A 57671-nucleotide genomic window follows, 5' to 3' on the forward strand; every position below is an offset into this window, starting at 1 on the left:
CTCATTAGAAACATGGTTTTGTACCAAATTAAGAATGAAAGATTAGAATTTTGCATAATCGTTCCACTTTTCAAGGAAATTCTTTTACGACACTTTTTGCATTCGTAGCTCCAGATGCTTTTAATCCAGAAATGCTCCTTGTGACCGCACTTGCAAACCACTCCGATTTTATCTCTCTGCTCCTTAAAATGAATTCTGCAATCTTCCTCTCTCCCAAAATGCGTTGTAAAACTAAATATATTCATCTAACTAATTAAATTATAAGTAAATATACGAAATTATGTGTAATTACGGATATTCATAATCCTAATAATATATTAATCTCAAACATACGACCTTATTTAAAAAAAATATATTTTTCAAATACTAGTGGAATTTGTTCATCCGATGTTTTGAACTTTACTACGAATCCAGAATTTTCGCCAAGATTTATTTATTACAATTTACATCAAGATGCTTTTTTTGAGCATATGATGAAAGGAGCAAAAGGCACTAAAATGCCTAGAGGAGATAAAAATCAGATTTTAGATTTTGAAATTCCTAATTTCCCAATTGATTATCAACAAAAAATTGCCAATATCTTGACAGATATTGACAATAAAATTGCATTGAACAATAAGCTAAATGATAATTTATTTTACAAAATCACTCCACTTTTACCTGTCCGTTCATCAGCATAGGCAAAAGCCAGTCACGTAAATCGCTAAGTTGTTGGTTTTGTTTTCTGTTCGTTAAAATGTTTTCTAAATAAGGATCTATTATTTTCTCTAACTCTGTAATTATTTTTAGAGGAGGAACGGAAATTCTACTTTCGATTAAATGATCTTTGGTTATATGCCCCATTGTTGTTTTCCTCAATTCAGCCATCATTTTAAAATGTTGCAAATAATTTGATATTTCAAAAAAGTAAAAGTATTTGGGATATTTTGAAGATGTAACTTTAAATATGTGCTGATTTAATGCTCCTTTGCCTAAACTCCAGATTTTTACATCTAATGTAGCTGACCAAGAAAATAGAACATCACCATCATAAATTTTATGCTTTTCAGGAATGTCAACTGTTACTTTTTCAGTGTTTTGAGATAGTCCATCATTCATTTCTTTAATTTTTATAACGGCTAAATAATCCTCGTTCTCATTTAATGGTCTATATTTTTGACAAGCTAGCCCATTTATAAATTCTGCAATATCATATAAACTTTTCACTTCCCAACCTTCTGGAATCTCCCTCTTCACAACTTCATTAAAAACCATTTTGCCACCGCTTGATTTATAAGGCTTTCCGTTTTCATTTGGGAAATCAAACTGTACAAACCAATAGTCGTATAGCGTTTTTGCCATCTGCTCTAAATTATCATTTATCCGATTGTTGAGCTCAATTTTATCATCTATTGTGGATAAAACAGATGCGATTTTTTGTTGTTCTAATTTATTATTTGGAACTAAAATTTCTTGACGTTTTAAAGCTCCTTCATTTACCCTTTTCCTTCCCGAAGTCCCTTCCATACAGCTTATAGCTTTTTCTCTAAACAATGGACTTCGCGCTAAATAATAAATGAAATTGGAATCTGAATTTTCATTTTCTCTTAGAACAATAAATTCTGAAGAACCGAATGCAACTTCCTCATCATCTAAAATATCTACGTATGCAGTTTTACCATTTTCTAAACAAGGAGTTATTTTAGCAACCAAGGTGTCTCCATTTCTGAATTTTGGTCCAGATTTATATTCTGAAAACTCATATCCTTTAATCTTCCGTTCAAATACTCCTAGCCTATCCATTGGAATCTTTTTTACTTTTCCGTTTTTTGGTAAACTTTCTGAAGGATTAAAATCTATAAATTCGCCGATAGATGTTTGCTTCCAATTACTCATACCTCAACTTTTTCAAATTTTCCTGTATCTTCTTCTCCAACTCTGCACTTTCTGCAAACATTGCTGTCAAATTATTTTCAAAAGAAGTCATCTTGTTTTGAAATTCTTCTGCTGTGATTTCAACATATTCTATTTTTACTTCAAAGTATTGACCTGCACTAAAACTGTAATTCTTTTCTTTAATTTGTTCTGCTGAGATCACTACTGAGAAATCTTCTTCAGGCAGCTTTTGATTCATCGCGTTGATGATGCGTTCTTCCTCTTCTCTGGTTAAAACTGTTCTTTGGTTTTTTCCTTCTTTTATGGTTTTTCCCAATTTAGAAGAATCTACCAAAACAATATGTTCATTATCTGCTTCTTTGTCAATAAAAATCACAGAAACGTTGGTTCCCGTACTTGCAAAAATATTACTTGGCATACTTACCACACCTCGCAACCAACCTCGATTGATTAACGCTTCCCGTATATTCTTTTCGATTCCGCTTTGCGCCGTAATAAATCCGGTAGGAACAACAATCGCGGCTTTCCCAGTCGTACTTAAGCTGTGCATAATATGCTGAATGAAAAGCAAATAAATCGACATCGAGTCTTTTTTTGCTTTCGGAACATTGGGAATTCCCGCAAAAAATCTTTCTTTGAAACTATCTTTATCCAAATCGTTTCTAAAATCTGAAAAATCTAATTTGAAGGGCGGATTGGAAACAATGTAATCAAACTTTTCTTTTAAATAAGAAGGTTCAGAAATCGTATTTCCTTTAATGATATTTGGGATAGAGTGCGAAAGATTGTTAAGAATTAAATTCAACCTCAACATATTACTCGATTTTTGAGAAATATCTTCAGAGTAAATCGAACAGTTTTTTTCTCCAATTGCGTGAGCAATGTTCATCAAAAGTGTTCCAGAACCTGCGCTTGGGTCATACACTTTCACATTTGTTACAGCATCCTTTACCAAAATAGCTGCCATAATTCTGGCAACTGCGTGAGGTGTATAATATTCGGCATATTTTCCACCACTGTCACTGTTATAATCTTTGATCAAATATTCGAAAATGGTCGCAAAGAAATCATATTTTTCTTGGAACATTTTCTCAAAACTGAAATTCACTAATTTATTAACCAACGCTCGTGCAAAAGCATCTCTTTGGGAAGAATCAGTAATGAATTGGCTGAGATCATCAAACATTTTATCTTTTACACCACTTGCCGTTTTTATGGAATAAAGATTAGAATTATCAAGGCTGATATTCCGCAATGTTCCGTCAAAATAAGTTTCTGCAAAATTTGCTTTGGTAGAATTGTTGAAAAGATAAGAAATCAAATGTTCTGGTTGCAGTTTTGGTGCCTTGTTTCCGATTCGGGCGATTAGAAATTTTCTTTCCTCGTCCGACAGTGATTCGTATGACTTCTGAAAATCGTTTGCTTCAGCTAAGGTTTCATTAATTTTCTTTGCTTCATAGCTGAACTTATCGTTCATATATTTGTAAAGAAAGGTCTGTGATATAATTTTAAATTCGTTTCCGTCGTTTCCTAAACCGTAGTTAGCACAAACACTTTTTAGGTCATCAATGAGCTTTTTTGTGTTCGATATAAATTCTAAATCTGTCATTAGTTGATATAAGATTGTTGTCTGTATTCGTTTACAACCAACTGGTTAATATTTTGGGTCGTTTCGAAGTCAAGTTTCATTTTTTTGTTGTCTATAAATTTTTGTATAATGATGCTCAATACTTCATCACTAAAATAATCATTCCCATCTTTCAGGATATTGGTATTGCTTAGAACGAGAAGATCAACCATTATTTTTGTATCCATCAATGCTTCGTGGATTTGTGTTTCCTGGGCAGAAATACTTCCTTTTTCCATTATTCTTTTGTGGATTCTGGTAAATTTGTCGTCGTTGTTATATTTTGAATTGATATTGGAGTTTTTATTATTAAGCTCATTTACTCGAGCATAAACAGATTTTAGCAACGTAATATTACTCCTCATATCTTCTTGTGAAACTTCGTCTAAATTTTTATTTTTAAAAATCCTTTCTAGTTCTTCTCTTAACGTTATAAATTCAGGGTCTTTCTGGTCGATATTTCTTTGTAATTCTTCTCTTGTTTTACGAAGATCACTATGAAGCTGAACAGCAATAATCATTTCTTCTTCAGAAACTTTCACAAACTGAAAATAGATATCTTCCAGAGCTACATTCAGCAGATTATTGTTCTCGTCTTCATTATCAAGGTTTTCTACAAAATTAATACTTGCCAACCTGTCTTGTACAACTTTCAGAAGTTGATTTAATTTAAAGAAATCTATTCCGTTTAATAAATCATCATCGCCTTGTAAACGAATAATGTTCCTTAATTCTTTTGCAGAACTGAGAATATTAATAATATCCTGTAATCTTTTCTTATCTGAAATCTGAATGATTTGGTCAGAAAAATTCTCAGCATTCCTGGTATCGTATTGAAAAAGAAATTCTTTTATTCTTGATTTGTCTTCCTGTATTTCTTCACGTGTTTTAAAGAGATTGCTGTAATTCTGCATTTCGTCTCCCAACTCACTTTGTAATTCCTGAAAATAATTATCGTTGGTAATTTTGAATTCTTTAGAAATATCAGCAAAATCGACTACATATCCGAATTTATAGTTTTTATAAGGTCGATTGACACGAGTCAGAGTTTGCAGTAAATTTTGATGCTTTACCACTCTCGCCAAATATAATTTCTTTAATCTTTTCGCATCAAAACCAGTTAACAGCATATTGTAAACAAAAAGAATATCAATATCTCCTGCCTTAAAAGACTTTACATCTTTTTTCCTATACTCTTTATCATTGATGTCGTGCAGAATCAACGAGGCTTTCAAAGAATCATTGTTGCCATATTTCGCTTTTTCTTCTGCTACACTCAGATAATCTTGAGTTTGTGTTCCGTATATTTTTTCAAATTCTGCAAAGAGTGCTTTTGCCTGATCAGAACTATCGCAAACCACCATTGCTCCTAGCGAATCATCTTGGTGGGTTTTTCTGAATGCTTTTAAATCTGTCAGAATATATTCTAACATTGGTTCTGCAAATTTTGGATGTGCAAAAATATCACTTTTGCTAATCGTTCCTTTTTTCAAAATCTCATCCATAATATCCTGCATCTGTAACTTATACTGCGTATTGATACCTTCTCGTATCAATCGCAAAGTGTAACCATCTGCAATAGATTTGTTGTAATAATATTTATGAATGTAATCGCCGAAAATTGCTTTAGAATCGTAATCTTTGGCGACCTCTTTCAAAAGTGGAGTTCCTGTTAAAGCAATTTTTATAGCATTCTCATCAGATTTTAAAAGATTGATAAGATAATTCCCCTTCGGATTATAACTTCGGTGTGCTTCATCAATGAAATAGATTCATTGGATATTCAGGTCATAATCTAAAACTTTTTCAACCGTACTTTCTTCAGTGAATTTCTGGATATTAATTACAGAAATTTCTGGTTCGCCTGTACTGTTTTGTAAAGCACTAATTGTTTTAATGTCTGTCAGGAACTCACTTCGGGAATTAACTCGTTTTACAATCAATCCCCTCATTCCAAATTCTGACGTCGCCTGATAAGCTAAATCTAATCGGTCGACCACAAAATAAAACTTCGGAATAATATTTTTCTTCTGATAATAATCAGTCAGAAATTTCACATTGTAGTATGCCAAAGCCGTTTTACCACTTCCTTGCGTATGCCAAATAATTCCTTTTTTAATAGATTTATCTAAACTTGCTTTAATTGCCTTAGTCGCAAATATCTGGGGATAACGCATAATGTGTTTCTGAATCACATTCACACCATCAATTTCTTCTTCCACATAAGCCAAACCAAATTGTAAAATAAAAGCCAATCTATCTTTAGAAAGAAGTGAGGTTAAAATTCTATTGGTCGGTTTGTTGTAATCTTTATTCGTTAGAAATTCATCTGTATTTTTAATTGCAACAATATTATTATCTCTTAAAATTGAGTTTTCTAAATCCTCATTCTCAGGTTTTAATAAATGGGTAAGATTAAGATTTTCTTCTTCTCTAAAATAATTGAAATGTAAATTCCCATTGGCAGAAGTAGCATAAAAAGCGCCATAAACAGGATCAATTACGCCATCCTCATATTCCATATTATTGGAGAAAATCATCAATTGCGTAATGTTGGTAAACGTTTTAAAAGCTGCATTGGTAAAACGTCTGTTGATACGATTTCTTTCATCAATTACGCCTTGTTTATTATTTGGTTTTTTAACTTCAATAAAAACCAATGGCATTCCATTAATTAAAACAGTAATATCCGGACGAAATTCTTCTTCTCCATTTTTATAAGTCAATTCTGTAGTAATATGAAAAGAATTATTCTCGAAATCATCAAAATCAATAAGTTTTATTCCTGAAGTATTAGTCAATTGCTTAAAAAAGTCTCTGCCTAAATCGTCATTTTTTAATTTAAAACTGACATCTTCTAAAAGTTTAGTTACCTCTCCCGAAGAAAGTTCCGGATTTATATTTGAAATGCTTTCTTTAAAAATATCAGAAAATATATTGTTTTCTTCCAACCGAAATTGCTTTGACCTTGAGATATAAGTATAGCCTAGTCTTGCCAAATGCAATAAAGCTGGTATTTTAACTCGTGAGTCTTCGTTGAATTTCATCGTAAATCTTAGGTTTCTGTAAATATAACAAAATCAAATAAAGGAAACTAAAGGAAAACCGTAAAAGAACTAAAATCGAAAAGCTCCTCTCATCAATTTCTGCTCTCCTCTGGAAATCCCGATTTCAGTTGCAGTATTTTAACAATCTCGAATTTCAAGAATGATTGTTAATTAATACTATAAATCTGCAATTTTGTGAATTTGCATATTTTCTTTACCTCATTAGAAAAATCATCATAGGTGAAAACATATCTTTTTGGGAATCGGTCTAAAGTATATGCTATGTAATCAGTACTTTTCATTGAATAATTAAAAAGCAAATACATAAAAAATGTCCAGTTTATTAATTAAAAAACTAGACATTTATAAATCATTTTAAAAAAAAATTATTCCTTCCTCGCATCAAATCCATCTTTAAATCTCAAAAAATCTTCCCCTTTTTTAGGATTATTCTTAATCCAAAGTTGCATAATTTCGGTATTTTCACTCAATATTTTTATCTCCTTTTCATCATAGATTTTTTTTCCTTCACCAGCAATTTCATTTAAAATATCTTGGCGCAGTTCACTTTTTGCTTTGATGCTTTCTTTGTACCATTTGGTTGCGAAATTGATGGAAATTATCATCAATAAAACCGAAAAAACACTAACTCCAATTCCACTCCAGATAAATTTTTCAAGTCTTTTAACTTTGTTTTCAAAATTTCCATAAAAATCAATGGTTTCTTGAGATAGAACTGTTTCTATTTTGGTAGGAATATTGGCAAGAAATTCAGATCTTTTCACTTGCTCCAATTCATACAATTTATCGACATCATCATACTTTGCATTTACATCACGCAAACCAGTCTGGATATGTTTTGACGAATTGATAAAGTCTTCCACAACAAATTCAACTTTTACAAATTGTTCGATATTTGCTTCGTTTGAAGCAATATTTTTCTCGTTAGATTTTATCACGTTTTCCAGCAATTCCATTCCGTTACTTTTCGTGTCTTCGTTTTGATTTTGATTTTCCATTTTATTAAATTTATTTTTTATTGTTATCTTGATTTTCTCTTCTTTTTCTTTAATAATTCATCATCTGAATTGGAGGTATAGGTTGGTTTTAAAAACTCCTCAATTGCTTTTCCAACTTCGCTGATTACGGAGTCGTTTTTTTGTACATTTCCACTATTTTCTTGGTTTGAATTTTCAGAAAAAACAGTTTCATTATCCAATTTTTTCGCTCTATTTTCATTGAGAATCGCTTTGATGTCCGCAATTTTTAACTTGCTGGTAATTTCAGAAAGTTTATAGCCTGCTTTATAAATTCTGTCTGTATTGGGATTTTTGTCTTTCTCCATCACGATTCGCATTCCCGAAACGCCGTCTTTCACATTCTTGGATAATTGAATTTCAAAACCTCTTTCTTTCATTTTAAAAATAAGTTCATCAAAATTTTTTGCTGATTTTAGGGTTTCTTTCAAATTTTTCAGCATCTCTGCTTTTTTCTGAATTCCAATTTCCACATCGGTCAACAAACCTTTTTCTTTACAAACTTCCCGAACTGCTTCTCCGAATCTTCTTCCTACATCATGTGATTTTACAGTACATTTCCCCGAAATATCAATCCTGTTCACGATAAAATGAATGTGTTTTTGTTTCGTACTGTTATGAATATCCAATCGAAATTGATTCTTATCGCTCACTCCAATTTTTTCTAAAGCTTTAGTAGCGATTTCTGTAAATTCTTCATCCGTCAACTTTCTGCCAATCTCGTCGGGTTGAGAAATATAGCCAGTTAAAGCCCATTTTTTCACATTCGTGTTTCGGTCTGCAACGGTTTTCATTTCCAAAAACTGACCTTCAGCCATTGAACTCAAAAGACAATTTGAAGCCACCATTTCCGCTGTTCCTTTGTCGTTTCCGTTGTATTCTAAAGCGATTTTCGTGATGGTTCTAGTGGTTGCAGAATTATTCATTTTTCTGAATTTTTGAGTATAAATATTGATGAATCAAATCAACTACATTCTCAATTTTTACTAAAATTTCTTTCTTATTTTCAAAAACAGTCCATTCTCGATTTCGCAAAAGATTGGTTATTTTTTTGAAGTGAGTTCCAAATTGAAGCAAGGTCTCATCAGTTTTAAATTCATTGATTTTTAATTCTTTTTCGAACAAAACATTTCGGATATACGTTGATAATTTGAGCGGATATTTCTCTTGTTTTCGAATCAATAATTCATATTCAGAATTGGTCATTCTTATCGAAATCACTTTATCCAGTTTTTTGTTTTCTTTAGTTTTTAAACCACCTTTTCTGCCCAATTCTTGGAAATGTTTTTTTCTCTTTTCCTGAGCAATTTTTGTTTCATTTTCTTTGGTGGCTTGGTTTATAAATTCTTGTAAAAAGTCGTTTTCCATTTCATTAATTTTTGTGTATTTAAAAACATTTCTGACGATAGGAAGAAATCAAAAATCTCAATTTTACAATCAGCGACCACGCTTATTGTAAACTTTGGGTACTTTTTGCACTAGCATCCCACCATATTTTACCTGTGTTTATTTCACTCACCTTCTCCTGTGTTTTAGTTGCCTTTCATTTAATGGATTTTTGTTAATTAACCAATCATTTAAGTCTTTAAAATCTGAATACAAAATCCGACAATCTTCTACATTTTTGTTTTCATTTTCAATCATTTCAACTGCTCTATTTCCGGCTTCATCGTTGTCAAAATAAAGTTCAATGTTTTCATAGTCTTTGAGTGAATTTTTAATATTATGAATCATCGAAACTGAATTCAAAATGATATAATTGGAAGGCTCTTTTTCTAAAAAATTTTCTACATTTTTAAAGGAAAGAAAATCGAAAAAACCTTCGAAAATCCTAACTGAATTTAAATTGCTTTTAATTGTTGAAACATCTTTTTTACCCAAACAAATTTTGGAGTATTTATTGCGAATTTCATAACCGCCAGAATCGTTTTTGAAACCAATTCCGAAATAATTTTTATCATTCATTCGATAATGAATTTCTTGTAAAAATTGAGTTTGATTTTCAACATTTCTTTCCTTTAAATATTCTAAAAGTGCAGGATGCTGAACATTTTTTATTTCAATAATTTCATGGTTTTTAGAAAGATTTTCCAATTTACTATTGGAAGTTTTTTGCTGTTGAAAAGAAGAAAAATTTTGATTTTCTGCCCATTCTAAAACTTCTTTTACAGAAGCATTCAAATATTTTTTCATAAAATTGACATTGTTTCCGCCGATTCCTTCGGAGTGTAAATACCAATAGTTTAGGTTTTTATTAATTTTAAAAGAGGCGTGGTTTTCTTTGGCAAATGGATTGAGAAACCACGCTTCTTTTTCCGTTTGTTTTGTTGGAAGGTGTCCGAGAATTTGGAGGACTTCTTCCAACTTTATGCTGTTAAATTGTTTGCAATTCATTGTGTAGATTTTTCGGGTATTAATTATTGTAATTTGTTGTGTAATTGTTGAGAAAATATATTAAACAATTGATTTTTAGATATTTAATCATTCAACAAAAGCTCAACAATTCAACAAAATCGATTTTATTTGCTCAACAAACATTCAACAAAAAAGTGGGTTTAAAAGTTTGTTGAGGATTTTGTAGAGAACTAATTGATTGATTTTCTTTTCATTATCAATTAATTCAACATTTCAACATATTTTTGAAGAATGAGATCTTTTTTAACAGTGAAAAATCGCCCAACGGAATTGTTTTGATAAAATATTCCTGCAAAATCAATGTCGTATCTGATGTAGGTTAAGCCGTTATTTTGCGGATTCAATTTCCATGTTTCCTTTAATAGATTTCGAATATCGTTTCTCGTCCAGTAAGTTGGTCGAAACATTCGGTTCATCATGTTCAGGATATCTTGTGGAACGAAATTAATTTCATCTTCGTTGTTGCTTTCAAAAAACTCATACAACAACTCAATCATTTTAGATTCCAGCTTATTGTTATTCTTGAAAACCAGTTTTTGGAGTGCTTTTGTCCTGATTTCATCGGCAGAAAACCACATTCTTGTTTTCTTTTCTGTTGAAAAAGGTCTCTCAATTAAAAACCGAAGAAAATGAGGGATTTCTGAAATGAGATTGTCAAGAAAGTCTGTGTTTTCCACTTTTATCGGATTAATTTTTAGAATCCAAAATCGAATTTCGTTTTCATCGATTTGAATAAAATTTTCTTCGTTATTGGAACACAAAATAAATTTGGCGAAAAAATCGATTTCTTCTCGGTCTTTTCCTTTGGCTTCCAACTTGTCTTTGTTGGTGGTCGATAGATATTTTAATCTTTCTGTAATCTCTTTTTTATCAAAAAACACTTCATCAATCGCCACAACCAACATTGCTGCCCAATCAGAATTAAATTGACTTCCGAATGAATCGCCTTTGATGTAAGTCATATTTAACCCGAAAATTTCTTTCAACCATTTTATGAACGTTGATTTTCCGGTAGCTCTTTCTTTGCTTACCAAGCATAAAATAGGCAGAATTTGCGTTGGAAATTGCAATAGGATTTTCAAATAATCTAAACCGAGTTCCAACTGTTCTCCGAAAATATGCTTCACAAAATTCAAAGAAAAAGGAATTTCATTTTTGAAATTTTCGTTTTCAGATGAAGGAGAGAATGGGATTTCGTTATAAATATTATAGAAACCTCGAACGATTTGTTGATAATCTAAATGTTCCGGAATACAACAAAAACCATCATATTTTGGGATTGATGAAAGAAAAGCTTTTCCATGGTCGCTAATGATTGTTTCGCGATTCCAACGAACCAAAACTGAGGTTGTGTCTCCCGAAATTAATGGTTTTTCTATTATTTTATAGTAAGTTGTTCCGACTCGGATGTATGGGATTTTATTTTTCATTATCTCTTCTTTAATCCTGGTTTATTATTGTTCTTCAGAAGTTCCAATGCTTTTTCAACATCAATAATTATTTTTCTCCCATTTTGAATGATGGCTTCGTCGATTGTTCCGCTCTTTTTCAACCTTTTAGCCGAAGACTCACTACAATTCAATAAGCTTTGAATGCCCGAAATACCATAGACGTATTTTTTCTCCGTAAACTTTGAATTTTCAGAGTTTTCAGTATTTGATTTTGTGCTACTTCCTTCAATTAAATCAAGAAATTCTTTGCCTGTTAATTGCCATAATGGTTTTTCTTTTAATGAATTAATATTTTCCATTTTTTGAAATTTAGATTTGATTAAATAAATGCCGTGTTCTTTGGCTTTCGTTTGTTCGAACAGGTCAAATTTCTAATAACTATTTGGTGATTTTTCGTGATTTTCTTGTAAAATAAAAAATGCAAATAATTGACATTCAATTATTTGCATTTTAACAAATTTTGTTTTTCGTGATTTTAAACTGTCTATGGGTTTTATATAGTTCTTTGCAGTTTATTTTTGAGGTTACTGACCATTTTTAGCCGTTTATGAATTGATAATTTCATAAAAATTTTCATAATTTTCCTTTTCGTAAAATCTACTTTTTAATGTGCTTTCTGTTAAATTAAATTCTTTAATTACAAAACTCTGCCATTCTTTCTTTTTAAATCCTTTTTTCTCAACATCATCTGACAACAATTTGAATAGATAAGCGAAGTGTGTTACTTTTAAAGCATCAGCACAATTTTTTTTTGGCATTTTTAAATTTAAAATGAGATGGAAATCTTCATGTGTAAGTTGGGATTTTGGATATATGTATTTTTTTTCAACCATCGTATCGAAAATTTTTCGTGTTATTTCCGAATCAAAAATTTCTTTGGCTGGTTTTAGTACAGAAACTTTAAAATAGTTTTCGATTTTTTGGAGAATTTCATCTGCTTTTGTCAGAATTTTAAAATAGTAATTCGTTTTAATCCAAGAATATTTACTGTAAATCATTTCTTGCTCTTTCTTCAAGTGATTTAATTCTATTTCAAAGTCACTTATTACTTTTTGTTTTTCTAATTGCGGCATTCCAGATTGAGATTCTTCTATTTCCAAAATATCATTTTCTTTAATTTTAATCCATTGCTGAATTTTTATTAATTCTGGGATCTTATCAAAGTAGGAATTTAAAAACGTATTATTGGTAATAATTTTTTTTTCAAAAACAAGGTCATCATATTTACTAATCTTTGTAAGTAAATCGTTGAAAACAATTTCTTTAAATCCTTCATTAGCTAATTGCATAAAAATTATATCAATTTTTTTTTCATCTAATTCTTCGCTGATTTTTTTACTTGCATATAGTTTTTTCATTTGAGCTTCGTCGTGATGAAATTTATCACTATGCAATAGTAAAAAAGCACTTTCAAAAATTGTAATGAGATAAGATATTTCTTGCAGTAATTGATTCTCACTTTTCATAATTCATCAAATTTTTTCATAGCATTAGCTTTAATATTATCAGCTATATCAATATACGGCTTCATAGATTTATAGTCTGCATGACCGGTCCATTTCATCACTATGTTAACCGGAATTCCAAGAGAAAGTGCTGTACAAATAAAAGTTCTACGTCCTGCATGCGTTCCCAATAAGTCATATTTTGGAACTACTTCGTCAACTCGGATATTACCTTTGTAATGAGTTAACCGGATTGGTTCGTCAATCTCCGCCAGTTTCGCTAATTCCTTAATATAGTCATTCATTTTTTGATTAGAAATAATTGGAAGAGCCCGATCATGTTCAAATGGAATATCTTTATACTTGTTAAGAATCTTTTTACTGTTCTTATTGAGTTCAATCTTCAAACTATCTCCTGTCTTTACAGTTGTAATTTCAAAATAATCCTTTTTAATATCTGAGCGTTTTAAATTTAAAGCATCGGAGTATCGAATTCCGGAATAGCATAAAAAAATAAAAACATCCCGAACTCTTTCAAGATATTGCTTACCTTCGGGAATTTCGTAAAGTTCAAGAGTTTTTAATTCCGTCTGCGTTAAGAAAATAATTTTTTTTTGAGTTGCTTTAAACTTTGGGTAGAATGCCTCATAAGATAGGTTGTCATTATACCCTTTTGCTTTAGCCCATTTTAAAAACCATTTTAAAAAACTAACTTGTTTTTCAATGGTAGAATTTCTCATTTTCAATTTATCTCGCAGAAACTCTACATATAAAGTCAATCCTTTTTCATCTAAAAAAGAAAATGATAGTTTACTATTAAATTCAGACAAATGCTTCCTAACAGACGAAAATTTCTCATATGTTCTGACTGTCCAGTTTTTAACTCTACCGTTTTCAGTTGTAAATTCGTCGAAATAATCAAAAAATCCTTTTGCTTTTGTGATAACCTGTCCTTTTTCAAATGCAGAATTAAAATGAAATTTAACTTCTTCAACGGTTGGTGTTAAATTCTTAAATTCAAATTTTTTAAAAACATTTTGAATTTCAGCTTCGTACTCAGACAGTTTCGTATTAATATCAGAGGCAGATTGTTTTAATTTGTTGAAAGTATTTGGTTTTACCTTAGACTTTTTGCTATCCCATTTATTTCTATCTACCCTCATACCCGTAAAAATCTCAATCCTATTTCCAGAAAAAGTAATACGCATACGGATTGGGACATTTTCTATAATCAATTCGCCATTCAATTTTCTATTTTCAAGAACAAAAATTACATTTCTTTTTATAATCATGAGTAAAATATTACACCCAATTTTACACCCACTATTGGCATATCTTTAAGCACTTTTATGATATTCAAAGATATTAAAAATATTTAAAACATTGATTTATAACTATATAAAACTTTAAAGAACTTGCAAAACCTTATAAGTTCGAATCCCTTCCTCTCTGCAATCTAAGCGTTGATAGTACAAAATCTGTCAGCGCTTTTTTTGCTTAGTTCCCAATCGATATTATTAATGGCGGCAATCTTTTTCTGTCGCAGAATATGTTACAATTTTGGAAGTATTTTTATAAAAAAGATGCTTTGCAGTCATATACTTAATGTTTTTGCCAAAGGCTGATGTGCTGTGTGTCAGGTAAAATATTGTCAACCTGACCGGTTAAGTCGAGATTATTATCCGGCATAATGAAAATATAATTGTATGCTAACAATAAAAAAAGTTTTTTTTCTTATTTTTGCTACATATTTCGAAATTACAATGAAAGAATTTTCTAAAGAAGTCTACCTGAAATGGTATGAAGAAATGACGATGTGGAGAAGGTTTGAAGACAAGTGCCGTTCTCTTTATCTAAAACAAAAAATCAGAGGTTTCTTACATCTTTATAACGGCCAGGAAGCTATTCCTGCAGGTTTTGCCCATGCGATGGATCTTACAAAAGACAGCATGATTACGGCATACAGATGTCACATTCACCCAATGGCTATGGGTGTAGATCCTAAAAAAATACTGGCTGAACTTTGTGGCAAAGCTACCGGGACATCCAAAGGGATGGGTGGTTCTATGCACATCTTCAGCAAAGAACACCGTTTCTATGGTGGGCATGGTATTGTTGGTGGCCAAATTCCTTTGGGAGCAGGTATTGCTTTTGCGGATAAATATTTTGACAGAAAAGCGGTTAACATCTGTTTTATGGGTGACGGCGCTGTACGTCAAGGATCTTTGCATGAGACATTTAACATGGCAATGAACTGGAAACTTCCTGTAGTATTTGTTTGTGAGAACAACGGATACGCCATGGGGACATCGGTTAAAAGAACTGCCAATCACGAGGATATATACAAACTTGGATTAGGTTACGAGATGCCTTGTCTTCCTGTAGATGCAATGGATCCGGAAAAAGTGGCAGAAGCAGCTTACGAAGCGATAGAAAGAGCAAGAAGAGGAGACGGGCCAACTTTTATTGAAGCCAGAACTTACCGTTACAGAGGACACTCTATGTCTGATGCAGAACCATACAGAACCAAAGAAGAGGTTGCAGAACATAAAAAAGATGATCCTATCGAAATCGTGAAACACAGGATTTTGGAAAATGGATGGGCTACCGAAGAGGAACTGGAAGTGATGGATGAGAAATCAAGAGCTTTTGTAGAAGAGTGTGTAGAGTTTATGGAAGAATCACCATATCCAAACACATCTCAGGTTTACGACTTTGTGTATTCTACACCGGATTATCCATTCTTAGACAAACTAGAAAATTAATAAGTAGATCATTTGAGAATTAGACCATTCTATTTTAATTCTCACATCATCACATTAACAAATTATCATATTAAATTATGGCAGAAGTAATTACGATGCCCCGCTTATCGGACACGATGACGGAAGGTAAAGTTTCAAAATGGCACAAGAAGGTAGGAGACGCTGTAAAAGAAGGCGATATCCTGGCAGAGATAGAAACTGATAAAGCTGTTCAGGATTTTGAATCCGAAATCAATGGAACATTACTCTATATTGGTGTTGATGAAGGTGCGCAGGCACCTGTAGATTCTGTTTTAGCCATTATTGGGAAAGAAGGCGAAGATATCTCTTCTCTTACATCCGGTGGCGCGGCAACGGAGGAAAAAAAATCCGAAGAAGAATCTAAAACTGAAAACGAAGAAACTTCTGTTGAGACTGCTCAGGACGCTTCTGCAGCAGACATCCCGGAAGGTGTTGAAGTTATCACGATGCCACGTCTTTCTGATACCATGACAGAAGGTAAGGTGGCTAAGTGGCAGAAAAATGTAGGAGATACGGTAAAAGAGGGTGATATCCTTGCGGAGATCGAGACCGATAAAGCCGTTCAGGATTTTGAATCCGAATTCAACGGGACATTATTATATCAGGGTGTTGGCGAAGGTGATGCCGCCGAAGTGGATAAGATTTTGGCTATCATTGGACCTGCAGGAACTGATGTTTCCGCAATTGTTTCCGGTGGTGGTAAAACTGCTGCTGCTCCTAAAGCCAATGCAGAAAATTCTGCTAAAACGCAGGCTCCTGCCGAAGATAAAAACGAATCAGCACCAGTTGCTGCTTCTACGGGCGACCGAGTGGCTATTTCGCCATTGGCCAGAAAAATTGCTCAGGATAAAGGAATTGATTTCGCATCAATCAAGGGTTCCGGTGAGAATGGCAGAATTGTGAAAAAAGATGTTGAGAATTATCAACCATCTGCACAACCAGTTGCTGCGGCTACTGCAAAAGCAGCACCAGCACAGCCAAGTGTAGCCTTTACACCAGGCGAAGATTCTGAAACTCAGAATTCTCAGATGAGAAATATCATCGCAAAAAGACTGGCAGAAAGCAAGTTTACGGCACCGCATTATTATTTGACCGTTGAGATCAATATGGATAAAGCGATCGAGGCCAGAAAAGAAATGAATGCCGTTTCTGATACCAAAGTTTCCTTTAACGATATGGTTATCAAAGCTGTTGCTGTTGCACTTAGAAAGCATCCACAGGTTAATTCTTCCTGGGCAGGCGATAAAATCGTTCACCATGGCAATATCAACGTGGGTGTGGCTGTTGCAGTACCAGACGGGTTGGTAGTTCCTGTGCTTAAGAATACTGACTATATGAGCTATAGCGCCATCTCTGCTGCTGTTAAAGACATGGCAGGAAGAGCGAAAACCAAAGCACTTAAAGCTAATGAAATGGAAGGTTCTACATTCTCTGTTTCAAACCTTGGGATGTTTGGTATAGAGACGTTTACCTCGATTATCAATCAGCCTAATTCTGCGATCTTGTCAGTTGGTGCTATCATAGAGAAACCAATTGTTAAAAACGGACAAATCGTAGTCGGGAATACAATGAAACTTTCCCTGGCTTGTGACCACAGGGTTATCGACGGCGCAACAGGCGCTCAGTTCCTGCAAACGTTGAGAACTTATCTGGAAAGCCCGCTTACCCTTCTGTTAGGATAGAACAAGAAGTTCGGAATATAAAAAAACCTTTCAATTTTTATTGAAAGGTTTTTTTGTGCCGATGCTGCGTGAGGGATGGAAGTGGTTATCCTTTTTGCCTGTAATACCGCATTGTATTGGACGGAAGCATGATAGGCAAAAAGATATGAACGGACAGCCCGGCCCGCTTGTTTTTGCAGATCCCGAAGCCTCTATACATTGGTAAGGTGGATGCAAAAACAAAGGGACACGCCCAAATTTGTCAGTTAATGATGATTTACCCTATATTTGCTGTGTGAAAAAGCTGAGGTTTTTATTAATTTTTACAACGTCATTATTAGCGGCACAGGACCATCTCTCCGGGTTTAATATGCTGTCTGCAACTTACAAAATCAGTCCCGACTGGATGGCTTACGCCGAAGGCCAGACCCGTGCTAGAAAGGATTTTACTCATATTGATTACTATGAAGTAAAAGGTGGGATAGGTTATAATTATATTAAAAACCATCAGCTGTTTGCCGGACTCGGGAGGTATGGGACCTATGAGTCTAAGAAAATTTCTCAGGAAGAATTTCGCTTGTGGCTACAGTATACATTTACCCAAAGATTTGGCCGGCTAAAGCTGGATCACCGTGCCAGAGCAGAACACCGGTTTTTCTATGCCAGCCAGACAGGTGACCATACAGAAGCTAACCGTTACCGTTACAGATTAAGTGCCACGCTGCCGCTGAACAAAAGCAAAGTGGAAGGGGAGACATTTTTTGTCAACGCGTTTGAGGAGCTGTTCTTTGGTTCGCGTGAGCCCAATTTTAAGCGAAACAGGACTTTTGCGGGATTTGGATATCAGTTTAATAATTCGCTGTCGGCGACTACAGGGTACATGTTTCAGCGAGAATTTGCGGAAAAAGGTAACGAGAATTATCATTTTATGTATTTTTCCCTCAACTTTACCTTTGATTCTTCTGATGATGAGCGTTCTATCCCAATGGTTGATTAGCAGAATGTCTCTGTAATCAGTAGTTCTCAGTCAGATAAAGGTAAGCCTTCAGGTATTTATTAAACCGTTTCAGGTCTTTTTCTTCCAGGAGGCCTGGCAATCTTGTGAGATCCATATTATCGCGAAGATCGTTGAGTTTGACGGCGACCGCCAGGCTGCTTTGTTCTGTTCTTTTGAGAAAAGCATCATAGTCTGTCTCTTCATTTTCGCGCTTGGTAAGGCAGTCTACCGCAAAAATGATGTGCTCGGGAAATCCTTTTTGTCTCAGGTAGGCAAAGTCATAATCGGGAACGTCTTCTACCACGTCATGCAGTGCACCCACAATCTTTTCATCAAGGGTTTTACCGGCGTTCATTACCCGGAAAACATGTCCCAGATAGGGTGCTCCGTATTTATCCGTTTGTTTTTTGTGTGCTTTTGTAGCCAATTTTATGGCCTTGTAGAGTAGTTCGTGGGAGGACATTTATTTAGATAGAGGTTTGATTGGTTTTAGTTTTCTTAATGTATCAGTTTTTAAGGGCTGAAGTTTTTGTATTGGGCTAGCCTTTGCGGACGGGACTTTTTTTGTAAGCATCTTGTACCGTGCGGCTTTGTTAGAATCCAGGTTTTTATAAAATGGACTGTTGGCTGTTTCACTTTTCAGTTCCAGTTTGCTTTTGACAGAATCTTTTTGAGTGAAAATATCTTTGTTGGGCTGTGTTGGCAGTAATTTCTCTGATTTTTTCTGAGAAAATAGAAAAGCAAACCCTAAGAAAGGAAGTAAAAGACCAATTTTTTTCATGACATATAATTTTACATGAAATTATAAAAAAAACCTCAATCAAAATGTTAAGGTTTATTAATTTTCGTATTTAATTTTTCAGATTGTTCTGGATTAAATTCTTCGGGAATTTTCTTCTATCTGATAATTTTATCTTCCTTTCAACTCATCCAAGAATTTTTCCAGAGAGTTGAGGTCAGAGATCTGAACTTCTCTTGCTTTAGCACCATTAAAACCGCCTACAATGCCGGTAGCTTCCAGCTGATCCATAATCCTTCCGGCTCTGTTGTAGCCTAATTTTAGCTGTCTCTGAAGCATCGAGGTAGAACCCTGTTGGGTGGAAACGACTATTCTGGCAGCTTCTTCAAACAAGGCATCTTTCTCATTAGGGTCAAATGATCCTACCGTAGAGCTGCCGTCTTCACCGGAATATTCAGGAAGAAGATAGGCATCAGAATATCCTTTTTGTTCACCAATAAACTCGGCAATCCGTTCCACTTCGGGTGTATCTACAAAAGCACACTGCAAACGCGTAAGGTCATTCCCGTTAAAGTAAAGCATATCACCTTTCCCGACCAACTGCTCCGCTCCCGGCGAATCCAGAATAGTCTTGGAATCGACTCCGGAAATCACCCGGAAAGCAACTCTCGCAGGGAAATTCGCTTTGATCATACCGGTAATCACGTTAACAGACGGCCTTTGTGTGGCTACGATCAAATGGATCCCAATGGCTCTCGCCAGCTGTGCCAATCGGGCGATAGGATGCTCAACTTCTTTTCCGGCAGTCATGATCAAATCAGCAAATTCATCCACCACCAAAACGATGTAAGGCAAATACCGGTGTCCGTTTTCGGGATTCAGTTTACGTTCGGAGAATTTTTTGTTATATTCTTTGATGTTTTTACAGAATGCGTTTTTTAGCAGTTCGTAGCGGTCATCCATCTCAATACAAAGCGAATTAAGTGTATTGATTACTTTTGCATTGTCTGTAATAATCGCATCTTCTGTATCTGGCAGCTTGGCCAGATAATGCCTTTCGATTTTTGAATAGAGCGATAATTCCACTTTTTTGGGATCCACCATTACAAACTTCAGTTCGCTCGGGTGTTTTTTATAAATTAATGAGGTAAGAATGGCATTAATCCCAACCGATTTACCCTGTCCTGTGGCACCAGCCATAAGTAAGTGAGGCATTTTTGCCAGATCCGCTACAAATACCTCGTTGGAAATAGTCCGACCAAAAACCACCGGTAAATCCATATCCGCGTTTTGGAATTTTGGCGAAGCAACCACCGATCTCATAGATACCATAGTTGGGTTTTTACGGGGCACTTCAATCCCGATAGTTCCTTTCCCAGGCATTGGTGCAATAATCCTGATACCAAGCGCCGACAGGTTCAGGGCAATATCATCCTGAAGTTTTTTGATGGCTGCCACACGAATTCCCGCTTCCGGCACGATCTCGTAAAGCGTCACCGTTGGGCCAATTGTTGCTTTGATCTCGGAAATCCCTACGTTGAAGGTTTTTAAAAGGCCGACAATACGGTTTTTGTTTTCCTCAAGTTCATCCTTATTGATGGTGATTTCTTCATTGCCATAATCTTTAAGAAGATTAACAGAAGGCATCTGAAATTTAGCAAGATCAAGTTTGTGGTCGTAGAGGCCGTGTTTGCTGACAAGATCGTCTGATTTTTGTTGCTCCGGTGTTGGGACAAAATCTTCATCTTTCTTAATTTCTACATTAAAGGCAATATTGTCATCTGCTTTTACAACCGGTATTTCCGAAGGTTTTTCCAGGGAAATTGGCGGAGCAGAAGGCGATAAAATAACAGGCTCCGGCGCGGTCTGTTTAGATTCTTCTTCGAAAGAAGTCTGATTAGGTGTTTTGATAGGCTCAACTTCCTGAGTTACGATAATATTACTGAAGTCGTTTTCATTTTTGATTGGATTGGATGCAGCCTTAGTAGGATGAGTTGAGGCAACTTTCTTTTCCTGGACAGCTTCATTTTCCAACTCATCGTCTGCATTGAATTCTTCCTGAGAGTCAGGCATCATATTTTTCAGTTTGCCAATGGTCTGGTCATTAATATCATTTAATTTCTTTTTGATAGAACTTGGACTTAGATTGAATTCAAGAATAAAGTACAGTGCAAAGCTAACTACTAAAACCAGCCAAAGGCCTACAGAACCAATGTAAGATCGCAGGTAATCCATAATCTGATAACCGTATACACCACCCAATACGCCCTGACCTTTGGTAACTGCGCCGAAGAAAATAGGAGTCCAGCAGATAAAAAATAAACTGTGCGAAATGGTCTTCCAGGGTTTGAAGTAGTTTTTCTTAAAAATCAATGTTCCAAAAACAAAACACAGAAAAGCCACTACAAAGGCCGCCACTCCTATACTTTCAAAAATGAACAGATTACCCAACCAGTCACCGATTTTCCCAAAAACATTAGAGGATTTTATGGCTTTATCACCCATAGTCCCGGCTTGGCTCTGATCTGCTTTCCAGTTCATAAGATAAGATACGAAGGACAATGTAAGTACGATGGATAAAAGGATAAAAACAATCCCGGAGATGATTCTTGGCTTGGAAATGATTTTGCTGGCGTTGGAGCTTGTAGTGTGTTCGTTGTTCATTTTTGGTAAGGTCAGAGGATGCAAATTTAAGGTTTTTTCTGTCGGTTAAAAATTAAAAAGGCCTCAGATTACTCAAAATTACCATTGGTAGAAATATAGATTAATGACAATTGAAATTGATTAATAAAAAACAATAGTAGTATAGACAATATTCCTAACCTGTATTATGTTAAGAATATTTATTTTTATTAAAAATTATATATTTTTATATTAAAAGGTGTGATTATTGTATTTTAATTGGTGTTTAAATATTTATTATTTAATATTAATAGGATTTTGTTGTTAATTTAAAATTTAATGATATGGCAGATTTTCAAACGCAAGAGGGTAACCGAGGCAAAAAAGGAGGCATTATTAGAAAAACAATGCGCGTTGACATGACGCCCATGGTGGATTTGGGTTTCCTTTTGATTACATTTTTTATGTTTACCACCAATTTTTCCAAACCCAATGTAATGGATATTGCATTTCCCGCAAAAGGGCCGCATGCACCTACAGAGATCGATTACAGAAATCAGATTACATTCATCCTGGGAAAAGATGGTAAGGTGTTCTATTATCAGGATGAAAAAAGTAAACTTAACAGCAAAAGCCTGATACCAATCTCCTTCGATCATTTTCAGGTTGCGAAAACAATTGAAGCTGCCAGGGCAAAAGCACCTAAACAGGATTTTTTTACTACCGGCGGATGATTCTCAGTACAGGACAATGGTAGATATGCTTGATGAGCTGGCTATTACCAAATCGCAACGCTATGGTATTGCAGAGATGAATGATAAAGAAAAGGAACTTTACCTTGAAAAACTGAATTAAGGATAGAATTAACATACAATAAGCCCTTTCGGATTTTCTATTTCGGAAGGGCTTTTTCCTGAATTTTCCTTATTTTAGTAGAAAAATTATGTCCATGAAAAAAATTGTGCCTCTGCTGATGCTCCTCTTGGTTTGTTCCTGCAAAAAATCGACTGTCTCTGATACTCCAAAAGTAGACAGTGCAAAAATTATCGATTCTATCAACGCAGTAAGAACAAAAATTAATGACAGTATCCTTAGTCATAACCGTTTTAGGGATTGGGCGGGCGAGCACAGCTTAACCCACGATATGATTCCTGGGAAAGGGCATGTTCAATTTTCTAAAATTGGCAGGGACACTTACAAAATTACAGGGAAAATTACCCATGGCAAAGATTATTTGGCTATCGACGGTACAGGTGAGATCCGTTCGGAGAGGCATCTGAGCTTTAACGGGACAATCAAACAAAGTTTGCAGGCTAACAATGCCGGGAAAATAGATGTAAGAAGCGGCCGCAAAACTTTCCTTACCAAAGATGGCGGCAAGTCATTCCGGTTGCAGGAATCGCTTAACGGTTCGGGATCTGCAGATCAGATTTATATCAAATTCTAGTAATCACCAATCGTTGTGTTACTTATAAAACAAAAAAATATGCTCAATTATAAAACAGAAGGAAAAGGCCAAGAAAACCTGGTATTGCTGCACGGTTTTATGGAGAATTTGTCCATTTGGGACGATATGATACCTTATTTATCAGATCAGTTTACAATAATAAAAATCGATTTGCCGGGTTTTGGTGAATCAAAAGCCGTCGCCGAAATTCAAACGATGGAGTTGATGGCAGAAGAAGTAAAAAAAGTGACCGATAAGCTTGGGTTACAGCAATTTCATCTTTTGGGGCATTCGATGGGTGGTTACATTGCTTTGGCTTTTGCGGAAAAATACCCTGACCTGCTGAAATCTTTTACCTTGTTTTTCTCGACTTATATTGCGGATGATGAGGCTAAAAAGGAGATCCGCCGAAAAGGTCTCAGAATTATCAAAGAGAATTTGCGTGGTTTTGTAAATGCCGGGGTTCCCAATCTTTTTAACCCTAATGAACTGGATGTCCTTGAATCCAAAATAACGCTGGCAAAAGAGATCGCCTACACATCTTCCGTAGAAGGTGTTTTGGCATCGCAAAAAGGTATGATCGAGCGCCCGGACAGAACCCAGGTTATAAAAGATTTTGAAGGCCGTATTCTGGTGTTGGCCGGTAAACATGATTCAGCGGTCAATGCCCACCAGACACTTGCCAATCTTCCGGATCAAACCAATATCAAATCCTATCTCCTGGATTGCGGGCATAACGGGCATTGGGAAAAACCGGCTGTTTGTGCAGCGATTATCAATACCGAGCTTCTACATCATTTGCCAAAAAATCTGATACTCTGATGCATTGGTTTTTGGATCAGCCCAAAAAACCGAAGATCGGGATTGCCTTATCGGGCGGAGGTATGCGTGGCGTAGCACATATTGCCGTACTCCGGGCATTAGAGGAATATGGATTAAAACCGGATGTCATCTCGGGAACCAGTGCCGGTGCCATTGTTGGTGCATTTTATGCCGCTGGTAAATCTACCGATGAGCTGGCAGAGCTGGTAAAAAACGAAACCTTTTTTTCCAGATCTTCCATCAGGTTTTCAACGCGGGGTATTTTTAATCCTTTGTTTTTGCGCAATATTTTTAAGAAATATTTTTCGGAGGATGATTTCAGGATTATGAAGATGCCGTTGTATGTTGCCGCATCCGAACTTACACAGGGCAAGATAGAATATTTTTCCGAAGGCGCCCTTTTTGATGCGCTTATGGCTTCGGCTAGTGTACCATTTATTTTCCCTCCGGTTATTTTGGATGGCAAATTCTATGTTGATGGTGGTGTGCTCAATAATTTGCCCATAGAACCAATCAGAGGGCAGTGCGACATTCTCATCGGTTCACACGTCAACGCTATGAAGCCGGAATCAATATCAGATCTAAGCACGACAAAAGAGCTGGACCGTATTTTCCATCTGGCAATTTCCAATTCTGTCTATACCAAAGAACAAAATTGCAATATCTTTCTCAATCCGCCTGAGATGCTCAAGTACAGCCTGCTCCGCAAAGAGTCTCTGGATGTGATGCTGGAGGAGGTTTACAACTATACTTGTCAACAGTTGGATGCGCATCAGTTTAAAAAAATAGCGAGGTGAAAATTTTTCGACCTCGCTTTATTTTTGAAGTATTCTGACTTCATTTATTATTTTTGGAGCAATTCCCGCTGTCCGCTGTATCTTTTGTTTTTCGCTCGGTTGGCTCCGCTTCGCTCCGCCACCTCACTCAAAACAAAAGGATGCCGCTTCCATCGGGGCTAGGGGATTGGTCTTCAATAGAAATTTTTAGGACGATACTACATTATGCCAATGTTACTACTAACTGTTATAAAAAAGATACCGCTCCTCCGGAGCGGCACGTATTAATTCTATTGGTTTTCTATAAGGATATTGCTCCTATGGAGCATTTTAATATATTGCAATTTATATTATTGTCTCTTTAGAAATCTTCCTGTTCTATATGTTCTTTAAAATCGGAAATAGTCTCTTCGATTGTTTTGTAATATTTACCTCCGGAGGCATTGATGTGGCCGCCACCATTGAAGTATTTTCTTGCAAACTGATTAGTATCCACAGATTCTTTGGAACGGAATGATATTTTTACAAAATCTTCATAAAGATCTTCCATAAAAAACGCTGCCATTTTGGTTCCTGCCAGGCTAAGGCCGTAGTTAACGAAACCTTCTGTGTCACCTTTATCAAATCCGTATTCCTTCAGCTCAGAGCGTTTTAGCCATAAGATTGCCACTTTGCCATCCTTCGTTAATTCGATCCGGCCGAGTACCAGGGAAAGAAGATGAAGGCGGGAAAGTGTATTGGTGTCCCAGGTGTTAGAAGTAATAATGGCAGGGTCGGCACCTTTCTCTATGAGATCTGCGACAATCCTGTGGGTAGTGGCACTTGTTGACCGAAAACGGAAGCCTCCTGTATCTGTCATGATTCCTGTGTAGAGACATTCTGCAGCCTCTTTGCTTACCAGTTTCTCATCGTGGTTTTCCTGGATAAAGTGGTAAACCATCTGGCATGTTGCGGGCACTGTTGTGTCAGAATAGATATAGTCAAACTTTTCCGGCATCTGGTGGTGGTCTATCAGTATTTTTTTTGCTCTGGATTTGCTCACCCAATCCCCGAGAATACCAATTCTGGATGGTGCATTAAAGTCGAGGCAAAAAATAACATCGGCATTGTAAATGGCTTCACCTGCAAGTTTTCTTTTATATTCACCGATGACGATTTTTTTAGCTTCCGGCATCCATTTTAGGAATTTTGGAAAATCATTGGGTGTTATCACTGTGGCGTCCAGTCCTTTTGCTTTCAGGTAATGTTTCAGGCCCAGAGAGGATCCAATTGCATCGCCGTCAGGATTGTAGTGTGTAACGATGACAATGTTGTTTTCCGGTTTTAAGAGGTTGTTGATTTCTGAGATTTCTTTGGCTGTAAACATTGGGATTTTTTGAAAATTGAAGATTTCAAAGATATGGAATTAGTTAGAATTTTAAAGAACAAAAAGAACCCTTTCAGCGTTTCAAACTCTGAAAGGGTTTCCAATAGACGTTATTCCAATCGCATTATTTTTTGATAATCTTTTGACTAGACTGATTGTTGATCTTCAGGTAATAGATCCCCGGAGCCAGATTTTTGATATTGATTTGGGTTTTGGGAGTTTGGATGTTTTTAATTTGTTTTACTACCTTTCCGGAACTGTCTATCAATTCCAAATCAGAATGAGGTGTAAGATTTTCTATTGTCAAAATATCAGAAACAGGATTGGGATAGAGTTTGTAATTTGATTTTTCAGCTTCGGAAACTGCCATTACAGAGTCGTAGAAAGTTGCAATGTTGCCTTCATTATTAGTCAGCGTGAGTTTTTTTCCATCATTAGAGATGTCATAAGTAAAGCAGCAGCCAACTGTATCGCTCTGTGAAAAAACCCTCAAAAACTTAAGAAAAAACAACTCTCCATACTGGTTCATTTGTTGATTTTCCCCTGGTCCATTGGCTAACATGGCCCAACCAATATGTTCCAGATGAAATTGGTTCTCAGGATCCATTATAATTTTTGTCTTCCCGGCAAGATAATAATAAGAAGCTTCTGCGTAAACACTGTTATTTTCATTTTTGAAATCAATATAACCGACATTGGGGAATGGATTTTCTTTTAGTGTCCCGTCGAGGTATAAAGAAGACAAATACCAGGTCTTTAACAATACATTATTCTGAGAAAATGCTAAAAATGAGGTGAAGAACAGACTAAGAAGTAAAAGTTTTTTCATAGTTATTATTTTTGTTTCTCAAATTTAATCAAAATATTAATGTAAATAATTGATTGATTTGTAATTAGTGTATTTTTAGATAGTCGCCGGAAAAATCCATAACTTTGCAGACTATTAATTTTTTATCATTGATCCGGATTTATATATCTGAATCAACCATTAACATCTATCATCAATGCACAAAGCAGGATTCGTCAATATCGTCGGAAAACCCAATGCCGGAAAATCAACACTTCTCAATCAGCTGATGGGAGAGAAGCTGGCTATTGTTACCCAAAAAGCACAAACCACACGCCACCGTATTTTCGGTATTTATAATGAAGAGGATTTGCAGATCGTTTTTTCTGACACGCCAGGCGTGCTGGATCCTAAGTATAATCTTCAGGAGAAGATGATGGATTTTGTAAAAGATTCACTTCAGGATGCTGATGTGTTCCTCTTTATTGTAGATGTTACAGACAAAGAGCAACCATCAGAATTTTTGATTGATAAACTTAATAAAATCCCTGTTCCGGTGCTGTTGCTGCTTAATAAAGTAGATCAGACCAATCAGGAAGGCCTGGAGCAGCTGGTGGCAGAATGGCATGAGCGTATCCCGAAAGCCGAGATTCTTCCTATCTCTGCACTTAATGCCTTCAATACAGATATTATCCTTCCAAAACTGAAATTGCTTTTACCGGAAAATCCTGCCTATTATGATAAGGATATGTACACAGACAGACCGGAAAGGTTCTTTGTAAACGAGGCGATCCGCGAAAAAATACTCCTCAATTACGAGAAAGAAATCCCTTATTCTGTAGAAGTGGTGACCGAGATGTTCAAAGAAAAAGAAGGTATTATTTTTATCGATTCTATTATCTATGTAGAGCGTGATACCCAAAAAGGGATCGTTATTGGGCACAAAGGCGAAGCAATCAAAAAAGTAGGTACAGAAGCCCGTCTTGATCTTGAGAAATTCTTCGGCAAAAAGATCCATCTCAACCTTTTTGTAAAAGTAAAAAAAGACTGGCGCAAGAATGACCGTGATCTCAAAAATTTTGGTTACCGTTAAAAATCCTTTATTATAAAGGATTTTTTTGTAGTTTTGATAGAAATTTGATTCCCGGTTATGAGAAATTTTAATTCTTCGAGACCACATCCTGCGTTACAGGATTTTATGATATTGGCCGTCCGTCTTTTTGTAGGTTTTTCTATGCTTACACACGGTATCCCAAAAGTTCAGCAGCTTATAGGTACAGATAAAATTGAATTTGTAAACTTTTTGGGAATAGGTTCACCTTTGTCTCTCATGCTGGCCGTTTTCGCCGAGTGCATCTGCTCTGTTCTTGTCATTTTTGGGCTTGTGACACGGTTGGCTGTTATCCCGCTCATCATTACTATGCTGATCGCATGTTTTGTGGTGCACGCTGCAGACCCTTATGCTCTTAAAGAAGCCAGTTTGCTTTATTTTTTCCTGTATTTTGTAATACTAATATTAGGATCCGGCCGATTTTCTCTCGATCAGCTTTTTTCAAGGAAAGAAGTGGTTTATTAATCAAACCATTGGCCCACGTAATCCCGGATAATGACCCAAAAATTTTTCCCTAAAAAATAGATTAGGGTAGAGGTGATGATACCTTTTACTGTAAAAAAAATAATTCCGCCAATCCCAAAACGTTTTACCCAAAGTTTCCATTTCGGTAGTTTTTTTTCGGTGTCGTTATTTTGCTCCATTTTTATTTTTTTGTAAAACTAAGGAAAATTTAACAATTTAGATTCATTCAAAATTAAGTCTTATTGCTGTTCAGTAATTTTGGGCGTGCCCCTTTGTTTTCCTCTCGCTAAATCCCTCTCCAAAGGAGAGAGACTCACCCACGCAAAAACAATCGGGTCGGTCTGCGGGCAGTCGCTGTGGTTTTGCCCGGCAATCCCTTGCCCAAAACCACGAGCTCCAACAATGCCCTTCGCCCTCACGCTTCGCGATTCAGCTTATTTAAAATAATTTTCCATACAGCTTTGCTAACGATTGTTAGTTTTTCATTTTGTTGGTCAAAATATATTTTTATCTTTAGAGATATTAAAACGAAAATTATTATGACCTTTATTTCCATAGCAGAAAACCTTGCAAGGCTTGGGATAGCATCTACCAATAACGGATCTTCCACCGGGCAGGATTTTTTTGCTTCAGGCATTGATATTACCAGTTATTCACCTGCCGATGCCAGCCAGATTGCCAGCGTTAAAACTTCTGCTCATCATGATTATGACCATGTGTTGGCAAAAGCTCAGGAAGCTTTTATAGAATTCCGGCAGATACCTGCGCCTAAAAGAGGTGATATGGTGCGCCAGTTTGGGAACAAACTGAGGTATCATAAACAAGATTTGGGTCATCTTGTTTCTTATGAGATGGGAAAATCTTTGCAGGAAGGCCTTGGCGAGGTTCAGGAGATGATAGATATCTGTGATTTTGCTGTAGGCTTATCCAGGCAGCTGCATGGTTTTACAATGCATTCCGAGAGACCCGGACACAGGATGTATGAGCAATACCACCCATTGGGAATTGTAGGTGTGATTTCCGCATTTAACTTTCCGGTGGCAGTCTGGAGCTGGAATGCTGCGCTCGCATGGATATGTGGTAATGTTGTCATCTGGAAACCTTCAGAAAAAACACCACTTTGCGCCTTGGCCTGCCAAAATATTTTTGCAGAAGTTGCCAAAGAAAATGACCTTCCCGAAGGTATTTCAAACCTTTTGATTGCTGATCATGAGATTGGCGACAGACTGGTAAAGGATAAAAAAGTAGCATTGGTCTCCTTTACCGGTTCCACAAGAGTGGGCAGAATAGTCGGAAGAAATGTCGCAGAACGATTTGGGAAGTCTATCCTGGAACTGGGCGGTAACAATGCTATTATCATTACCGAAAATGCAGATCTTAATATGAGCATTATAGGTGCGGTTTTTGGCGCCGTGGGAACGGCAGGGCAGAGGTGTACATCTACCAGAAGGCTGATTATTCAGGAATCGGTTTATAATGAGGTCAGGGATCGTCTTGTCAAAGCCTATGGCCAGCTTAAGATCGGAAATCCGCTCGACGAAACCAACCATGTTGGGCCCCTGATTGACAAAAATGCCGTCCAGCAATACCTCGATTCTATTGAGAAATGTAAGCAGGAAGGTGGCCGGTTTATAGTAGAAGGAGGCATTTTAGAAGGTGAGCAATATGCTTCCGGTTGTTATGTGAAACCTTGCATTGCAGAAGTTGAGAACCATTATGAGATCGTTCAGCACGAGACCTTTGCTCCCATTCTTTACCTTATCAAATATAAAACTTTGGACGAAGCGATCGCTTTACAAAACGATGTTCCGCAAGGTTTGAGCTCTGCAATTATGACGCAAAACCTGAGAGAAGCGGAGTTGTTCCTGTCGCAGGCTGGTTCCGATTGTGGTATTGCCAACGTGAATATTGGGACCTCAGGTGCTGAAATTGGAGGCGCATTTGGAGGCGAAAAAGAGACCGGCGGCGGCCGCGAATCAGGCTCTGATGCCTGGAAATATTATATGAGGCGACAGACCAATACCATCAATTATACCACCAGTTTGCCATTGGCACAGGGGATCAAGTTTGATCTTTAGCATAATTGAGCTATCCACTTAGCTGATCGGCAAAAAGCTTTTACACCACTAATCTTTAATAATAAAATATGACCGAAACAACCGAAAATAAAGTGAAAGAAACATTAGGTAAGCATATTCTTGCTGATGGTTTTGATTTCGTAATGGATTATGAGCAGTCACAAGGTTCTTATATTGTGGACAAACTTACCGGGAAAAAATACCTCGATATGTTCTCTATGTTTGCGTCAGCATCTGTGGGCTACAATCATCCTTATATTTTGGAAAGAGCATCATGGCTGGGTAAAATGGCTGTTTACAAACCAACGCTCAGTGATGTCTATCTTCAGGAATATGCCGACTTTATGGAGGTATTTGCCCGTGTTGTGATACCAGAGGAATTACCGTATTGTTTTTTTATAGAAGGTGGCGCATTGGCAGTAGAAAATGCATTAAAAACCGCATTTGACTGGAAAACCAGAAAAAACTGGCAAAAAGATATCGAGAAAGAAGCCGGAATTGCTATCCATTTTAGGCAGGCCTTCCATGGCAGGAGCGGTTACACTTTGTCTTTAACCAATACTGCTGATCCAAGGAAATATCAATATTTTCCAAAATTTGACTGGCCCAGAATTAACAATCCAAAACTCATTTTCCCACTCACCGAAGACAGTCTGGAGGAAACAATCCGGCAGGAGCAGTTAGCTTTGGTTCAGATTCAGGAGGCTATTTTATCTCATCCCGATGAGGTGGCCTGTATTATTATAGAACCTATCCAGGCAGAGGGTGGCGATAATCATTTCCGGCCAGAGTTTTTTGCTTCCTTGCGCGACATATGTGATGATAACGAGGTTCTTTTGATCCTGGATGAGATCCAGACTGGTATTGGCATGACCGGGAAAATGTGGGCTTACGAACATACGGGCATTATTCCGGATCTTATCAGTTTTGGCAAAAAATCGCAGGTCTGCGGCATCCTTGCCAATAAAGAAAAAATGGATCAGGTAGAGCATCACGTTTTCAAAGAAAGCTCAAGAATCAATTCTACATTTGGTGGTAATTTGATCGATATGCTTAGGTTCCAGCTTGTATTGGAAATTATAGAAAGCGAAAATTTGGTAGAAAATGCTGCTATAACAGGCGAATTTTTATTGAACGGGCTTCAAAAGCTGGAGCAGCAATTTCCCGAAGATATTTCTGCCGCCCGTGGGAAAGGGCTAATGTGCGCATTTGATCTCAAGGATCATGAGACGCGGGACAGGCTGAAGAATAAGCTTTTTCAGGAAGGCATCATCATTTTGCCATGTGGCGAGAAGTCACTCAGGTTCAGGCCACACCTTAATGTAACAAAAGAAGAGATACAGATTGTTTTAGATAAAATTAATGGTGTTTTTAATAAATTAATATAAAGAAATTTTGATATTGATATTTTTTTCATAAATTGCTATGCTTAAACAAAATCAAAAAATCAGAATTTTATGGAGACTACAACAAGAGTCGCTGTTTATGAAAGCAGCAACCCCCAGGAAATCCAGCTTATGAAGTCTAAACTGGAAGATGCAGGAATCAAATGTGATGTTGAGAATTCTTACCTTAGCTTTTTGTCAACGCCTACTGCAACCAATACCTTTATTAAAGTGGATATCAGAGATGAGAAAAAATCTTTTGATATTATCGATGAGTACTTAAAATCAAATCAAAATTGATTCATATTTTTAAATTTTACGTTTTACAGAAGTCGGGTTCAATTTATTGAACCCGGTTTTTTTTAGAATTATTAATGAAAATGATAGGATATGAAAATATTTCCTTGTAGGATGATAATTTTTTCTTTATTATTGCAGTGTGAATGGGGGATTAGCTCATTTGGCTAGAGCGCTTGCCTGGCAGGCAAGAGGTGACCGGTTCGAATCCGGTATTCTCCACTATTTTTGACCATCAATTTTTTTTGATGGTTTTGAGTTTATAACCTAAAAAGTTTCAGCTTATAGACAAATATTTATTATCTAAAACTTGGTAAGATGAAAAATTCTGTACTGGTCATTCTAGCTTCAATAATATTAGTCTCCTGCGGTACTTCCCATACAGCAAAAAAATATACCTACAAGAGACCGGCAGCTTCTTATAAGCCGGCTAATTCAAAAAAATTAAATTCATCTTATACCGGCAACCTTTCCGGCAAAAGAAAATCTGTTGTTAACGGTGCCGAAAATTATTTGGGTACACCTTACAAATATGCGGGTAATACACCTTCGGGATTTGACTGTTCCGGTTTGGTCTGCAAAGTTTTTGGTGAAAACCAGCTGAGCCTGCCAAGACGGTCACAAGATCAGGCAAAGTATGGTCAGCCAATAGAGATAGGTCTTGTAAAACCTGGTGACCTGTTATTTTTTGCGACCTCTGGCTCATCTATTTCCCATGTTGGAATTGTGCACAATATCCTCAACGGCGGCGAAGTTACTTTTATTCATTCTTCTACATCAAAAGGTGTAATCATCTCATCGCTTAATGAGGCTTACTGGAATAAGGCTTTTCTTTTTGCCAGGACTGTGCTATAAAATTTGGGAATAATGTATAGACTTTGGGCGGTATTTTTGATTGGTTACATACTATTTTCCTTTCTGCTAATATCGTATGCCGGAGTCTATGGGTGGGATGACGGCGCCATTACACTGGCTTACGGCAAAACCATAGCAACTGCAGGTAAATATGCCTTAACAGCCAGTAGCGAAATTGCAGAAGGATCTTCCAGCAATTTTCTGGTATTGCTCACTGCTGTTTTTTATAAGATTTTTTCTCCCGATTTTTCTCAGATAATCAACTTTTCACAGTACAATGCGTTATTTTTTACAATAATAACTTTGCTGATGCTGTTTCTTTTTTTGAGAAAGGACCAAAATTACAGTGCTTTTGTTTCCTTGTTTGTAGCTTTTTTTGTCGGCTTACTTCCAATGTACTTTATAGAGGTTTGCAACGGGATGGAAATGACTATGCTTTCTGCTTTTTTGCTGATATTTTTATGGTTTTATAAGAAGAGGAGTGTCTGGGTTTTCCCGGTCATCATTGTGCTTTTGTTAATTAGGTTTGAATCTGTTTTCTATTTGGGCGTGGCACTTTTTGGGCAAATTGTATTCAATAAACAGGAACGGATATATGCGGTAAAATTATTGACTTTCACAGTAGTTTCTTTCTTGCTATACACGGCTGCACGATATTCTTATTTCGATGACTGGCTACCCAATACCATTGTCGCAAAGATGAATCCACCGTATTCTGAGGCGTCTTTTGAGAAAGCTCTTATGTCTAAGCTGGATGGCGGTCTTAATTTTATTAAATCTTATTTTTTTGCATTGATATTAATAGCGATCATCACGGCTTCAGACTTAAAAAAATATGCCGGTGATATCAAATTATGGTTAATATTTGTTTTTTTTATATTTACTCTGGTTTCCGGATCAGAATGGGGCTATCGCGGCAGAATGACATTTGCGGTTTATCCTGTGATGATTATTTTTTTGACGGAGAACATTGATAATAATCAATTGTTTTTTAAAAATATTTTGCCTCACCGAAAGTACGTTATGATTTTTTTGGTGATTCTTTTGACCTTGTTTACCAATAACGGTTTATACAAAAAATTATATAGCACTTTGGTTCACGGTGGTTATTGCCAACAGAAATATTTGCCTAATAGTGTGGCCGCCAGTTTTATAAGAGGAATGCCTAATCCTTGCGAAAGTGGTGTAACGCCGGACAATATAAGAATTACCGGAAAGGCAGTAGATTCTTTAAAGAATACACTGAGGCTGAATGTGGTTAAACTGGTGACCCCGGATGTGGGAGGTGTAGGATTAGCTTTTGATAAAATAGATGTTATTGATTCTGGGTTGCTTACCAATAAAACTTTAGCGCACAAGGGCTATTCTTACTTTGATAACTATATCAGACAACGCGATCCGGATATTATCAATACCCACGACGTCTGGACTAAGGTTTCCCATATTTTTTCTTCGGATTATTTCAAAAGTCAGTTTTTACCTGTGATTTTTGATAATAATCTGTTGTGGCTAAATAAAAAATATGTCAATAATATCACCACCAATACCAATTTGAACTACAGATATCTTTTGCCAAACGAAATCAATCCGGATGTCCGTTTTTTTGATCAGGCAGAAAGTTCTTATTATCCTCCGGTTCTTGATATCAGTTTAAAACAAAAATGATTTTTAACAAAGCTTTTCTTTTTGCCGGAACTGTGCTTTAGATTTATTATTTTTGTCCGATTCAATATAATTAAAAAGTAAAATATACAATGTCTTTACAGGAAAAAATAGAAAAAGCTTGGGATAACCGCGAACTTTTAAAAGAAACCGAATATCAGGATGCCGTAAGAGAAGTCGTTGCAAAACTGGACGCTGGAGAACTGAGAACAGCCGAACCTACAGTTGACGGCTGGCAGATCAACGAATGGGTAAAAAAAGGCGTGGTAATGTATTTCCCGATCCAGACGATGGAAACGATAGAAGTTGGCCCGTTTGAGTTTCATGATAAAATTCCTTTGAAGAAAAACTATGCTGAGAAAGGCGTAAGAGTTGTGCCTCATGCGATCGCAAGGCATGGCAGCTTTGTGGCAAGCGGCGTTATTATGATGCCTTCGTATGTGAATATTGGCGCTTATGTAGATTCCGGGACCATGGTAGATACCTGGGCAACGGTGGGTAGCTGTGCTCAGATTGGTAAAAACGTTCACCTTAGCGGTGGTGTTGGGATTGGTGGTGTATTGGAACCATTGCAGGCTGCTCCGGTTATTATTGAAGATGATGCATTCATCGGTTCACGTTGTATTGTTGTAGAAGGTGTCCGTGTAGGTAAAGAAGCTGTTTTGGGTGCTAATGTTTGCCTCACCATGTCTACTAAGATTATTGATGTGACTGGTAATGAACCTGTTGAGATGAAAGGTTATGTGCCTGAGCGTTCTGTAGTGATCCCGGGAAGTTATACGAAAAAATTCCCTGCAGGTGAGTTTCAGGTGCCATGCGCTTTGATTATTGGCAAAAGAAAAGAATCGACAGATAAGAAGACTTCTCTTAATGATGCTTTGAGAGAGAATAATGTAGCTGTCTAAGATTTGGAAACAAACAGACCATTGAAAAACAGGTTTCTAAAAATTATTTCTGATTACAGAATCGTATTTGCCGTTTATATTATTATAACGGCATTTTCTGCTTTTAGTAAGTGGAAGAGAGGTACTGGCGGATATAATAATTATCTTATTTTCAAAGGTGTATTCCAGAATACAGTTAAGCAGAAAAATATTTTTCTGCAATATCCCGACATGTTTTTTGACAGCAATCATTACGGCGTATTTTTCAGTGTGCTGATAGCACCGTTTGCCATAATGCCAGATTGGCTGGGCGCGGTTTTATGGAATGTGGCCAATGCCGCTGTATTTCTTTTTGCAGTATACAAATTACCGTTCTCCAGCAGGAAAAAAGCTTTTTTTGCGTGGCTCTGCCTTCAGGAATTTATTACTGCAGCACTGTATTTTCAGTTTAATATTGCCTTGACAGGGCTTTTGATGCTCTCTGCGGTATACATCTACGAGAGAAAAGAGACCCAATCGGCCATTGCCATTCTTATTGGTACTTTCGTTAAAATCTATGGGATTGTTGGTTTGTCAGCATTTTTCTTTATCAGAAATAAATGGAAATTTATCCTTTCTATGATTGGTTTTTCGGTATTGTTTTTTGTGCTTCCGATGTTGATTTCCAGCCCGCACTTTGTGATTAATTCTTATGCAGACTGGTATTATTCCCTTTCTGAGAAAAATTTATCTAATCAGGTATTAGGTAACCGTCAGGATTATTCATTGATGGGCGTTATACGCAGGATTTTGGGGCGAGCCGATATTTCAAATCTTGTTTTTATGGTCCCGGGATTTATAATCTTTATGTTACCTTATCTCAGAACCAAACAGTATAAAAACTGGGCTTTCCAGCTAATGATTCTGGCTTCTACACTGCTGTTTGTTGTCCTTTTCAGTTCAGGTTCCGAGAGCCCGACTTACATTATTGCGATGGCTGGTGTGGTGCTTTGGTTCCTTTTGCAAAAAAAATATACAAAATGGGATATTGGATTGCTTATTTTTGTAATGATTTTTACCTGTTTTGCATTTTCTGATCTGTTTCCAAAATGGATCAAGGAAGAAGTTTTTATAAAATATTCTACCAAGGCAATACCTTGCATCATAGTTTGGTTCCGGGTAATATACGAGTTGCTTACGAAAGATTTTGAAAAAGATTATCAACTGGATTAATTGATTAACCACAATCCCTCACTTTAATAATTGTATTAATGAAAAAAATATCCATCGTCATTCCTGCTTATAATGAAGAAGGCAACCTTTCCGAAATCAGAAAGGCGATAGACCATGTTTTTCATAACTTACCGAATTACAAGTATGAGATTATTTTTGTAAATGATGGTAGCCGCGACAGGACACAGGTTTTTTTGGAAGAAATGTCGCTAAGTTTTCCGGAAGTCCGGTATATCGAGTTTTCCCGGAATTTTGGCCATCAGTACGCCGTAAAAGCTGGTCTGGACTTAGCTGACGGCAATGCGGTTATTTCTATGGATGCAGATTTGCAACACCCGCCGGCACTCATCCCCGAGATGATCAGAAAATGGGAAGAGGGCTATGATATTGTCTACACTATCCGGAAGTACCCAAAGAGCATTAGCCGCTTCAAACGGTCTACATCAGACTTTTTCTACCGTATTTTATCCAAACTCTCTGATGTGGAACTGGAAAAAGGCAGCTCAGATTTTCGTTTGCTGGATGCGTCTGTGATAGATGTTATAAGGGACGGGACAGAGTCGGATGTTTTTCTGAGAGGGCTGGTAAAGTGGGTTGGTTTTCGGCAATATGCCATCCCCTTTGTGGCAGGCGAAAGATTTGCTGGTGAGAGTAAATATAGTTTGGGTAAGATGTTCCGTTTTGCATTTACAGGCATCACGGCATTCAGTGTAAAACCACTTTATCTTGCAGCGTACCTTGGTTTTTTCTTCTCTCTGGTATCGTTGCTTTATATCCCTTATGTTATTTATTCCTTTATGAATCATTCTGAAATTTCGGGATGGGCGTCACTGATTATGACAGTAGTTTTCTTTGGTGGTGTGCAACTCATTATATTGGGGATCCTGGGAATCTACATGGGCAAAATTTTTAAGCAAATCAAAGGACGTCCGAATTATATTATCCGATCCAAAAATTTATAATTATGATCTTATTAAGTTTTGATATAGAAGAGTTTGATATGCCATTGGAGTACGATGGCAAAATTCTATTGGAAGAGCAGTTGGCGGTATCCAGGGATGGGCTTCAAAAGATACTGGCACTTCTCAAAAAACACGATATAAAAGCGACCTTTTTCTCCACTGTGGTTTTCGCAGAAAATAATCAGGATCTGATCACCGAATTGCTGAGCCAAGGCCACGAATTGGCTAGTCATACCTGTTATCATTCTTATTTTATCGAGGAACATCTTGCCGAATCCAGACAACAGCTGGAAGGCCTCTTTGACACCAAGGTTACCGGACTCCGGATGCCAAGAATGAGCCCGGTTTCTTCAAAAGCTGTGGCTGATGCAGGTTATCATTATAATTCTTCTCTTAATCCAACCTGGTTGCCCGGCCGTTATAACAACCTGAAGGTTTCCAAAACTTATTTCTACGATCAGGATATTCTGATGATGCCGGCCTCGGTTTCGTACTTTCGGTTTCCGTTGTTTTGGCTGAGTTTCCATAACCTGCCATTATTTTTATATCAATTTTTGGTGAAAAAATCCTATACTTACGGCCAATATCTTAATGTCTACTTCCATCCGTGGGAATTTTCTAATATCAAAAAAGAAAGCTATAAATTACCCGGTTTTACCACAAAAGATACGGGTGAAGCGATGGTAAAAAAGTTTGACAGGTTTTTAACCTGGTTAAAAAAAAACCATTACAGTTTTGGTACTTTTCAGCAATTTCAAAATCAACTGGGCTCATGATTATTGCTTACGATGCCAAACGTTTTTTCCACAATACATCGGGTCTGGGTAATTATTCGCGGGATTTGGTACGCATCCTGGCTACCCATTTTCCGCAAAACCAATACCTCTTACTTAATAAAAATCAGTCGGAGAGAGGGCAGGATATTTTGGATCTTCCCAACGTTAAGTTTGTAAAGACCAGCAGTGGCAAAATGTCGCGGCAACTGAAAATGGGTATCGATGCGCAGAATAATAATGCAAATATTTTTCATGGTTTATCTGGCGAATTGCCGTTGCGCTGGGAGCCAAAACCGATCAAAAAAGTGGTAACCATCCACGATCTTATTTTTTTGAGATTCCCAAAGTATTATTCTTGGTTTGACCGCAAAATTCATCTTTGGAAATTTAAAAAAGCGGCTAAAACAGCAGATCACATTATCGCCATATCAGAACAGACCAGGCAGGATATTATAAAGTTTCTGAAAACTGATGAGCGTAAAGTAACAGTCGTTTATCAGGGATGCCATCAGAGTTTTAAGGAAAAGCCTGCCGAAGATTTTTTGGAAAAGGTTAGAAGTAAGTTTAATCTGCCCAAACAGTTTGTCCTGAATGTAGGAACCGTGGAAGAACGCAAAAATTTGCTGAACCTGGTAAAAGCTTTGGCAGGGAGCCATATCCCATTGGTTGTTGTCGGAAAAAAGAATAAGGCTTATTTTCGGAAGATTGAAAGGTTTATCAAAAAAAACAATATCGAAATCTATTTTCTGGAGCAGGTTTCTATGGAAGAGCTAGCGGCTGTTTACCGTTTGGCAACTATCTTTGTATACCCCAGTTTTTTTGAAGGCTTCGGTATCCCTGTTATAGAGGCACTTTATTCAGAAACTGTTGTCGTCACAAGTAATCTCAGCTGCCTCCCCGAAGCCGGCGGACCGGACTCAGTTTACGTAGATCCTCACAATGTGAACGATATCAGGGCTAAGATAAAATTTTTGTGGGATAACGAACCCGAGCGGAAAAGAAGAGAAGAAAAAGGACTGGCCTTTGTACAGCAGTTCAATGATGATGTTATCGCAGAAAATCTTATGGCAGTATATAAAAGATTGTAATATCATCTTCGCACCACTATAAAAAAGCATCACAATGGTTTGTGATGCTCTAAGTTGATTAAGCTTATACTTATTTAAAGGTCATAAGGTATTTTCATATCACGAAATATTCTTTATTAATAGGATTTTTGCTTATTTTTAATTCTCGCAGATTATTCCGATTATACTGATGCTAAATTTAAAATCTGTAAAATCACCCTTATCAGCGAGAATATTACATTTTTAGGAATGTAATTGAGTTATGATATCTATAATTATTAAAGTTCGGTAATCAAATAGTTGTGGTATTTTGCTTTATCAAAACTGAAAACAGATGATGACAGCGGTTGGTTTTCTTTATAATTACTGATACTGATGACTGCAACATCATTATTCCCCGACACTTGTTCCAGTTTGATCAGCTTTTTCTGCGCTGTATTGATGTAAAGCGTTACCGTTTTGATCCCGTTGTTTTTCACAGGTGTCATTTTGATAATATCCACGGGTATACCGCTCAAGGTTTTTTTACCGGCATACTTTACATTGTAGTCGTTTTTATAAGAATCAAGATAGCTCAGTGGTGAAAAGTGTGTTTGGCTACTATTAGGTTTTGAGACCGTCACTTCCTTATCATCATCATTGATATTGTAGACCTTATTGCCATCAAAGATCTGCTCAATTCCCATAATTTTGAGTTTATACCGCGTATTGTCGGAGTAAAAAATGCCCGTCTGGCTTTGGCTGTTTTTTCCTGTTCCGGTTGTATAAGTGAATTTGAAATAAGAATTTTTCTTGCTTTTATAACTTCTGGTAATTTCATCCAGAATCGATTTTGATTTGCTGTCCGCAGTCTGTGAATAAGCTTTGAAACTACTTCCCAGCAAGAAAAAAGTCAATAGGGTTATTAAAAGGTTTTTCATTTAATCTTAATTAATTTTTTAGCAAAGGTAGGTTTTCAACATTGATGCCAAGCTTATGAAATAATAAAGTTTTGTTAAAGATTATGCCCAAATTTTTCAATATAAAAAGAAGCAGAAGATATCCAATAAAAAAGCAACCCGTGATGGATTGCTTTGGTATTACATTATCTAATGTAGGTTATTTAAAAGCTTCTATTGCTTTGTTAATGGCATCGATCTGTTGATTAACAGTCGGGCTGTTGGGCTTGTTTTTAAGAACTTCCATTTTCTTGGCCAGGCCGTTTTTCAACATTTGGCTGATCATCATTTTCACTTGTGGATTATCCGGCATCTGGGATTTTGCCTGAACGAGGATTTTGGTCACTTTTTCAGTCGCTTTCAGGTTATCCGATGACATAATCCAGTTGTAACCTTCTTCGGCAGATTTTCCCAATGTAGGATTCTGGAATTTGATAAAAGGGTAGAAGGCCACCGTTGTCCCAATGGCCGGCATTTGCTTTTCTGACTTGTTTTTAACAATAATAGGTAACAGTTTTGAAATCAAATCATCAGAAGCATTATCAAGATCGATTTTATCCAATAAAGCAGCCACTTTAGTAGGGTCAATTTCTGCAATACCCGCCAACGATGAGGCTTTCACGGCATTAGAAACGCCATTAATACCTTTTTCAAAAAGCGGTGTATATTTTGCATTTTTGGTTTTTGCCAAAGCAGAAACAGCAGCAGCCTGAACCAAAGTTTTGGGATCATTAGAAGCCAGTTTTTCCACTTCGGATGTTAATGCTTTTGCCTGATCGGCATTAGACAAATCAATCTGTTCCAAAGCCTGTTCTCTCAGGCGGAAGAAAGGGTCTTTCAGCGCCGCTGCCAATAATTTTATAACAGCCGGATTTTTAGCATCAGCTTCTTTGATGGCAGATAAGGCTCTGTATCGGCTCAGGAATTCTTTAGAATTGGTAAACTGCAACAGGTTTTGCTCCGGTGTTTTGGTTTCGGTGATCTCAGAAAGCAGGATTCCGTCTGCATTAATGTTGATCAGATCCGGTGCCTTAGAAGAGTCAAAAGTAAAAGTATTTTTCGCTTTTGCATCTACCCAGACAATCGAACGTTTTGGTTTCCCGTTATCATAAACATCGATGGCTAAAGGAAACTGGAACGGCTGATCCTGAGACTGGTTGATTACCACGGTTACCTGTTTTTTTACAGGCTCGTAAGTTGAGGTGTAATTAAGTTTTGGGTTTCCGCTGCCAAAATACCATTGGTTGAAAAACCAATTAAGGTCTTTTCCCGTTACTTTTTCCAGAGACAGACGCAGCTGGTGAGCTTCACCATTCTGGTATTCATTCGATTTCAGGTAATCATTGAGTCCGGCAAAAAAAGCATCGTCTCCAAGATAATTCCGTAACATGTGCAGGATTCCGCCGCCTTTATTATACGTCACTGCATCAAAAACATCTTCGCGGGAAGCATAATCAAACCTTACAAGGTCTTTTTTGAACAAACCCGGGTTATTAATATAGCCTGACAGATCATTCATAAGATGATAATCAGCATTGTCTTTCCCGTACTTATATTCTTCCCAAAGGTATTCGGAATAGTTGGCGAAAGATTCGTTAACGGTAAGGTTGCTCCAGCTTTCTGCGGTTACAAGATCACCAAACCAGTGGTGGAAAAGCTCATGAGCGATGACATCTTCCCATTTGTTTTCATCAATTAGGTCACCCGGTTTTTGCTGAGCAGACTCACCGTGCAGTGTAGCTGTTGTGTTTTCCATCGCACCGGAAACATAGTCACGGCCAACCATTTGTGCGTACTTTGCCCAAGGATAATCATAGCCTAATTTTTTGGAATAGAACTCTATCATCTCCGGCGTATTACCGAAAATCTGCTTGGCATAAGGCTCATATTCTTTCTCTACATAATAATCTACGGGAATATTTCGCCATTTGTCTTTTACTACAGCAAAATCACCAACTCCCATAAAAAAAAGATAGGTAGAGTGGCGTTTGTCCATCACCCAATGGTCTGTTCTCAGGCTGTTTCCCTCTTTTTTGGAGTCTTTTAGGATTCCGTTAGACAATGTTACATATTTGTCAGGAACTGTCATATAGATTTCCTGAGTGGTTTTTTGGTTGGGTTTATCGATGGTTGGGAACCATGCAGAAGAAGATTCGGTTTCGCCCTGTGTCCAGATTTGGGTTGGCTTGTCGGGATCTTTGCCCTGAGCATTGATGAAATAAAGGCCTTTGGCATCATTGATGGCCGCGCTTCCTTCCTGTTTCACTTCGCTTGGACGGGCTGTATATTTGATATAGATGGTATAATCCTGATTTTTCTGATAAGTTTTATCAAGCGTAATTTTCAATTCATCATTTTTGCAATCAAATTTCAGAGGAGACGTAGAACCGCCTTTGTCTAGCGCCACTTCGTGGATTAGCATGCCCTTGGCATCCAGTGTCAGCTCGTTGGTTGCATAGAAAAACGGGCTTGCCGTGAGCCATTCCTCACCGTTCATCTGTTCTTTCTGATAATCAAAACTGACTTTTAGTTTGGTATGTTTCAGCTCCGTGGTTTTGGTATGTGTTGCTCTGTAAACGGCTTCTCTACCGGAAGTTTCGGTTTGGGCAAATGTAAAATTAGAATTAAAAATAGCACCTAAGAATAGTGCTGCGATTAATATTTTTTTCATTCCTTCGAATTTATACTAATGATTATTTTAAAGTTGATAAGTGTTGTTTTTTAACGGATTGTTACAAAAAAAGTGAAGCTGCAACTTCACTTTTATAGGTTTAAAAGTTCTTTTAGTTTTCTTGGATCCTGCTTGCAATGCCAAAAAAGAGCAATTTCGATTTTTTCGGAATCTATTACTCTGTAAATAATTTTTACTTGTTTTTTGCCAATCAATGCAAATTGCGTGTTTGGATATCCTTCGAAATCTGCATGTTTTATTATACCATCATTAACTGTTTTTTCAAAATTTGAAATATCTTTTCGCAGAGTTTTGATTTCTTTTTTAGTCCATTTGCAATTCAAGAAATCAACAATTTCCTTCAAAGTTATTAATGCCAAATCTGAATAAATCAGTTTCATTTTCCAAAAATTTTATCCATCAATTCTTCGGAATGTTCCACGAATTTTCCTTCTTCAATCTGCTGAAAACTTTTATCTAAAGCTTTTTTGAAATCTTCCGAACTTTCAATTTCTTCCAAGGAATATTCTTTTTCCTCAGAAACATCAATGCTTTTCACACCTTTTAATTGCAAAAGCAGTTTCTTGATGAAAGATATATCGGCATCATTTTCTAATTTTACAGTCAGTTCCATTGTTTTGAATTTTAATCAAAGTTAATCAATTTGTTTAAAAGAATTTATACTGCTACAGGCGCTTTGATCCCCGGATGCGGGTCGTAATTTTCCAAAGTGAAATCCTCAAAATCGAAATCAAAAATATCCTTGATATCCGGATTCAGTTTCATTGTCGGCAATGGCTTTGGCTCGCGGGAAAGTTGTTTGTGAACCTGCTCAAAATGATTGTTGTAAATATGGACATCACCAAAAGAATGGACGTAATCGCCAACTTCCAAACCGCAAACTTGCGCCACCATCATCAACAAAAGTGCGTAGCTTGCAATGTTGAAAGGAACGCCCAAAAAGACATCTGCACTTCTCTGATAAAGCTGAAGCGATAATTTCCCATCAGCTACATAAAACTGAAACAAGGCATGGCATGGCGCCAGAGCCATATTGGGGATTTCGGCAGCGTTCCAGGCAGAGACGATTAATCTGCGGGAATCAGGGTTTTTCTTGATTTGGTCAATCACTTCTGAGAATTGATCCACAACCTTGTTATCCGCGCCTTTCCAGCTTCTCCATTGGGCACCGTAAACCGGTCCCAGGTCGCCGTTTTCATCCGCCCACTCATCCCAGATTGATACGCCGTTGTCGTTCAGATATTTAATGTTGGTATCACCTTTCAGGAACCAAAGCAATTCGTAAATGATGGATTTTAGATGGACTTTTTTTGTTGTAACGAGAGGAAATCCTTTTGATAGGTCATAGCGAAGCTGGTAACCAAAAATACTTTTGGTGCCAGTTCCTGTGCGGTCGGTTTTTTCTGTGCCGTGGTCTAAAATATGCTGGAGCAGATCAAGGTAGTTTTGCATTAACGTATATTTTTTTTCAAAAATTGAACGATACAAAGTAATCAATTTTTAATGAAAAATCAGATATACTTGGATCAGAATTCAGCACATTATCTTCAAACATCGATACAATCCGCGAGTTGGTCGATTAGATTTGAAATTCTTTTGATTATACTACAATTTTGCTTTGTAAAATAAAGCGGACAATGCAAAAATATCTCATCTTAACGCTTTTCATCGGAATTATAACGCCGGCTCAGAAAGTATGGACGCTGGGAGATTGCCTGGATTATGCCGTGAAAAACAATATTACAGTAAAAAAAACAGTCCTTGATAAAACCACTGCTTCGCTTAATTATCAGCAGCAGAAAAATAACAAACTGCCTACCGTTTATGGTTCGGCTTCTCTGGGTGTTACGAATGGCTCCAGTATAGACCCGATAACCAGTTCTTTCCTCAATCAGAATATTTTGTCAAACAGTTTTGGGCTGAGTGGTAATATGACAATCTACCAAGGGAATAAGCTGAACCTGCAAATCGAGCAGAACAGAATGATCCTGGATCAATCTGCGCTGTACCAGAAACAGGCGGAAAACAATATTGTACTTAATGTTCTCAACAGTTATCTGCAGGCGCTGTACTATTATGAAGGCATAGAAAGTGCCAAATATACCGCTAATTCCTCGGCTCAGGAACTAAAACTGACTGAGACTAAATATAAAAACGAAGCCATCTCCAAGCTGGAACTGGCGGATGTAGAGACGCAAAATGCACAAAACCTATACACTGTTGTGAATGCTGAAAATCTCTACAATCAACAGGTTCTTAAACTGAAACAGTTACTGGAACTGGACCCAAGTGTTGATTTCCAGATTGAGAAAATAAAATTGAGTGATGCGATGGATGCTGTTCCGGATAAACAGGAAGTATTTTCGCAGGCAATAGAAAATCTCCCTGATCTTAAAATTTATGATTCGCAAAATGAGATTCTTACAAAGGCGCTGGAAATTACAAAGACCGGCTACAAACCAACACTTTCTGCAACAGCTGGCTTTAACACCGGTTATACCACTACACAGGATTACAGTTATTTTAACCAGGTGAAAAACAATTTTAATAAGTCGGTTGGCTTGTCGCTGAACGTCCCGATTTTCTCTAAAAAGCAGAACGATACCAATGTAAAATTAGCTCAAATTAATATTGAGCAGAATAAACTCGATAAGATCAGTGCAAGTAAAACCCTGTATTCTTCTATAGAAACTGCCTGGCAAAACGCCATTGCCAATCAGGCTCAGCAGAAAGCGTCTAAAGTGGCCCGGGACAATGCCAAATTATCATACGACCTCGCCGGTAAAAAATATGAATTTGGCGGCCTGACAACTACAGAATTGGCAGTAAGCAGAAATACCTATCTGACTAACGAGCAGACTTATCTGCAATCCAAATATATGTCGGCTTTATATACTCAATTGTTAAATTTTTATCAGGGAAAAGCATTAACAGCAGACTAAAAACAGTTACAAAAAAACCAAATTTTGCCCATCCGCCTAAAAATGCAAATTCATTATGATTTCAATTTTTAGGATTTGGAAAACGAAAATAAACAGATCAAGATTATGAATCCAAAATATAAAAAATATTTCAAAAGTTCCGTCATAGTGCTTATTGCAGCTATTGTTGTATTCTTCGTATATCGGTATTTCGCTTCCGATAAAAAAACGAATATCGCTGTGCAGACCGTGAAGATGACGGGGCAAAATGTTACAACATCGGTTACCGCAACCGGAACAGTAGAGCCAGTGGATCAGGTAGAAGTGGGAACGCAGGTTTCAGGAATCATCAATCATATCTATGCTGATTACAATTCTCAGGTCAAAAAAGGGCAATTATTGGCCGAGCTGGATAAAACCAACCTTCAGGAATCGGTTAACAATGCCTTGGCCCAGTACAATGCCGCACTGAACGAGCTCAATTATTATCAGCAAAATTACAGCAGACAAAGTAATATGTATAAGGCTGGCGTCATCAGCAAAGCGGATTATGAGCAGGCGGCCTATCAGATCAAAAACTCGCAGCAGACCGTAAGCCAGAGAAAAACCGCTTTGGCCCAGGCCAGAACCAATTTGAGTTATGCCAATATTTACGCCCCGATTGACGGCATTGTGCTGAGCCGGGAAGTAGAAGAAGGGCAGACCGTTGCTGCCAGTATGACAACACCAACATTGTTTACCATCGCCAAAGATATTACCAAAATGCAGGTGGAAGCCAATGTGGATGAGGCCGATATTGGTGGAGTAGCAGTGGGACAGCGTGTGAGTTTTACTGTAGATGCTTATCCTCAGGAAGAATTTAGCGGGCGTGTGCGTCAGGTCCGACTGGCCGCCACGACAGAGTCTAATGTGGTAACCTATACTGTCATCATTGATGCTGATAATCCTGAACAGAAACTGAAACCGGGCCTTACGGCAACCATTACAATCTATACTCAGGAACTTACCGGTATCAACACAATTCCGGCAGCAGCGATCAGTTTCAGCCCCGATACCGAAACTTTACAAAAATATTATCAGCAAAATGGTATCACTGCGAAAATCCCGGACATCAAAACAGGGAAAAATAAGGATAAGTTCATCTGGATTAAAAATAATGACGGAAGCCTTTCCCAGAAACAGATTACAATAGGAATCAGTTATGGTGTAAATGTGCAGGTGGTAAAAGGGCTCAGTGGTAAGGAGCAGATTGTAACCAATCTGGATGAGCAGCACGCAGTAGCAAAAACAGATTCTGAAGTCAGTAGTCCTTTTATGCCAAAAAGGCCGGGCAATAACAATAAAAAGTCAAGTTCAAGCCAGGGGCCGCCACCGAATTAATATAAATTCAAAAATTTGAGTTGAGCGCTCAAATGTTAGCACTCAAAACTGAAATTAATCAAACCTTATACTTAGAACTTTAAACCCTGAACTAAAAAAATGAAACCTATCATAAAAATAGAAAACCTTAAGCGCGAATTCCGGATGGGCGATGAGATTGTCCATGCGCTCAAGGGGATTGATCTTACCATCAATGAAGGCGAATTTGTGACCATTATGGGGACCAGTGGTTCGGGAAAATCTACGCTGCTGAATATCTTGGGTTGCCTGGATCAGCCAAGTTCCGGAATTTATGAATTGGATGGTGTTCTGGTGAAAAATTTAACCAAAGATCAGCTGGCAGAAATCCGGAATACCAAAATAGGTTTTATTTTTCAGTCGTATAATTTGCTGGCCAGAACGAGTGCGCTCGAAAACGTGGAACTTCCACTGTTGTACAATGCCAAAGTGTCCGCAGAAGAGCGACGGGAACGCGCCGTGAAAGCTTTGAAACAAGTAGGCCTGGGAACCAGGATGGATCATGTCCCGAGTCAGCTCTCCGGTGGGCAACAGCAAAGGGTTGCAATTGCACGAGCGCTGGTAAATCACCCTATTATTCTATTGGCCGATGAGGCAACCGGAAACCTGGATACCCGCACATCTTACGAAGTGATGAATATTTTTCAGGAACTCAATGACCAGGGGATCACAATTGGCTTTGTAACCCATGAGGATGACATTGCGAGATTCAGCAAACGTACCGTGGTATTGCGGGACGGCCGCATCACCGAGGACCGACAGGTAACCGACCGTCTTTTTGCGCCGGAAGAGCTGGCAAAACTTCCTAAGAATGAATAATTATGCTGTAAAAAAAAATGATTTCAAAATACAATTTTTTAACCTTAATGAAGACGGATAGATGAAGTTAACTTTTGCAGGTCCGGATATGAAGACCGATAAGCTGAAGATCATGAAATGAGATGAAGTTGCCGGATCTGTAGAAAGTTTTTAAAAAGACGACAAGTAAAAAATAATAAAATAACTTTTTTGTGGACCTCAGATGAAGATGTGATGCGAACGTTATGTTGCAGATTGATGAAGACGATGATGAAAAAGATAATGATGCAGAGAGGTTTGCAAAAAAGTTTTTATTAAAAATAAAAGTTTCTTCAATCAGGAACAATTTTAAATCTGAAAAAAATGTACCTATCTTTTTTCTTTGCTGAGTAAAATGGCTTTGCGAATGTAAAATAGGATGTATAAAATAATTCTTTGTGGTCTTCGCGTTAAAAACCATCAATATAGAAAAATGAATTTTACCAACTTACTCAAAATAGCCTGGAAAACCATTCTCCTTAATAAAACCCGTGCAATGCTTACAATGCTCGGCATCATCATTGGTGTGGCATCCGTTATTGCAATGCTGGCGATTGGCGAAGGGTCCAAAGAAAGCATCAAGAAAAATATTTCCAGCATGGGAGCCAACCTGATTACCATCCGCCCTGGTGCAGGTATGATGGGCGGTGTACGTTCTGATCCTTCAGCGATGCAGACTTTAACTCTGGCAGATTACAAGGCTCTCAAATCTCAGGCAACGCTTATAAAGGGTATTTCACCTTTGGTGAATGGCAGTGGGCAGAGCATTGCCGGTTCCAACAACTGGCCGACTACCATCTACGGTGTTTCCCCGGAATATCTTAAAATCCGTGACTGGAACGTGGACCAAGGTTCTATGTTCACAGAAGATGATGTAGAAGCATATGCTAAAATGGCCGTTATAGGTAAAACTGTACAGGAGAATCTTTTCCCGAATGATAACCCTATTGGTAAGATGATCCGTTTCAAGAATATTCCTTTTAAAGTGATTGGTGTGCTAAAGGAAAAAGGCGAAAACACGTTTGGGCAAGATCAGGATGACATTATTATTGCACCTTATACAGCAGTTCAGAAAAGGATTTTGGCGCAGACCTATCTTCAGTCTATCGTGGCATCATCTCTGAGTGAGGATGATTCTGAAGCAGCTGTGAATGAGATTACCTCAATTATAGAAAATCAGCACCATATTAAACCTGAAGAAGACAACGATTTTAATGTTTCTTCCCAGCAGGAGATCATTTCCACATTCAGCTCCACAAGCGAGATGCTCACAGTGCTTTTGGTTGCTATTGCAAGTATTTCCCTTTTGGTTGGTGGTATTGGGATTATGAATATCATGTATGTTTCTGTAAAGGAAAGGACCCGTGAAATTGGCCTGAGGATGGCTATTGGTGCCAAAGGCAAAGATATTCTGATGCAGTTTCTTATAGAATCGGTGCTTATAAGTATAACAGGAGGTATCCTGGGTGTGTTAATCGGCCTTGTAGCTACCTTTGCCATCAAAACTTTTGCAGGCTGGCCGGTGAGCATTACCCTGAGTTCTATCGTTCTATCCTTTGTTGTATGCACGGTAACAGGCGTGTTTTTTGGCTGGTATCCGGCAAGGAAAGCAGCACAGCAAGACCCTATTACCGCATTGAGATATGAATAATTAGTTTAAGGAAATATTCTTAAACGCTTACTGTCGGAGAGAATTAATTTCAAAAATGAAAAAGAATGATGCTGGAAAAATTTTTAAATTCGTTGCTTAGCAATTTTCACAAGTCTTCAATTTTCAGAGGGCTGAAACGTTTTAAATTTTAAATTATGGAAAAGAAAAATAATTACTACAAAATCCACCTCGAAGAATTGTCTTTGAAAAATTCTGCCGAGGTACTAAAGTCGATTGATTTTGAATTTGTTAATCACGATGATCTTTTTAAAATCATCGAAGTTCTAAAATCAAAAAATCTGTTTGGAAACGAAAATGATGCAACAGAGTTTGCACTGGGGATCAAACTTTTCTCCGAAGTAATGCTCCGCCATCGGGATCATCCTCTTTTTGAGGAACTGAAACCGGCCTTCGGTGAATTTATGAAGAAACTTAAAAATGATTAACCTCAAAAATAAAAACTTAGAAATCAGCCTGCATCTATTGGTTTGGCTGGTTTTGTTTTTTCTTCCTGCCGCATTTTCATTCGGTGCGGAAACTGACTGGAGTGGTGTTTTTAGGCATTTTTGGCTACAGCTCATTTTTTTGGCAGCAATTTTCTACATCAATTATTTTGTACTTGTAAAATGGCTTTTTGATGATAAAAAAATGTGGTTTTTTGTCACCAATGCGATTTTTTTACTTACTCTGATTTATTTTAAAAACCAGATTTTTGAATGGTCTGAGCCGCCACGTCCAAGAATGCCCGGACGACGTCCTCCCGAAGGAATTCGCTATTTTTTTGATTTCCTGATTTACCTGATTCCAGTTGCGTTTTCCATTGCTATCAATGCCGGGAAAAAAATGCAGAAAGCCGAAGAAATGAAAATTGAGGCCGACAATATCAAGCTTCAGTCCGAACTTCAGCATCTGAAGTATCAGCTTCAGCCGCATTTTTTATTCAATGCTCTCAATAATATTTATTCCCTGATAGACTTTGCACCGGAGAAAGCCAAGCAGAGCGTCCACAGTCTGAGTAAACTGATGCGGCATTTCCTCTATAAAAGCGAGGCGGCAACCATTAGCATTTCGGATGAGATTGACTTCCTGAACAAGTATATCGAACTGATGGCGTTGCGCCTGAATGACAAAACGAAAGTGTACACCAACTTTCCGAAAGAAGTCCCCAACCTCCAGGTGGCGCCTCTGCTTTTTATCTCAATCGTGGAGAATGGTTTCAAACATGGTGTTTCTGCAACGCAGCTGTCTGATATCAATTTTAAAATGGAAATTGACGGAGATGAGATCCTGTTTACAGCCTCTAATTCTAATTTTCCAAAGACGGATTCAGACAAAAGCGGCTCGGGGATCGGTGTTGACAATCTGAAAAAAAGGCTTAACTTGCTGTATCCAGAAAAACATGAGTTTCACTCCTGCCAGAACGACGGAATGTACATTGCTGAAGTGAAATTGAAAACAAAATGATCGTAAATCACTATAATTTGGAAGAGCAATTGATCAATCACCAAATTCCGGTTAAAAATTTAAAAGAGTGAGATAAACACTGGCGAAGATTATGCGATTGTACATGACCTTTAAAAAAATATCTACATATGAAAAAAATATCCTGCCTGATTGCCGATGACGAACCTATGGCTTTGAACTTAATCGAAAGTTATGTGCTGAAAACACCTTTTCTGGAGCTGAAAGCCAAATGTAACAACGCGATTGAAGCCATGGAGGTTTTGCAGGAGCATAAGGATATTGATTTGTTTTTTCTGGATATACAGATGCCGGATTTGTCTGGCCTGGAGTTTTCTAAACTGCTGCCACAAAACAGCAAAGTCATTTTTACGACCGCGTTTGACCAATATGCGATTGATGGCTATAAAGTGAATGCGCTAGATTATCTGCAGAAACCGTTTGATTATAACGAATTTTTGAATTCTGCGACCAAAGCCCGAAATTATTTTGAATCTCAACAGTCTGTTTCTGTTGGAAAAACAGCAGAAAAAAGAACGGCATTTTTCTTTGTAAAATCTGAATATAAACAGATCAAGATTAATTTCTCAGAAATCCTTTATATAGAAGGTTTGAAGGATTATGTGAAAATTTTTCTCAAAGATCATCCGAAACCTGTGCTGACTCTGATGAGTTTGAAAAAGTTGGAGGAAGAACTGCCTTCAGAAAATTTTATGAGAATCCACCGTTCATACATCATTACCTTGGATAAAATTGAGGCGATTGAGAGAAATCATATCGTAATCGGAAATGAGCAAATTGCTATTGCCCCAAATTACAAAGATGCTCTGATGGATTATATCGGCGGAAGAAGCCTTTGATGATTAAGATTATATAATTTCAATAATCTTCTGGCTCATATTATTCACAGACAAGGTTTCACCTTTTTGCTTGCCGTTCATAGCTTTTGCCAATGGTGATTCCGGGGAAATACAGATGATTTTTTGGTTTTCAGATATAATTTCGCCCAGGGAAACAGAGATAAAAAACAGTCCTTTTTCAGTTTTTACCAATGCGCCTTTTTCAGCTTTCTCATTCGGTTTGTTAGCGATGGTTTTTAAGAAATCCTGCTGTTTCAGCACTTCATTCAGCTGGATCTGGAGATTGTTAATTTCCTGCTGCAGCATTTCCCGTCCGGTCTCGTATTTGTCACCCATAGAGCTTTTTGTATCATTGTTGGAAGCCCGGGTTTCCAAAATCATACTTTCAAGTTTCCGGATTTTTTCTGAGAGCTTTTGGTTGATTATTTGTATTAAGTCTTCTTTTTTATTCATTTTTGATTTACTAAAGTCAATCCTAATTTTTCTGCTTCATTAATAACAAATTCTCTTGCTTCAATCTTATCATTTTTGATTTCGCCTTCCAGGATAGCTTCTTTCACTTTTTCTTTCAGGATCCCGATTTCTCGTCCCGGTTTCAGGCCAAATAGATCCATGATTTCTTCTCCCGAAATAGGCGGCTGGAAGTTCCGGACGTGATCTTTCTCCTCAACCTCTTTTATTTTCTGCGCTACATATTCAAAGTTCTTTTTGAAACGGGTTTGCTTAGAATAATTCTTAGTAGTAATGTCTGATTTGCAAAGTGTAAAAAGATCTTCGAGATCTTCCCCGGAATCAAATAATAGGCGTCTGAGAGCTGAATCAGATGCGTCGTCTGTAATAAGTGCAATAGGCCTGGCGTGCATTCTCACCAGCTTTTCCACATATTTCTGTTCATTTCCCAAAGGCAGTTTTAAGCGCTTGAATATACTTTTGATTTGCTTGGAACCTACAAACTCGTGGCCATGAAATGTCCAGCCCGTGCCTTCTACAAATTTTTTAGTCGGTGCTTTACCAATATCGTGCAGCAGGGCTGACCATCGCAGCCAGAGTTTATCTGTGTTTTCGGAGATGTTATCAACAACTTCCAGAGTATGGTAAAAATTGTCTTTATGCGTCTGGCCGTCAATATCTTCGATGCCTTTTAAAGCAATGAGTTCCGGTAGGATATAATTAAGGAGCCCGGTTTCTTCCAGGAGTTTTAATCCCTTGGAAGGCCTTTCCGAAAGCATAATTTTGTTAAATTCTACCATAATGCGCTCCATAGAAACGATTTTCATTCGCTCAGCTTCTTCTTTTATGGCTTTGAGTGAATTTTCTTCGATTTCGAAATCCAGCGTTGTGGCAAATCTAATGGCTCGCATCATCCTTAGCGGATCATCAGAATAGGTCTTATGAGGTTCCAAAGGTGTTTTGAGGATTTTGTTTTCCAGATCCTGCAACCCGCCGAAAGGGTCAATCAGTTCACCAAAGTTTTCCTGGTTAAGAGAAATTGCCATCGCATTGATGGTAAAATCCCTGCGTTTTTGGTCATCTTCCAACGTGCCAATTTCTACGGCCGGTTTTCTGGAATCCTCGCTGTAGCTTTCTTTTCTTGCACCTACAAATTCCAGCTCCAAGTCATTATAACGGAACATAGCGGTGCCATACGTTTTGAAAACGGCCACTTTTGCCTTGGGGTCAATTTCTTTTGCAATATTTTCTGCAAGCGCTATTCCGCTGGATTCAGTTACAAAATCGATGTCTGTGGGCGCTTTTCTTTTCATGAGCAGATCCCTAACAAATCCACCGACTGCGTAAACGGATTGGCCGTTTTTGCCAGCTACTTCTGAAATGATTTTGAAAAGCCTGAGGTTTTTATTTTGTTTGAGGTTGATAAACATTTTTATGAGTTCAAAAATCAATTTTTAAACGCAAAGTTCACAAAGACTTATTAAAACTGCTAACTGCTTTTAAGTCAGCAAAGCCGTTTTACTTAGCAAAGAAATGTCCTGGGAACTTTCGTAATTATTTCTGCAAAGATAATTCTTTTGGGAAAAGTTTCTACTATGCGCAGCTGCGTGAGGGCGGAGGGCATTGTTGGAGCTCCTCGCCAGAGAGCGACTGCCCGCAGACCGACCCGCTTGTTTTGCTGTGGCCAAGCCATGGCAAACAAAGGGGCATGCCCAAATTTTTGATTATCAGGACTTTTTGGCCTTTTGTTGGTTGCTAAAGTCTGAAAATCAGACATTTTGCTATGAAAATAACTGCGGTATTCTTTTTGAGATTATGGTCAGTACAAAAAGTAGTTTTTTTTCATAGTTTATTTTTCCGGCGGATGGTCTTGTAAAAGGTCATCCGCTGGTTTTTTATTCTCTCAGGATTTTTATCTGATTGTCATTCCATACCTTGATGACGGACGATCCGGCGTATTCTGAAACTTTGTCGTGGTTTTCTTCTACAATATAATCTACACTTTGTCTGATCTCGTCGGAAATATCACTGAATTTCATGGGAGATTTTTGACCGCTGAGATTGGCAGATGTTGAAACCAACGGTCTGTTGAGTTTGGAAATCAGCTTTTTGCAGTAATCGTTTTTTACAATCCTGATACCGACGCTTCCGTCCTGTGCCAATAATTCTTTCGGCAAATTTTTTGGATTTTCGTAGACGATGGTCACTGGTTTTTCGCTAAGGTCAATAATTTGCCAGGCCATCTCAGGCACATCTACCAGATCCTGCAATCTTTTTTCGGACTCTACTAATATAATGAGAGATTTATTTTTTTCTCTTTTTTTGATATCGAAAATTTTCTGGATGGCCTCGGGGTTGGTGGCATCACAGCCGATTCCCCAGATGGTATCGGTAGGGTAAAGGATGGTTCCGCCAGATTGTAGTATTTCTATTGTCTGATTTAAGTCCATATAAGTGCAGATTTTGGTGAAAACCGAATGTGAATAACTATTAAAGCTTTTAATATTTTGATTTTCAGGTGATTGTTTATTTCAGGTGTGGTTTTTAGTAAAAATTTTCTGTTGCAAATTTAATGATAAATGAACAGATTTTTAAATTGTATTAACCTGTTAAGGTTGATTTAACATAATCCTGATTTTCTTAACAGGATGTTAAAAAATAGTTGATATTTCTTATACATTCGGATTACTCTCCAAATTATTTCTTTACGCCAGATAAAAATTGAGAGAAAAATGGAAATTCACCAGACCTATCGCAAGATATGTATAGCGGGAGCATTTTTATGCGGCACTTTTATTTTTGCACAAACCCATATATTAGAAGGTAGGGTTTTAGATGACAAAGATAATTCTCCTGTAGAAGGAGTTACAGTTAGTATTAATGACAAACAGGTTACAACCGATGTTTCCGGGAATTTTTCTGTTTCTCTGGATCCAAAACTTACGTACACTTTAAAAATTAGTAATGCCCAATATCAGAGTAAGGAGATTTCAGACGTTTCTCTGAGTGAGGAAAATACGCATCTGGATATATTGCTTCATAGATTGGAAGCTAAAGAATCTAATATAGAAGGTGTTGTACTAAAATCAAGCGCTAAAAAAGAATCAATAGCCTCAACTATTGCTTTGCAAAAAAATTCTGCAGTAGTATCACAGGTTATTGGGGTAGAAGCCATTAAAAAAAGTCCAGACAGAAATACCGGCGAGGTTCTGAAGAGAGTTTCCGGAGTGAGTTTGCTGGAAGGTAAATACATCGTCGTGAGAGGACTTTCCGATCGTTATAATCAGGCGATGTTGAATGGAATTCAGCTATCCAGCACCGAGCCGGATAAAAAAACTTTCTCATTCGACCTTTTTCCTGCGAATGTCATAGAAACGCTGGTAATTAATAAAGCTTTTATCCCGGAATATACCGGAGAATGGGCAGGCGGTCTAATCCAGGTTAATACCAAAGATATACCTGCCAAAAACTTTTTTAATATGCAGGTGGGCGTTGGCGCAAACAGCATCACGATCAACAGAGAATTTGCAATACAGAAATCGGGGAAATATGATTTTCTGGGAATTGATGATAAAGGTAGAGCTTTACCTTCTGGATTTCCTACAAAAAATGCATTCGGAATTCTTTCTGAAGCTCAGAAAACCGACTTCGGGAAAGGATATGTAAAGAATTTTGACTATAACAACCTGAGCTGGCCGGAGAATTTGTCTTTTCAGGCTGACGGCGGGTTCAATACCAAAGTTTTCGGGAAGGAATTAGGCGTTATTGCCGTTCTGAATTACAGTAATCTTAAAAGAAGAACTGATACCAAAAACCGTTTCTTTACGATTAATGGTGAAAATGCAGATGTCAATTTCGATTACAGTACTGATAAATATACCAATGAAGTCATTTTGGGTAGTATGTTGAATTTATCTTTAAAGCTGAATGCCAACAACAAGATTTCCATCAAAAATATTATTACACATACTGGTGTCAATCACGTTTCTCTACGTACAGGTAAGGATTTTGAGTTTGATCCTATTAATGGAACTAATATTATTGCGAGAGAATTGGGCTTTAAGGAAACGACTTTTTATAATTCTACCATCAATGGTAATCATAAATTTGCAGGACTCAATCTGAACTGGTACGGAAGTTTTGGGATTCTGGATCAATACGTGCCAATGTTGCAGCGTTTGCAGTATAATGAATATACCAATCTTCCCGGAAGTCCATATCTCGCTTTGATTTCTAATGGATTGTCCCAGAAATCAGGAAGTTTCTTTAACTCAAATCTGAACGACTATCTCTATAATGCCGGTGCAGATTTATCAAAATCATTTGAACTCTTTGGTCAGAAACAAACCGTGAAAGCAGGATACTTGTTTCAGGTAAAAGACAGGATTTACAATGCAAGACCTTTTTCGGTGCAATTGCAGGGATTCAATCAGGCACTGCTTGCACAGTCTTTTGAAACTATTTTTAATCCTTCAAATTTTGGCAGTAACAGCAATCAGTTCACTTTTAACGAAATCGCTGGTAACCAGTACCGTTATATTGCCAATACGATTCTCAACGCAGGATTTTTACAATTGGACAATAATATCACCGATTGGATAAGAGCAGTTTGGGGCGTGAGGGTAGAAAATTTCGATCAGTTAATTGGGAGTACCAAAAAATCGGATGACCGTTTTGTATATTCCAAGGTGACGGATTTCCTTCCCGCATTGAATCTTACCTTCAAGTTGAATGATAAAATGAATGTGCGTATTGCTGGCTCACAAACCGTTGTAAGACCAGAGTTCCGGGAACTTTCGCCATTGGCCT

Annotated in this window: 55 protein-coding genes, 1 tRNA gene and 1 pseudogene (1 of these 57 running past the window's edge); 29 read left to right on the plus strand and 28 right to left on the minus strand. The window is 37.3% G+C overall.

Going from position 1 to position 57671, the window contains the following annotated elements:
* On the minus strand, positions 1-245 hold a 245-nt coding region (locus tag B0B05_RS08690), incomplete at its 3' end, for a transposase (protein WP_143745980.1).
* 69 nt (positions 246-314) lie between these two features.
* Between B0B05_RS08690 and B0B05_RS08695 the strand changes: the two genes are divergently transcribed.
* Positions 315-680, plus strand: a complete 366-nt coding sequence (locus B0B05_RS08695; protein WP_262488147.1) for a restriction endonuclease subunit S — start codon at positions 315-317, stop codon at positions 678-680.
* Here the strand turns inward: B0B05_RS08695 and B0B05_RS08700 are convergent.
* From B0B05_RS08700 to B0B05_RS08750, 12 genes and pseudogenes are all read right to left on the minus strand, one after another.
* A complete protein-coding gene (locus B0B05_RS08700; protein WP_076783271.1) occupies positions 646-1875 on the minus strand; it encodes a restriction endonuclease subunit S in 1230 nt (409 codons plus the stop codon). The genes B0B05_RS08695 and B0B05_RS08700 overlap by 35 nt on opposite strands.
* The gene (locus B0B05_RS08705) at positions 1868-3484 is read right to left on the minus strand and encodes an HsdM family class I SAM-dependent methyltransferase (RefSeq protein ID WP_076783272.1); all 1617 of its coding nucleotides are present in this window, start codon (positions 3482-3484) and stop codon (positions 1868-1870) included. Before B0B05_RS08705 ends, B0B05_RS08700 begins: the two co-directional genes overlap by 8 nt.
* Positions 3484-5019, minus strand: a complete 1536-nt coding sequence (locus B0B05_RS17205; RefSeq protein WP_394332786.1) for a type I restriction enzyme subunit R domain-containing protein — start codon at positions 5017-5019, stop codon at positions 3484-3486. The genes B0B05_RS08705 and B0B05_RS17205 overlap by 1 nt, the downstream gene beginning before the upstream one ends.
* Positions 4999-6549, minus strand: a pseudogene (locus B0B05_RS17210) (type I restriction endonuclease); the annotation flags it as partial. The gene B0B05_RS17205 and the pseudogene B0B05_RS17210, both read right to left, overlap by 21 nt.
* Before the next feature lie 386 nt (positions 6550-6935).
* Positions 6936-7568: a hypothetical protein gene (locus B0B05_RS08715; RefSeq protein WP_076783273.1), complete on the minus strand. Its 633-nt coding sequence runs from the start codon at positions 7566-7568 to the stop codon at positions 6936-6938.
* Between the two features lie 23 nt (positions 7569-7591).
* Complete coding sequence (locus B0B05_RS08720) at positions 7592-8512, minus strand: relaxase/mobilization nuclease domain-containing protein (RefSeq protein ID WP_076783274.1); 921 nt, start codon at positions 8510-8512, stop codon at positions 7592-7594.
* Positions 8505-8954: a plasmid mobilization protein gene (locus B0B05_RS08725; protein WP_076783275.1), complete on the minus strand. Its 450-nt coding sequence runs from the start codon at positions 8952-8954 to the stop codon at positions 8505-8507. Before B0B05_RS08725 ends, B0B05_RS08720 begins: the two co-directional genes overlap by 8 nt.
* Before the next feature lie 147 nt (positions 8955-9101).
* On the minus strand, positions 9102-9980 hold the full coding sequence (locus B0B05_RS08730; protein WP_076783276.1) for a toprim domain-containing protein: 879 nt from the start codon (positions 9978-9980) through the stop codon (positions 9102-9104).
* Positions 9981-10201: 221 nt separating this feature from the next.
* Positions 10202-11431 carry a primase-helicase family protein gene (locus B0B05_RS08735; protein WP_076783277.1) on the minus strand — a complete coding sequence of 410 codons (1230 nt, stop codon included), beginning with the start codon at positions 11429-11431 and terminating at the stop codon, positions 10202-10204.
* Complete coding sequence (locus B0B05_RS08740; RefSeq protein ID WP_076783278.1) at positions 11431-11751, minus strand: DUF3853 family protein; 321 nt, start codon at positions 11749-11751, stop codon at positions 11431-11433. Before B0B05_RS08740 ends, B0B05_RS08735 begins: the two co-directional genes overlap by 1 nt.
* Before the next feature lie 246 nt (positions 11752-11997).
* Complete coding sequence (locus B0B05_RS08745) at positions 11998-12918, minus strand: hypothetical protein (RefSeq protein WP_076783279.1); 921 nt, start codon at positions 12916-12918, stop codon at positions 11998-12000.
* Complete coding sequence (locus B0B05_RS08750; RefSeq protein WP_076783280.1) at positions 12915-14189, minus strand: site-specific integrase; 1275 nt, start codon at positions 14187-14189, stop codon at positions 12915-12917. Before B0B05_RS08750 ends, B0B05_RS08745 begins: the two co-directional genes overlap by 4 nt.
* Positions 14190-14660: 471 nt before the next feature.
* Here B0B05_RS08750 and pdhA point away from each other — a divergent pair, with 471 nt between their 5' ends.
* From pdhA to B0B05_RS08765, 3 genes are all read left to right on the plus strand, one after another.
* The gene (pdhA, locus tag B0B05_RS08755) at positions 14661-15662 is read left to right on the plus strand and encodes a pyruvate dehydrogenase (acetyl-transferring) E1 component subunit alpha (protein ID WP_076783281.1); all 1002 of its coding nucleotides are present in this window, start codon (positions 14661-14663) and stop codon (positions 15660-15662) included.
* Between the two features lie 77 nt (positions 15663-15739).
* Positions 15740-17365, plus strand: coding sequence for a pyruvate dehydrogenase complex dihydrolipoamide acetyltransferase (locus B0B05_RS08760; protein WP_076783282.1), 1626 nt, complete (start codon positions 15740-15742; stop codon positions 17363-17365).
* A gap of 274 nt (positions 17366-17639) precedes the next feature.
* Positions 17640-18341, plus strand: coding sequence for a DUF2490 domain-containing protein (locus B0B05_RS08765; protein ID WP_076783283.1), 702 nt, complete (start codon positions 17640-17642; stop codon positions 18339-18341).
* Positions 18342-18357: 16 nt separating this feature from the next.
* On the opposite strand, the gene B0B05_RS08770 is transcribed toward B0B05_RS08765, so the two are convergent.
* From B0B05_RS08770 to B0B05_RS08780, 3 genes are all read right to left on the minus strand, one after another.
* A complete protein-coding gene (locus tag B0B05_RS08770) occupies positions 18358-18804 on the minus strand; it encodes a phosphohydrolase (RefSeq protein ID WP_076783284.1) in 447 nt (148 codons plus the stop codon).
* Complete coding sequence (locus B0B05_RS08775) at positions 18805-19122, minus strand: hypothetical protein (protein WP_076783285.1); 318 nt, start codon at positions 19120-19122, stop codon at positions 18805-18807.
* Positions 19123-19251: 129 nt separating this feature from the next.
* Positions 19252-21744: a DNA translocase FtsK gene (locus B0B05_RS08780; RefSeq protein ID WP_076783286.1), complete on the minus strand. Its 2493-nt coding sequence runs from the start codon at positions 21742-21744 to the stop codon at positions 19252-19254.
* A gap of 302 nt (positions 21745-22046) precedes the next feature.
* Here B0B05_RS08780 and B0B05_RS08785 point away from each other — a divergent pair, with 302 nt between their 5' ends.
* The 4 genes from B0B05_RS08785 to B0B05_RS08800 all read left to right on the plus strand — a co-directional run bounded on the left by B0B05_RS08785 (position 22047) and on the right by B0B05_RS08800 (position 24768).
* Positions 22047-22436, plus strand: a complete 390-nt coding sequence (locus tag B0B05_RS08785) for an ExbD/TolR family protein (RefSeq protein ID WP_317044126.1) — start codon at positions 22047-22049, stop codon at positions 22434-22436.
* A gap of 215 nt (positions 22437-22651) precedes the next feature.
* Positions 22652-23149, plus strand: coding sequence for a hypothetical protein (locus tag B0B05_RS08790; RefSeq protein WP_143745981.1), 498 nt, complete (start codon positions 22652-22654; stop codon positions 23147-23149).
* Between the two features lie 39 nt (positions 23150-23188).
* A complete protein-coding gene (locus tag B0B05_RS08795; RefSeq protein WP_076783288.1) occupies positions 23189-23971 on the plus strand; it encodes an alpha/beta fold hydrolase in 783 nt (260 codons plus the stop codon).
* Entirely contained in the window at positions 23971-24768 is a 798-nt protein-coding gene (locus B0B05_RS08800) for a patatin-like phospholipase family protein (protein WP_076783289.1), read from the plus strand. Before B0B05_RS08795 ends, B0B05_RS08800 begins: the two co-directional genes overlap by 1 nt.
* A 340-nt stretch (positions 24769-25108) precedes the next feature.
* Here the strand turns inward: B0B05_RS08800 and B0B05_RS08810 are convergent, their stop codons facing one another.
* A complete protein-coding gene (locus B0B05_RS08810) occupies positions 25109-26113 on the minus strand; it encodes a DHH family phosphoesterase (RefSeq protein ID WP_076783291.1) in 1005 nt (334 codons plus the stop codon).
* A gap of 124 nt (positions 26114-26237) precedes the next feature.
* Positions 26238-26942, minus strand: a complete 705-nt coding sequence (locus B0B05_RS08815; RefSeq protein WP_076783292.1) for a T9SS type A sorting domain-containing protein — start codon at positions 26940-26942, stop codon at positions 26238-26240.
* Positions 26943-27117: 175 nt separating this feature from the next.
* Here B0B05_RS08815 and era point away from each other — a divergent pair, with 175 nt between their 5' ends.
* Positions 27118-27993: a GTPase Era gene (era, locus tag B0B05_RS08820; RefSeq protein WP_076783293.1), complete on the plus strand. Its 876-nt coding sequence runs from the start codon at positions 27118-27120 to the stop codon at positions 27991-27993.
* A gap of 57 nt (positions 27994-28050) precedes the next feature.
* The gene (locus tag B0B05_RS08825; RefSeq protein WP_076783294.1) at positions 28051-28476 is read left to right on the plus strand and encodes a DoxX family protein; all 426 of its coding nucleotides are present in this window, start codon (positions 28051-28053) and stop codon (positions 28474-28476) included.
* Here the strand turns inward: B0B05_RS08825 and B0B05_RS08830 are convergent.
* Positions 28473-28655: a hypothetical protein gene (locus B0B05_RS08830; RefSeq protein ID WP_076783295.1), complete on the minus strand. Its 183-nt coding sequence runs from the start codon at positions 28653-28655 to the stop codon at positions 28473-28475. The genes B0B05_RS08825 and B0B05_RS08830 overlap by 4 nt on opposite strands.
* Before the next feature lie 60 nt (positions 28656-28715).
* Positions 28716-28895 carry a hypothetical protein gene (locus B0B05_RS08835; protein WP_076783296.1) on the minus strand — a complete coding sequence of 60 codons (180 nt, stop codon included), beginning with the start codon at positions 28893-28895 and terminating at the stop codon, positions 28716-28718.
* Between the two features lie 120 nt (positions 28896-29015).
* Here B0B05_RS08835 and amaB point away from each other — a divergent pair, with 120 nt between their 5' ends.
* The 11 genes from amaB to B0B05_RS08890 all read left to right on the plus strand — a co-directional run bounded on the left by amaB (position 29016) and on the right by B0B05_RS08890 (position 39675).
* The gene (amaB, locus tag B0B05_RS08840) at positions 29016-30554 is read left to right on the plus strand and encodes an L-piperidine-6-carboxylate dehydrogenase (protein ID WP_076783297.1); all 1539 of its coding nucleotides are present in this window, start codon (positions 29016-29018) and stop codon (positions 30552-30554) included.
* A gap of 68 nt (positions 30555-30622) precedes the next feature.
* A complete protein-coding gene (lat, locus tag B0B05_RS08845) occupies positions 30623-31942 on the plus strand; it encodes an L-lysine 6-transaminase (RefSeq protein WP_076783298.1) in 1320 nt (439 codons plus the stop codon).
* Between the two features lie 69 nt (positions 31943-32011).
* Positions 32012-32239, plus strand: coding sequence for a putative signal transducing protein (locus B0B05_RS08850; RefSeq protein ID WP_076783299.1), 228 nt, complete (start codon positions 32012-32014; stop codon positions 32237-32239).
* Between the two features lie 145 nt (positions 32240-32384).
* Positions 32385-32458 (plus strand) — tRNA-Ala (locus B0B05_RS08855).
* 96 nt (positions 32459-32554) lie between these two features.
* The gene (locus tag B0B05_RS08860; RefSeq protein WP_076783300.1) at positions 32555-33091 is read left to right on the plus strand and encodes a C40 family peptidase; all 537 of its coding nucleotides are present in this window, start codon (positions 32555-32557) and stop codon (positions 33089-33091) included.
* Positions 33092-33103: 12 nt separating this feature from the next.
* Complete coding sequence (locus B0B05_RS08865; RefSeq protein WP_076783301.1) at positions 33104-34756, plus strand: hypothetical protein; 1653 nt, start codon at positions 33104-33106, stop codon at positions 34754-34756.
* Between the two features lie 89 nt (positions 34757-34845).
* Positions 34846-35658, plus strand: a complete 813-nt coding sequence (locus tag B0B05_RS08870; RefSeq protein WP_076783302.1) for a 2,3,4,5-tetrahydropyridine-2,6-dicarboxylate N-succinyltransferase — start codon at positions 34846-34848, stop codon at positions 35656-35658.
* A 21-nt stretch (positions 35659-35679) separates the two neighbouring features.
* Complete coding sequence (locus B0B05_RS08875; RefSeq protein WP_076783328.1) at positions 35680-36849, plus strand: glycosyltransferase family 87 protein; 1170 nt, start codon at positions 35680-35682, stop codon at positions 36847-36849.
* A gap of 38 nt (positions 36850-36887) precedes the next feature.
* Positions 36888-37811, plus strand: a complete 924-nt coding sequence (locus B0B05_RS08880) for a glycosyltransferase family 2 protein (RefSeq protein WP_076783303.1) — start codon at positions 36888-36890, stop codon at positions 37809-37811.
* Between the two features lie 2 nt (positions 37812-37813).
* Positions 37814-38587: a polysaccharide deacetylase family protein gene (locus B0B05_RS08885; protein WP_076783304.1), complete on the plus strand. Its 774-nt coding sequence runs from the start codon at positions 37814-37816 to the stop codon at positions 38585-38587.
* The gene (locus tag B0B05_RS08890) at positions 38584-39675 is read left to right on the plus strand and encodes a glycosyltransferase family 4 protein (protein ID WP_076783305.1); all 1092 of its coding nucleotides are present in this window, start codon (positions 38584-38586) and stop codon (positions 39673-39675) included. The genes B0B05_RS08885 and B0B05_RS08890 overlap by 4 nt, the downstream gene beginning before the upstream one ends.
* Positions 39676-39932: 257 nt before the next feature.
* Here B0B05_RS08890 and B0B05_RS08895 read toward each other — a convergent pair whose 3' ends face one another.
* From B0B05_RS08895 to B0B05_RS08915, 5 genes are all read right to left on the minus strand, one after another.
* Positions 39933-40574: an outer membrane lipoprotein periplasmic chaperone LolA1 gene (locus B0B05_RS08895; protein ID WP_076783306.1), complete on the minus strand. Its 642-nt coding sequence runs from the start codon at positions 40572-40574 to the stop codon at positions 39933-39935.
* A 178-nt stretch (positions 40575-40752) separates the two neighbouring features.
* Positions 40753-43263 (minus strand): M1 family metallopeptidase, encoded by a 2511-nt coding sequence (locus tag B0B05_RS08900; RefSeq protein WP_076783307.1) that lies wholly within the window; start codon positions 43261-43263, stop codon positions 40753-40755.
* Between the two features lie 92 nt (positions 43264-43355).
* Positions 43356-43664 (minus strand): hypothetical protein, encoded by a 309-nt coding sequence (locus B0B05_RS08905; protein WP_076783308.1) that lies wholly within the window; start codon positions 43662-43664, stop codon positions 43356-43358.
* Positions 43661-43897, minus strand: a complete 237-nt coding sequence (locus B0B05_RS08910; RefSeq protein WP_076783309.1) for a hypothetical protein — start codon at positions 43895-43897, stop codon at positions 43661-43663. The genes B0B05_RS08905 and B0B05_RS08910 overlap by 4 nt, the downstream gene beginning before the upstream one ends.
* 44 nt (positions 43898-43941) lie before the next feature.
* Positions 43942-44736, minus strand: coding sequence for a thymidylate synthase (locus tag B0B05_RS08915; protein WP_076783310.1), 795 nt, complete (start codon positions 44734-44736; stop codon positions 43942-43944).
* 185 nt (positions 44737-44921) lie between these two features.
* Between B0B05_RS08915 and B0B05_RS08920 the strand changes: the two genes are divergently transcribed.
* The 7 genes from B0B05_RS08920 (at position 44922) to B0B05_RS08950 (ending at position 52412) form a co-directional block, all read left to right on the plus strand.
* Positions 44922-46226, plus strand: coding sequence for a TolC family protein (locus tag B0B05_RS08920; protein ID WP_143745982.1), 1305 nt, complete (start codon positions 44922-44924; stop codon positions 46224-46226).
* A gap of 105 nt (positions 46227-46331) precedes the next feature.
* Complete coding sequence (locus B0B05_RS08925; protein WP_076783330.1) at positions 46332-47585, plus strand: efflux RND transporter periplasmic adaptor subunit; 1254 nt, start codon at positions 46332-46334, stop codon at positions 47583-47585.
* Positions 47586-47684: 99 nt separating this feature from the next.
* Entirely contained in the window at positions 47685-48422 is a 738-nt protein-coding gene (locus B0B05_RS08930; protein WP_076783311.1) for an ABC transporter ATP-binding protein, read from the plus strand.
* 451 nt (positions 48423-48873) lie between these two features.
* Positions 48874-50091, plus strand: a complete 1218-nt coding sequence (locus tag B0B05_RS08935; protein WP_076783312.1) for an ABC transporter permease — start codon at positions 48874-48876, stop codon at positions 50089-50091.
* A gap of 155 nt (positions 50092-50246) precedes the next feature.
* Positions 50247-50537 (plus strand): DUF3861 domain-containing protein, encoded by a 291-nt coding sequence (locus B0B05_RS08940; protein ID WP_076783313.1) that lies wholly within the window; start codon positions 50247-50249, stop codon positions 50535-50537.
* The gene (locus B0B05_RS08945; protein WP_076783314.1) at positions 50530-51555 is read left to right on the plus strand and encodes a sensor histidine kinase; all 1026 of its coding nucleotides are present in this window, start codon (positions 50530-50532) and stop codon (positions 51553-51555) included. Before B0B05_RS08940 ends, B0B05_RS08945 begins: the two co-directional genes overlap by 8 nt.
* A gap of 128 nt (positions 51556-51683) precedes the next feature.
* On the plus strand, positions 51684-52412 hold the full coding sequence (locus B0B05_RS08950; protein WP_076783315.1) for a LytR/AlgR family response regulator transcription factor: 729 nt from the start codon (positions 51684-51686) through the stop codon (positions 52410-52412).
* 9 nt (positions 52413-52421) lie between these two features.
* On the opposite strand, the gene B0B05_RS08955 is transcribed toward B0B05_RS08950, so the two are convergent.
* The 3 genes from B0B05_RS08955 to B0B05_RS08970 form a co-directional block, all read right to left on the minus strand.
* A complete protein-coding gene (locus tag B0B05_RS08955) occupies positions 52422-52865 on the minus strand; it encodes a GreA/GreB family elongation factor (RefSeq protein ID WP_076783316.1) in 444 nt (147 codons plus the stop codon).
* Positions 52862-54292: a CCA tRNA nucleotidyltransferase gene (locus B0B05_RS08960; protein WP_076783317.1), complete on the minus strand. Its 1431-nt coding sequence runs from the start codon at positions 54290-54292 to the stop codon at positions 52862-52864. The genes B0B05_RS08955 and B0B05_RS08960 overlap by 4 nt, the downstream gene beginning before the upstream one ends.
* A gap of 465 nt (positions 54293-54757) precedes the next feature.
* Complete coding sequence (locus B0B05_RS08970; RefSeq protein ID WP_076783319.1) at positions 54758-55312, minus strand: L-threonylcarbamoyladenylate synthase; 555 nt, start codon at positions 55310-55312, stop codon at positions 54758-54760.
* Between the two features lie 282 nt (positions 55313-55594).
* Here B0B05_RS08970 and B0B05_RS08975 point away from each other — a divergent pair, with 282 nt between their 5' ends.
* Positions 55595-57671 carry the 5' portion of a TonB-dependent receptor domain-containing protein gene (locus B0B05_RS08975; RefSeq protein WP_076783320.1) on the plus strand. 710 nt of this gene lie beyond the right edge of the window, so the window shows 2077 of its 2787 coding nt (coding positions 1-2077); the start codon lies at positions 55595-55597; the stop codon falls past the right edge of the window.

The organism is Epilithonimonas bovis DSM 19482 (assembly GCF_900108115.1).
Taxonomy (GTDB): domain Bacteria; phylum Bacteroidota; class Bacteroidia; order Flavobacteriales; family Weeksellaceae; genus Epilithonimonas; species Epilithonimonas bovis.

Excerpts from the sequence above, each read along its gene's own strand:
- B0B05_RS08700 (WP_076783271.1), bottom strand. The coding sequence starts at position 1,875 with ATGAGTAATTGGAAGCAAACATCTATCGGCGAATTTATAGATTTTAAT.
- B0B05_RS08705 (WP_076783272.1), bottom strand. The coding sequence starts at position 3,484 with ATGACAGATTTAGAATTTATATCGAACACAAAAAAGCTCATTGATGAC.
- B0B05_RS17205 (WP_394332786.1), bottom strand. The coding sequence starts at position 5,019 with ATGCAGGATATTATGGATGAGATTTTGAAAAAAGGAACGATTAGCAAA.
- B0B05_RS08715 (WP_076783273.1), bottom strand. The coding sequence starts at position 7,568 with ATGGAAAATCAAAATCAAAACGAAGACACGAAAAGTAACGGAATGGAA.
- B0B05_RS08720 (WP_076783274.1), bottom strand. The coding sequence starts at position 8,512 with ATGAATAATTCTGCAACCACTAGAACCATCACGAAAATCGCTTTAGAA.
- B0B05_RS08725 (WP_076783275.1), bottom strand. The coding sequence starts at position 8,954 with ATGGAAAACGACTTTTTACAAGAATTTATAAACCAAGCCACCAAAGAA.
- B0B05_RS08730 (WP_076783276.1), bottom strand. The coding sequence starts at position 9,980 with ATGAATTGCAAACAATTTAACAGCATAAAGTTGGAAGAAGTCCTCCAA.
- B0B05_RS08735 (WP_076783277.1), bottom strand. The coding sequence starts at position 11,431 with ATGAAAAATAAAATCCCATACATCCGAGTCGGAACAACTTACTATAAA.
- B0B05_RS08740 (WP_076783278.1), bottom strand. The coding sequence starts at position 11,751 with ATGGAAAATATTAATTCATTAAAAGAAAAACCATTATGGCAATTAACA.
- B0B05_RS08745 (WP_076783279.1), bottom strand. The coding sequence starts at position 12,918 with ATGAAAAGTGAGAATCAATTACTGCAAGAAATATCTTATCTCATTACA.
- B0B05_RS08750 (WP_076783280.1), bottom strand. The coding sequence starts at position 14,189 with ATGATTATAAAAAGAAATGTAATTTTTGTTCTTGAAAATAGAAAATTG.
- pdhA (WP_076783281.1), top strand. The coding sequence starts at position 14,661 with ATGAAAGAATTTTCTAAAGAAGTCTACCTGAAATGGTATGAAGAAATG.
- B0B05_RS08760 (WP_076783282.1), top strand. The coding sequence starts at position 15,740 with ATGGCAGAAGTAATTACGATGCCCCGCTTATCGGACACGATGACGGAA.
- B0B05_RS08770 (WP_076783284.1), bottom strand. The coding sequence starts at position 18,804 with ATGTCCTCCCACGAACTACTCTACAAGGCCATAAAATTGGCTACAAAA.
- B0B05_RS08775 (WP_076783285.1), bottom strand. The coding sequence starts at position 19,122 with ATGAAAAAAATTGGTCTTTTACTTCCTTTCTTAGGGTTTGCTTTTCTA.
- B0B05_RS08780 (WP_076783286.1), bottom strand. The coding sequence starts at position 21,744 with ATGAACAACGAACACACTACAAGCTCCAACGCCAGCAAAATCATTTCC.
- B0B05_RS08785 (WP_317044126.1), top strand. The coding sequence starts at position 22,047 with ATGGCAGATTTTCAAACGCAAGAGGGTAACCGAGGCAAAAAAGGAGGC.
- B0B05_RS08790 (WP_143745981.1), top strand. The coding sequence starts at position 22,652 with ATGAAAAAAATTGTGCCTCTGCTGATGCTCCTCTTGGTTTGTTCCTGC.
- B0B05_RS08795 (WP_076783288.1), top strand. The coding sequence starts at position 23,189 with ATGCTCAATTATAAAACAGAAGGAAAAGGCCAAGAAAACCTGGTATTG.
- B0B05_RS08800 (WP_076783289.1), top strand. The coding sequence starts at position 23,971 with ATGCATTGGTTTTTGGATCAGCCCAAAAAACCGAAGATCGGGATTGCC.
- B0B05_RS08810 (WP_076783291.1), bottom strand. The coding sequence starts at position 26,113 with ATGTTTACAGCCAAAGAAATCTCAGAAATCAACAACCTCTTAAAACCG.
- B0B05_RS08815 (WP_076783292.1), bottom strand. The coding sequence starts at position 26,942 with ATGAAAAAACTTTTACTTCTTAGTCTGTTCTTCACCTCATTTTTAGCA.
- era (WP_076783293.1), top strand. The coding sequence starts at position 27,118 with ATGCACAAAGCAGGATTCGTCAATATCGTCGGAAAACCCAATGCCGGA.
- B0B05_RS08825 (WP_076783294.1), top strand. The coding sequence starts at position 28,051 with ATGAGAAATTTTAATTCTTCGAGACCACATCCTGCGTTACAGGATTTT.
- B0B05_RS08830 (WP_076783295.1), bottom strand. The coding sequence starts at position 28,655 with ATGGAGCAAAATAACGACACCGAAAAAAAACTACCGAAATGGAAACTT.
- amaB (WP_076783297.1), top strand. The coding sequence starts at position 29,016 with ATGACCTTTATTTCCATAGCAGAAAACCTTGCAAGGCTTGGGATAGCA.
- lat (WP_076783298.1), top strand. The coding sequence starts at position 30,623 with ATGACCGAAACAACCGAAAATAAAGTGAAAGAAACATTAGGTAAGCAT.
- B0B05_RS08850 (WP_076783299.1), top strand. The coding sequence starts at position 32,012 with ATGGAGACTACAACAAGAGTCGCTGTTTATGAAAGCAGCAACCCCCAG.
- B0B05_RS08860 (WP_076783300.1), top strand. The coding sequence starts at position 32,555 with ATGAAAAATTCTGTACTGGTCATTCTAGCTTCAATAATATTAGTCTCC.
- B0B05_RS08865 (WP_076783301.1), top strand. The coding sequence starts at position 33,104 with ATGTATAGACTTTGGGCGGTATTTTTGATTGGTTACATACTATTTTCC.
- B0B05_RS08870 (WP_076783302.1), top strand. The coding sequence starts at position 34,846 with ATGTCTTTACAGGAAAAAATAGAAAAAGCTTGGGATAACCGCGAACTT.
- B0B05_RS08880 (WP_076783303.1), top strand. The coding sequence starts at position 36,888 with ATGAAAAAAATATCCATCGTCATTCCTGCTTATAATGAAGAAGGCAAC.
- B0B05_RS08885 (WP_076783304.1), top strand. The coding sequence starts at position 37,814 with ATGATCTTATTAAGTTTTGATATAGAAGAGTTTGATATGCCATTGGAG.
- B0B05_RS08890 (WP_076783305.1), top strand. The coding sequence starts at position 38,584 with ATGATTATTGCTTACGATGCCAAACGTTTTTTCCACAATACATCGGGT.
- B0B05_RS08895 (WP_076783306.1), bottom strand. The coding sequence starts at position 40,574 with ATGAAAAACCTTTTAATAACCCTATTGACTTTTTTCTTGCTGGGAAGT.
- B0B05_RS08900 (WP_076783307.1), bottom strand. The coding sequence starts at position 43,263 with ATGAAAAAAATATTAATCGCAGCACTATTCTTAGGTGCTATTTTTAAT.
- B0B05_RS08905 (WP_076783308.1), bottom strand. The coding sequence starts at position 43,664 with ATGAAACTGATTTATTCAGATTTGGCATTAATAACTTTGAAGGAAATT.
- B0B05_RS08910 (WP_076783309.1), bottom strand. The coding sequence starts at position 43,897 with ATGGAACTGACTGTAAAATTAGAAAATGATGCCGATATATCTTTCATC.
- B0B05_RS08915 (WP_076783310.1), bottom strand. The coding sequence starts at position 44,736 with ATGCAAAACTACCTTGATCTGCTCCAGCATATTTTAGACCACGGCACA.
- B0B05_RS08920 (WP_143745982.1), top strand. The coding sequence starts at position 44,922 with ATGCAAAAATATCTCATCTTAACGCTTTTCATCGGAATTATAACGCCG.
- B0B05_RS08925 (WP_076783330.1), top strand. The coding sequence starts at position 46,332 with ATGAATCCAAAATATAAAAAATATTTCAAAAGTTCCGTCATAGTGCTT.
- B0B05_RS08930 (WP_076783311.1), top strand. The coding sequence starts at position 47,685 with ATGAAACCTATCATAAAAATAGAAAACCTTAAGCGCGAATTCCGGATG.
- B0B05_RS08935 (WP_076783312.1), top strand. The coding sequence starts at position 48,874 with ATGAATTTTACCAACTTACTCAAAATAGCCTGGAAAACCATTCTCCTT.
- B0B05_RS08940 (WP_076783313.1), top strand. The coding sequence starts at position 50,247 with ATGGAAAAGAAAAATAATTACTACAAAATCCACCTCGAAGAATTGTCT.
- B0B05_RS08945 (WP_076783314.1), top strand. The coding sequence starts at position 50,530 with ATGATTAACCTCAAAAATAAAAACTTAGAAATCAGCCTGCATCTATTG.
- B0B05_RS08950 (WP_076783315.1), top strand. The coding sequence starts at position 51,684 with ATGAAAAAAATATCCTGCCTGATTGCCGATGACGAACCTATGGCTTTG.
- B0B05_RS08955 (WP_076783316.1), bottom strand. The coding sequence starts at position 52,865 with ATGAATAAAAAAGAAGACTTAATACAAATAATCAACCAAAAGCTCTCA.
- B0B05_RS08960 (WP_076783317.1), bottom strand. The coding sequence starts at position 54,292 with ATGTTTATCAACCTCAAACAAAATAAAAACCTCAGGCTTTTCAAAATC.
- B0B05_RS08970 (WP_076783319.1), bottom strand. The coding sequence starts at position 55,312 with ATGGACTTAAATCAGACAATAGAAATACTACAATCTGGCGGAACCATC.